The sequence below is a fragment of the Rhizobium sp. CB2179 genome (assembly GCF_057653455.1).
The window spans coordinates 4,087,348-4,143,387 of record NZ_CM172781.1 but is presented as its reverse complement, the minus strand read 5'-3'; the positions used below and the strand labels follow the sequence as shown (position 1 = coordinate 4,143,387).

The 56,040-nt window shown below is 61.7% G+C and carries 53 protein-coding genes and 1 tRNA gene (1 of these 54 only partly in view); 28 read left to right on the top strand and 26 right to left on the bottom strand.

The window, feature by feature from the left end; all coding sequences use genetic code 11:
* Positions 1-6: 6 nt before the first annotated feature.
* From AC244Q_RS20425 to rocF, 4 genes are all read right to left on the bottom strand, one after another.
* Positions 7-1,767 (bottom strand): methyl-accepting chemotaxis protein, encoded by a 1,761-nt coding sequence (locus tag AC244Q_RS20425; protein ID WP_128408072.1) that lies wholly within the window; start codon positions 1,765-1,767, stop codon positions 7-9.
* A 290-nt stretch (positions 1,768-2,057) separates the two neighbouring features.
* Entirely contained in the window at positions 2,058-2,534 is a 477-nt protein-coding gene (locus AC244Q_RS20420) for a chemotaxis protein CheW (RefSeq protein ID WP_003543427.1), read from the bottom strand.
* Positions 2,535-2,832: 298 nt separating this feature from the next.
* Positions 2,833-4,032: an ornithine--oxo-acid transaminase gene (rocD, locus tag AC244Q_RS20415; protein WP_128408073.1), complete on the bottom strand. Its 1,200-nt coding sequence runs from the start codon at positions 4,030-4,032 to the stop codon at positions 2,833-2,835.
* Positions 4,033-4,108: 76 nt separating this feature from the next.
* A complete protein-coding gene (gene rocF / locus AC244Q_RS20410; protein ID WP_003543425.1) occupies positions 4,109-5,044 on the bottom strand; it encodes an arginase in 936 nt (311 codons plus the stop codon).
* Between the two features lie 124 nt (positions 5,045-5,168).
* On the opposite strand from rocF, the gene AC244Q_RS20405 reads away from it, so the two are divergent.
* A complete protein-coding gene (locus tag AC244Q_RS20405; RefSeq protein ID WP_011653765.1) occupies positions 5,169-5,606 on the top strand; it encodes an Lrp/AsnC family transcriptional regulator in 438 nt (145 codons plus the stop codon).
* Between the two features lie 60 nt (positions 5,607-5,666).
* Here AC244Q_RS20405 and AC244Q_RS20400 read toward each other — a convergent pair whose 3' ends face one another.
* The 3 genes from AC244Q_RS20400 to AC244Q_RS20390 all read right to left on the bottom strand — a co-directional run bounded on the left by AC244Q_RS20400 (position 5,667) and on the right by AC244Q_RS20390 (position 14,191).
* Positions 5,667-11,768 carry a translocation/assembly module TamB domain-containing protein gene (locus AC244Q_RS20400; RefSeq protein WP_128408080.1) on the bottom strand — a complete coding sequence of 2,034 codons (6,102 nt, stop codon included), beginning with the start codon at positions 11,766-11,768 and terminating at the stop codon, positions 5,667-5,669.
* A 67-nt stretch (positions 11,769-11,835) separates the two neighbouring features.
* Entirely contained in the window at positions 11,836-13,764 is a 1,929-nt protein-coding gene (locus AC244Q_RS20395) for an autotransporter assembly complex protein TamA (RefSeq protein WP_206641138.1), read from the bottom strand.
* Positions 13,765-13,933: 169 nt separating this feature from the next.
* A complete protein-coding gene (locus tag AC244Q_RS20390) occupies positions 13,934-14,191 on the bottom strand; it encodes a YMGG-like glycine zipper-containing protein (protein WP_012759223.1) in 258 nt (85 codons plus the stop codon).
* 324 nt (positions 14,192-14,515) lie between these two features.
* Between AC244Q_RS20390 and hemA the strand changes: the two genes are divergently transcribed.
* The 7 genes from hemA to AC244Q_RS20355 all read left to right on the top strand — a co-directional run bounded on the left by hemA (position 14,516) and on the right by AC244Q_RS20355 (position 23,253).
* Positions 14,516-15,730, top strand: coding sequence for a 5-aminolevulinate synthase (gene hemA / locus AC244Q_RS20385; protein ID WP_012759222.1), 1,215 nt, complete (start codon positions 14,516-14,518; stop codon positions 15,728-15,730).
* A gap of 360 nt (positions 15,731-16,090) precedes the next feature.
* Entirely contained in the window at positions 16,091-17,068 is a 978-nt protein-coding gene (locus AC244Q_RS20380) for a LacI family DNA-binding transcriptional regulator (protein WP_012759221.1), read from the top strand.
* 54 nt (positions 17,069-17,122) lie between these two features.
* A complete protein-coding gene (locus tag AC244Q_RS20375) occupies positions 17,123-18,361 on the top strand; it encodes an ABC transporter substrate-binding protein (RefSeq protein WP_012759220.1) in 1,239 nt (412 codons plus the stop codon).
* A 74-nt stretch (positions 18,362-18,435) separates the two neighbouring features.
* Positions 18,436-19,353 (top strand): carbohydrate ABC transporter permease, encoded by a 918-nt coding sequence (locus AC244Q_RS20370; protein ID WP_128408074.1) that lies wholly within the window; start codon positions 18,436-18,438, stop codon positions 19,351-19,353.
* Positions 19,350-20,213, top strand: a complete 864-nt coding sequence (locus tag AC244Q_RS20365; protein ID WP_012759218.1) for a carbohydrate ABC transporter permease — start codon at positions 19,350-19,352, stop codon at positions 20,211-20,213. The genes AC244Q_RS20370 and AC244Q_RS20365 overlap by 4 nt, the downstream gene beginning before the upstream one ends.
* A gap of 20 nt (positions 20,214-20,233) precedes the next feature.
* On the top strand, positions 20,234-22,156 hold the full coding sequence (locus tag AC244Q_RS20360; RefSeq protein ID WP_128408075.1) for a glycoside hydrolase family 127 protein: 1,923 nt from the start codon (positions 20,234-20,236) through the stop codon (positions 22,154-22,156).
* Positions 22,157-22,167: 11 nt separating this feature from the next.
* On the top strand, positions 22,168-23,253 hold the full coding sequence (locus tag AC244Q_RS20355; RefSeq protein ID WP_128408076.1) for an ABC transporter ATP-binding protein: 1,086 nt from the start codon (positions 22,168-22,170) through the stop codon (positions 23,251-23,253).
* Between the two features lie 59 nt (positions 23,254-23,312).
* Here the strand turns inward: AC244Q_RS20355 and dxr are convergent, their stop codons facing one another.
* Positions 23,313-24,503, bottom strand: coding sequence for a 1-deoxy-D-xylulose-5-phosphate reductoisomerase (gene dxr / locus AC244Q_RS20350; protein WP_128408077.1), 1,191 nt, complete (start codon positions 24,501-24,503; stop codon positions 23,313-23,315).
* 401 nt (positions 24,504-24,904) lie between these two features.
* Here dxr and AC244Q_RS20345 point away from each other — a divergent pair, with 401 nt between their 5' ends.
* Both AC244Q_RS20345 and AC244Q_RS20340 read left to right on the top strand, forming a co-directional pair.
* Entirely contained in the window at positions 24,905-25,555 is a 651-nt protein-coding gene (locus tag AC244Q_RS20345) for a hypothetical protein (RefSeq protein WP_128408078.1), read from the top strand.
* A 63-nt stretch (positions 25,556-25,618) separates the two neighbouring features.
* A complete protein-coding gene (locus AC244Q_RS20340; RefSeq protein WP_128408079.1) occupies positions 25,619-25,909 on the top strand; it encodes a BON domain-containing protein in 291 nt (96 codons plus the stop codon).
* An 81-nt stretch (positions 25,910-25,990) separates the two neighbouring features.
* Here the strand turns inward: AC244Q_RS20340 and AC244Q_RS20335 are convergent, their stop codons facing one another.
* On the bottom strand, positions 25,991-26,143 hold the full coding sequence (locus AC244Q_RS20335; protein WP_012759212.1) for a hypothetical protein: 153 nt from the start codon (positions 26,141-26,143) through the stop codon (positions 25,991-25,993).
* Positions 26,144-26,274: 131 nt separating this feature from the next.
* Entirely contained in the window at positions 26,275-26,517 is a 243-nt protein-coding gene (locus AC244Q_RS20330; protein ID WP_128407944.1) for a hypothetical protein, read from the bottom strand.
* 146 nt (positions 26,518-26,663) lie between these two features.
* On the opposite strand from AC244Q_RS20330, the gene AC244Q_RS20325 reads away from it, so the two are divergent.
* Positions 26,664-27,182, top strand: a complete 519-nt coding sequence (locus AC244Q_RS20325; RefSeq protein ID WP_128407945.1) for a DUF2937 family protein — start codon at positions 26,664-26,666, stop codon at positions 27,180-27,182.
* 208 nt (positions 27,183-27,390) lie between these two features.
* Here AC244Q_RS20325 and AC244Q_RS20320 read toward each other — a convergent pair.
* Together AC244Q_RS20320 and AC244Q_RS20315 are read right to left on the bottom strand one after the other, a co-directional pair.
* Positions 27,391-27,467, bottom strand: a tRNA-Arg gene (locus tag AC244Q_RS20320).
* Between the two features lie 54 nt (positions 27,468-27,521).
* Positions 27,522-28,685, bottom strand: a complete 1,164-nt coding sequence (locus tag AC244Q_RS20315) for a M20 aminoacylase family protein (protein WP_113547542.1) — start codon at positions 28,683-28,685, stop codon at positions 27,522-27,524.
* A gap of 157 nt (positions 28,686-28,842) precedes the next feature.
* Here AC244Q_RS20315 and AC244Q_RS20310 point away from each other — a divergent pair, with 157 nt between their 5' ends.
* Positions 28,843-29,976 (top strand): D-alanyl-D-alanine carboxypeptidase family protein, encoded by a 1,134-nt coding sequence (locus AC244Q_RS20310; RefSeq protein WP_012759207.1) that lies wholly within the window; start codon positions 28,843-28,845, stop codon positions 29,974-29,976.
* 18 nt (positions 29,977-29,994) lie between these two features.
* Positions 29,995-31,161, top strand: a complete 1,167-nt coding sequence (locus AC244Q_RS20305; protein WP_113547541.1) for a CobW family GTP-binding protein — start codon at positions 29,995-29,997, stop codon at positions 31,159-31,161.
* Here the strand turns inward: AC244Q_RS20305 and AC244Q_RS20300 are convergent.
* From AC244Q_RS20300 to AC244Q_RS20280, 5 genes are all read right to left on the bottom strand, one after another.
* On the bottom strand, positions 31,158-31,382 hold the full coding sequence (locus tag AC244Q_RS20300) for a sulfurtransferase TusA family protein (protein WP_012759205.1): 225 nt from the start codon (positions 31,380-31,382) through the stop codon (positions 31,158-31,160). The two genes, AC244Q_RS20305 and AC244Q_RS20300, sit on opposite strands and share 4 nt — an antisense overlap.
* 5 nt (positions 31,383-31,387) lie before the next feature.
* On the bottom strand, positions 31,388-32,614 hold the full coding sequence (locus tag AC244Q_RS20295; RefSeq protein WP_128407946.1) for a L,D-transpeptidase family protein: 1,227 nt from the start codon (positions 32,612-32,614) through the stop codon (positions 31,388-31,390).
* A gap of 197 nt (positions 32,615-32,811) precedes the next feature.
* Entirely contained in the window at positions 32,812-33,765 is a 954-nt protein-coding gene (locus AC244Q_RS20290; protein WP_012759203.1) for an acetyl-CoA carboxylase carboxyltransferase subunit alpha, read from the bottom strand.
* 62 nt (positions 33,766-33,827) lie between these two features.
* Positions 33,828-34,781: a site-specific tyrosine recombinase XerD gene (gene xerD, locus AC244Q_RS20285; protein ID WP_017995332.1), complete on the bottom strand. Its 954-nt coding sequence runs from the start codon at positions 34,779-34,781 to the stop codon at positions 33,828-33,830.
* Positions 34,782-34,786: 5 nt separating this feature from the next.
* Positions 34,787-34,963, bottom strand: coding sequence for a hypothetical protein (locus tag AC244Q_RS20280; protein ID WP_012759201.1), 177 nt, complete (start codon positions 34,961-34,963; stop codon positions 34,787-34,789).
* 148 nt (positions 34,964-35,111) lie between these two features.
* On the opposite strand from AC244Q_RS20280, the gene AC244Q_RS20275 reads away from it, so the two are divergent.
* Genes AC244Q_RS20275 through AC244Q_RS20265 form a run of 3 tightly spaced genes read left to right on the top strand, consistent with a single transcriptional unit; the run spans position 35,112 to position 38,139 of the window.
* The gene (locus tag AC244Q_RS20275) at positions 35,112-35,702 is read left to right on the top strand and encodes a shikimate kinase (protein ID WP_012759200.1); all 591 of its coding nucleotides are present in this window, start codon (positions 35,112-35,114) and stop codon (positions 35,700-35,702) included.
* Positions 35,699-36,829, top strand: a complete 1,131-nt coding sequence (gene aroB, locus AC244Q_RS20270) for a 3-dehydroquinate synthase (RefSeq protein WP_012759199.1) — start codon at positions 35,699-35,701, stop codon at positions 36,827-36,829. Before AC244Q_RS20275 ends, aroB begins: the two co-directional genes overlap by 4 nt.
* Entirely contained in the window at positions 36,829-38,139 is a 1,311-nt protein-coding gene (locus tag AC244Q_RS20265) for an HlyC/CorC family transporter (RefSeq protein WP_012759198.1), read from the top strand. The genes aroB and AC244Q_RS20265 overlap by 1 nt, the downstream gene beginning before the upstream one ends.
* Before the next feature lie 47 nt (positions 38,140-38,186).
* Here AC244Q_RS20265 and AC244Q_RS20260 read toward each other — a convergent pair whose 3' ends face one another.
* The gene (locus tag AC244Q_RS20260) at positions 38,187-38,471 is read right to left on the bottom strand and encodes a BolA family protein (RefSeq protein ID WP_012759197.1); all 285 of its coding nucleotides are present in this window, start codon (positions 38,469-38,471) and stop codon (positions 38,187-38,189) included.
* Between the two features lie 101 nt (positions 38,472-38,572).
* Between AC244Q_RS20260 and AC244Q_RS20255 the strand changes: the two genes are divergently transcribed.
* From AC244Q_RS20255 to AC244Q_RS20235, 5 genes are all read left to right on the top strand, one after another.
* A complete protein-coding gene (locus AC244Q_RS20255; protein ID WP_128407947.1) occupies positions 38,573-39,184 on the top strand; it encodes a J domain-containing protein in 612 nt (203 codons plus the stop codon).
* Between the two features lie 310 nt (positions 39,185-39,494).
* A complete protein-coding gene (gene cobS / locus AC244Q_RS20250; RefSeq protein ID WP_012759195.1) occupies positions 39,495-40,487 on the top strand; it encodes a cobaltochelatase subunit CobS in 993 nt (330 codons plus the stop codon).
* Between the two features lie 12 nt (positions 40,488-40,499).
* On the top strand, positions 40,500-42,401 hold the full coding sequence (cobT, locus tag AC244Q_RS20245; protein WP_128407948.1) for a cobaltochelatase subunit CobT: 1,902 nt from the start codon (positions 40,500-40,502) through the stop codon (positions 42,399-42,401).
* A 13-nt stretch (positions 42,402-42,414) separates the two neighbouring features.
* On the top strand, positions 42,415-43,452 hold the full coding sequence (locus AC244Q_RS20240) for an esterase-like activity of phytase family protein (protein ID WP_128407949.1): 1,038 nt from the start codon (positions 42,415-42,417) through the stop codon (positions 43,450-43,452).
* Positions 43,453-43,528: 76 nt separating this feature from the next.
* On the top strand, positions 43,529-44,095 hold the full coding sequence (locus tag AC244Q_RS20235) for an ATP-binding protein (protein WP_128407950.1): 567 nt from the start codon (positions 43,529-43,531) through the stop codon (positions 44,093-44,095).
* On the opposite strand, the gene AC244Q_RS20230 is transcribed toward AC244Q_RS20235, so the two are convergent.
* Both AC244Q_RS20230 and rpmB read right to left on the bottom strand, forming a co-directional pair.
* On the bottom strand, positions 44,096-44,731 hold the full coding sequence (locus AC244Q_RS20230; protein ID WP_012759191.1) for a queuosine precursor transporter: 636 nt from the start codon (positions 44,729-44,731) through the stop codon (positions 44,096-44,098). It abuts the gene before it with no gap.
* Positions 44,732-44,847: 116 nt separating this feature from the next.
* On the bottom strand, positions 44,848-45,144 hold the full coding sequence (gene rpmB, locus AC244Q_RS20225; protein ID WP_003543341.1) for a 50S ribosomal protein L28: 297 nt from the start codon (positions 45,142-45,144) through the stop codon (positions 44,848-44,850).
* 242 nt (positions 45,145-45,386) lie between these two features.
* On the opposite strand from rpmB, the gene AC244Q_RS20220 reads away from it, so the two are divergent.
* The gene (locus AC244Q_RS20220; protein WP_012759190.1) at positions 45,387-46,169 is read left to right on the top strand and encodes a DUF3108 domain-containing protein; all 783 of its coding nucleotides are present in this window, start codon (positions 45,387-45,389) and stop codon (positions 46,167-46,169) included.
* 30 nt (positions 46,170-46,199) lie between these two features.
* The gene (gene yddG / locus AC244Q_RS20215; RefSeq protein ID WP_128405827.1) at positions 46,200-47,090 is read left to right on the top strand and encodes an aromatic amino acid exporter YddG; all 891 of its coding nucleotides are present in this window, start codon (positions 46,200-46,202) and stop codon (positions 47,088-47,090) included.
* Positions 47,091-47,151: 61 nt separating this feature from the next.
* Here the strand turns inward: yddG and AC244Q_RS20210 are convergent, their stop codons facing one another.
* On the bottom strand, positions 47,152-47,574 hold the full coding sequence (locus AC244Q_RS20210; protein ID WP_012759188.1) for a cupin domain-containing protein: 423 nt from the start codon (positions 47,572-47,574) through the stop codon (positions 47,152-47,154).
* Positions 47,574-48,344 carry a hydroxyacylglutathione hydrolase gene (gloB, locus tag AC244Q_RS20205; protein WP_017995331.1) on the bottom strand — a complete coding sequence of 257 codons (771 nt, stop codon included), beginning with the start codon at positions 48,342-48,344 and terminating at the stop codon, positions 47,574-47,576. The genes AC244Q_RS20210 and gloB overlap by 1 nt, the downstream gene beginning before the upstream one ends.
* A gap of 53 nt (positions 48,345-48,397) precedes the next feature.
* On the opposite strand from gloB, the gene AC244Q_RS20200 reads away from it, so the two are divergent.
* The 4 genes from AC244Q_RS20200 (at position 48,398) to AC244Q_RS20185 (ending at position 51,751) form a co-directional block, all read left to right on the top strand.
* Positions 48,398-49,174, top strand: a complete 777-nt coding sequence (locus AC244Q_RS20200; RefSeq protein ID WP_017995330.1) for a class I SAM-dependent methyltransferase — start codon at positions 48,398-48,400, stop codon at positions 49,172-49,174.
* A 131-nt stretch (positions 49,175-49,305) separates the two neighbouring features.
* Positions 49,306-50,403: a histidinol-phosphate transaminase gene (gene hisC / locus AC244Q_RS20195; protein WP_020487039.1), complete on the top strand. Its 1,098-nt coding sequence runs from the start codon at positions 49,306-49,308 to the stop codon at positions 50,401-50,403.
* On the top strand, positions 50,400-51,323 hold the full coding sequence (locus AC244Q_RS20190; RefSeq protein ID WP_012759184.1) for a prephenate/arogenate dehydrogenase family protein: 924 nt from the start codon (positions 50,400-50,402) through the stop codon (positions 51,321-51,323). The genes hisC and AC244Q_RS20190 overlap by 4 nt, the downstream gene beginning before the upstream one ends.
* Before the next feature lie 8 nt (positions 51,324-51,331).
* The gene (locus tag AC244Q_RS20185) at positions 51,332-51,751 is read left to right on the top strand and encodes a GNAT family N-acetyltransferase (RefSeq protein WP_012759183.1); all 420 of its coding nucleotides are present in this window, start codon (positions 51,332-51,334) and stop codon (positions 51,749-51,751) included.
* Positions 51,752-51,846: 95 nt separating this feature from the next.
* Here the strand turns inward: AC244Q_RS20185 and AC244Q_RS20180 are convergent, their stop codons facing one another.
* Positions 51,847-52,863 (bottom strand): DUF2125 domain-containing protein, encoded by a 1,017-nt coding sequence (locus AC244Q_RS20180; protein ID WP_012759182.1) that lies wholly within the window; start codon positions 52,861-52,863, stop codon positions 51,847-51,849.
* Positions 52,864-52,914: 51 nt separating this feature from the next.
* Between AC244Q_RS20180 and AC244Q_RS20175 the strand changes: the two genes are divergently transcribed.
* Positions 52,915-53,445, top strand: coding sequence for a gamma-glutamylcyclotransferase (locus AC244Q_RS20175; protein WP_012759181.1), 531 nt, complete (start codon positions 52,915-52,917; stop codon positions 53,443-53,445).
* Between the two features lie 2 nt (positions 53,446-53,447).
* On the opposite strand, the gene AC244Q_RS20170 is transcribed toward AC244Q_RS20175, so the two are convergent.
* From AC244Q_RS20170 to AC244Q_RS20160, 3 genes are all read right to left on the bottom strand, one after another.
* Complete coding sequence (locus AC244Q_RS20170; RefSeq protein ID WP_012759180.1) at positions 53,448-54,245, bottom strand: lysophospholipid acyltransferase family protein; 798 nt, start codon at positions 54,243-54,245, stop codon at positions 53,448-53,450.
* A 301-nt stretch (positions 54,246-54,546) separates the two neighbouring features.
* Positions 54,547-55,257 (bottom strand): YdcF family protein, encoded by a 711-nt coding sequence (locus AC244Q_RS20165; protein ID WP_020487038.1) that lies wholly within the window; start codon positions 55,255-55,257, stop codon positions 54,547-54,549.
* Between the two features lie 73 nt (positions 55,258-55,330).
* Positions 55,331-56,040, bottom strand: the 3' portion of a protein-coding gene (locus tag AC244Q_RS20160; RefSeq protein WP_128405826.1) for a cell division protein FtsX. The gene runs 304 nt beyond the window's last position; the window shows 710 of its 1,014 coding nt (coding positions 305-1,014); its start codon lies beyond the right edge, outside the window; its stop codon occupies positions 55,331-55,333.

Below are 56,040 nucleotides of genomic sequence, written 5' to 3'. Positions count from 1 at the left end.
TATGGTTCAGAACTCTTCCCAGCTCTGGGCGGTCGCCGCGGCAGCGCCGTGCGCCTTTGCGACACGTGAAACGAGATGCAGCGCCGGCGAGCCCGTTTGTCTTGGCCCCGCTCCGCTGGTCGACTGCGTCTGCCCGGGTAGGCGGAACCTAGCCAGCAGGACACGCAGCGTTTCGGCTTCTCTCGCAAGGCTGAGGCTGGCGGCGGTACTTTCCTCGACCATCGCGGCATTCTGCTGGGTTGCCTGATCCAGCGTATTGACCGCCTGGTTGATTTCCTTGAGGCCGGTTGCCTGTTCCCTGGAGGCTTCGACGATGGCGGCGACATTGCCATTGATATCGCCGACCTGTGCGACGATCGCCTCGAGCGCCTTGCCGGTCTCGCCGACGAGCCCGACGCCGTTCTTGACATGCTCGCCCGACGTGTTGATCAGCGCCTTGATCTCCTTGGCAGCATTGGCGGAGCGTTGGGCGAGTTCCCGCACCTCCTGAGCCACGACCGCAAAGCCCTTGCCGGCTTCACCGGCGCGAGCCGCCTCGACGCCGGCATTCAGCGCAAGCAAGTTGGTCTGGAAGGCGATGTCGTCGATCACGCCGATGATGTTGGTGATCTCGCGCGAGGATTGTTCGATCTGGCCCATGGCCGCGACGGCATTGCGAACCACGACGCCGGAATGTTCGGCGCCCTGCTTGGTCACGGCGACGAGACGCCCCGCCTCATCGGCACGACGGCTGGAATCGTTGACGGTCGTGGTGATCTCCTCCAGCGCGGCGGCCGTCTCTTCGATCGATGCTGCCTGCTGTTCCGTCCGCTTGGAGAAGGAGTCGGCCGATGCGCCGATCTCGCTCGACCCTGCGGCGATCGCACTGGCATTCTGACCGATCGTCTTCATGGTCTCGGAAAGGCCTTTGACAGCGGTGTTGAAATCGTGCCGCAGCTGCTCCATCGATGGAACGAAAGGCGCGTCCACCGTTCTTGTCAGATCGCCTTCGGAAAGATTGCGCAGCGCGGTGCCGAGAAGGGAAATGGCGCTCATGCGCTGGGTAACGTCGGTCGCGAACTTCACCACCTTGTAGACCTTGCCGTCGGCATCGAGGATCGGGTTGTAGGCTGCCTGTATCCAGATTTGCCGGCCACCCTTGCCGAACCTGACAAATTCATTGGCGATGAACTCGCCCTGCGCCAACCGCTTCCAGAAATTGGTATAGTCGGCCGTATCCGTATAGGCACGATCGCAGAACATGCTGTGGTGCTTGCCGGTGATCTCGGCGAGCGAATATCCCATGGCGTTGCAGAAATTCTCGTTGGCGGTCAAGATTTCGCCCGTCGGGGCAAATTCGATCACCGCCTGCGAGCGCGAGATCGCCGCGAGCTTGCCGGAATCCTCCACCGCCTTCTTTTTCGCTGCGGTGATGTCGGCCGCGAATTTCACGACCTTGTATGGTTTGCCTCCTTTGAAAACCGGATTGTAGGACGCCTGGATCCATATTTCCCGGTTGCCCTTGGCAAAGCGCTTGTAGGCGCCGGCGTCATATTCGCCGCGTCCGAGCCGCGCCCAGAATTCGCGATACTCCGCGGTTGCCGTATAGGCCCGCTCGCAGAACATGCCGTGATGCTTACCAACGATCTCGCTCAGGCTGTATCCAAGCGCCTTGCAGAAATTTTCGTTCGCCTTGAGGATGTTTCCTTTGATATCGAACTCTATGATCGCCTGCGATTTGGAGATGGCATCAAGAATGTAGTTCGAATCGGAGCTTAGACCAAACATTGCTGTCCCTTTGAGATGCGCAGCTTTTGCTGCTTAGGCTGGTAGACGCAAGGGTCGACGAGGAGTGCTGGTCCCGGGACGAACCGTTGGCCGGTTCGCAATCCCAATGTGCCGCAAACATGTCATCCGAACGCTTCACAACCATGCTGACTGGGCATGGTTAATATTGCGTATAAAAGCTTTTGCTAATCTTCTGATATCAGAATCACAGTCGCAGCTAGCCGAGTATCTCACGCAATAAAAAACCGCCCCGGAGGGCGGTTTTTCAATAATTTAGCGGCTTCTCAGAATCAGGCGGCCAGTTCATCCGTCTCGTTTTCCTTGAACATCTTGGCGAGGTTCAGGAAGCAGATCATGCCATTTTCCGAGGCGATGATGCCTTCGCAATAGGCCCGGTCGAAGGAGGCGGTCACTTCCGGCACCGGCTGGACCTGGCTGGACGAGATGGTGAGAATGTCCGAGACGCGGTCGACCAGCATGCCGATGACCATGCTGTGAACTTCGGCGACGACGATGGCGCTGCGCTCATTGGCGACGGTGCTCTTCATGCCGAGTTTGAAAGCAAGATCGATGATCGGGATCACCGAGCCGCGCAGGTTCATGACACCGATGACATCGGCCGGTGCATGGGGGATCGGCGTCGACGGCGCCCAGCCGCGGATTTCGCGGATGGTCGTGGTCTTGACGCAGAATTCCTGGTCATGCAGGCGGAAGGCAATAATTTCGAGCGTATCGCCGCTGAAGTTAGTTGAATTGATCGTCGCCATTAGAATTCTTCCCAACTATCGTAAGCCAGGGCAGAAGCGGATGCGCCACCATTGGCGCGGACAAGCTTTGCCTTCATCCCACGCGATGGCTTTGCGCTCGGCGAAGCATCGTTACGGTTATCGATGACTTTAGCGAAAGAGTGTTGCCCAAATCTAAATTAGGTGACGGGATTGCGAAGGTTTTTAAGCTCGGATGAAGGCAAGGCAGTTTTGCTGCCGATCTCCTCCAGCCGAAATTTTCGCAGTCAGGATACTCCAGGCTTATTCGAGATCCTAAAGAAGAAGTTCGCCGATTTACTCAGCTTATCGTCTCTTCGATCTGCGAGACCGCCCAATCGACCTGCTCTCTAGATATGACCAGTGGCGGAGCGAGGCGAATTGTGTGGTCGTGGGTGTCCTTGGCGAGAAGGCCGCGCTCCTTCAGCGCATGGCAATATTGCCGCGCGCCGCCGGCTTCGGGTTCCAGCTCGATGGCCATCATCAGGCCGCGGCCGCGGACGTCCCTGACGATGTTCGAGCGGATCGACCTCAAGCCTTCGAGGAAATAGTCGCCCATAACGGCGGCGTTCTCGATCATGCCCTCTTCCGTCAGCACCTTGAGTGCTGCGCGGGCCACCGCGCAGGCGAGCGGATTGCCGCCGAAGGTCGAGCCGTGCTGGCCGGGCTTCAGCACGCCCAGAACTTCGGAATTCGAAAGCACGGCCGACACCGGATAGAAGCCGCCGGATAGCGCCTTGCCGATCAGCGTCACGTCTGCCTCGATGCCTTCGTGCTCCTCGGCCAGCAGCTTGCCGGTGCGGCCGAGGCCGGTCTGGATCTCATCGAGGATAAGAGTGACGTTGTTTGCCGTGCAAAGCTCGCGGATGCGGGTGAAATAACCCGCCGGCGGAATGATGACGCCGGCTTCCCCCTGGATCGGTTCGATCAAGGCGGCCACGGTATTTCTGTTGATTACGGCGGCGAAAGCCTCGGCATCGCCGAACGGAATGATGCGGAAACCTGACGTGTAGGGGCCGAAACCGCTGCGGGCTTCGGGATCTGTCGAGAAGCTGATGATGCTCAGCGTCCGGCCATGGAAATTATCGGCGCAGACGATGATCTCCGCCTTGCCTTCCGGCACGCCCTTGATCTCGTAGCCCCATTTGCGCACCGCCTTGATGGCGGTCTCCACCGCTTCGGCGCCGGAATTCATCGGCAGGATCTTGTGCGATCCGGTGAGAGCCGCGAGCTCTTCGTAGAGATAGGCGAGCTGATCGTTGCGGAAGGCGCGGGAGGTGAGCGTCAGCCTGCCCGCCTGCTCGACCATGGCGGCGAGGATCTTCGGATGACAATGGCCCTGGTTGACGGCGGAATAGGCCGAGAGGCAATCGAGATAACGGTTGCCGTCGGTATCCCAGACATAAACACCTTCGCCACGCGTCAGCACCACGTCGAGCGGCTTGTAGTTATGGGCGCCGAGCCGTTGTTCCGTGGCGATCAGTTTTTCCGAAGTGTTCATGGCCGTTCTCCCTCTAATCTTATTTCAAAGCATGTCGTTATCGCAAAACCGCTGCACACTTTTGCTCGACATGCTCTTATGCGGCGCGTGTCGGGCGATCGAAGATGCGGCGGCCGAAGAGGCTTGCCGTCAGCTCGACGAGGATGCGGGCGCTCTTGCCGCGATCGTCGAGAAACGGATTGAGCTCGACAAGATCGAGCGACGAGACGAGGCCGCTGTCCGAAAGCATTTCCATGACCAGATGCGCCTCGCGAAAGGTCGCACCGCCCGGAACCGTTGTGCCGACGCCGGGGGCAATCTCGGGATCGAGGAAATCGAGGTCGAGGCTGACATGCAGCAGGCCGTTCGCCTTGGTGACGACATCGAGGATCTCACGCATGATGGCGCCGATGCCTTGCTCGTCGATCGCGCGCATGTCGAAGACGTTGACGCCGTGCTCGTGGATTTCCTCGCGCTCGCGCGCATCGACCGAACGGATGCCGACCTGGAAGACATTCTTCGGATCGACGAACGGACGGTCCTTCGGCAGGATCTCGGCGAACTCGGCCTCGCCGCAGAAGAAGGCGACGGGCATGCCGTGGATGTTGCCGGAGGGCGACGTGGCCGGAGAGTTGAAATCGGCATGGGCATCGAGCCAGAGCACGAAGAGCGGGCGGCCTTTGCTGGCGGCATAGCGGGCCATGCCGGAAACGCTGCCCATGGAAAGGCTGTGGTCGCCGCCGAGAATCAGCGGGAAACGGCCGGAGGCGGCGACGTCGTGGACGCTGCTTTCGAGGGCGCGCGTGAAGGCGCCGACGATCCTCAGATTGTGGGCCTTCGGGTGGTTCGGCAGGTCCATCGCCGGCACGATCCTGAGATCGCCGATATCGGCGACGTCATGGCCAAGCTCGATCAGCGTCTGGTCGACGCCGGCAATGCGCAGGGCCGCAGGCCCCATGGCAGCCCCTCTGCGGCCGGAGCCTTCTTCCAGCGGCGCGCCGATGAGGGTGACAGATCGCGATTGCGCATTCATTTTGGAGGGCTCCGTGTTGAGGCCTGTTTCGGCCGATAGTGGGATAAAGGGCTGGCGGCAAAAAGATGGAAAAGTGTCAGAAATGGACTATGATTGCGCAGATTGATAAACCTATTTTGACAAAGTGATCAGCGTGGACGATCTCGACACCGAACTTCTGAGTGCACTTCGTCATAACGCCCGGATTTCCGTCTCCTCGCTTGCAGCGATGACCGGCGCATCGCGGGCAACGGTTGCCACCCGTATCGACCGGCTGGTGGCCAGCGGCACCATCGTCGGCTTCACCATCCGCACCGGCCATGAGACGCGCTCCGCCGGCGTGCGCGCCATCGTCATGATCGAGGTGCTCGGCAAGCTCGCCGACAGGGTGGCCGATCAGTTGAGGGGCCTGCCGCAGGTGCGCGCGCTTCACAGCACCAACGGCAAATGGGATTTCGTCGCCGAACTCGAGGACCGCGACCTTGCCGCCTTCGACGAGACGCTGCGCCGCATCCGGCTGATCAACGGCATCAATTCGACCGAGACCAACATCCTTCTCAAGACCAGCAAAACCGGTTTCTAAGCCGGCTTAAAGTCTGTGCATGCTGTCCTCAAACGGCTGCACAGCTTCGGGCGAGATGCATCAGTATTCCCGTTCGTAGACAATCCCGGCTTCGCCCTCACCGTTGCCACCGGCCCCTCCGCGCAGCTTGACGCCGCGGCCGACATCGAGGTTGATCACCGCCTTGGCGCCGGCCGAACCGCCCTGCTGCAATTCGAAATAGGTGCGATCGTTAAGATAGCGGCCGACGCTGACGCTCGTCTGGCCCTTGGAATCGGTGCTGACGTCGAAATCGTCGACGCCGAGCTGGTTGCGCAGGCCTTCGAAAAGCGATGTCGAGCGGTTGCCGGCCAGCTGACTGACGGCGTCGGCAAGCTGGGCGATCTGCACCGGCGAGAGCTTCGACATCGACTGGCCGAAGATCAGCTGCGCCAGCACTTCGTCCTGTGGCAGCTCGGGGGACGAGGAAAAGGTGATCGCGGGGTCTGTGGCGAGGCCGGCGACGTCGACCGTCAGCGTCGTCGAGCCGGAGGCCGAGGTCGCTTCCATATCGAGCGCCGGCGTCATGTCGCCGGCAAAGGTGATCCGGCTCTTGTCGGAGAAATCCAGGCGGCGGTTGAGAATGGTCATGCGGCCGCGGCGCATGGTGAACCCACCGGTCACGATGGGTGCTGCCGCCGTTCCGCGGATCGTCACCAAGCCGCCAAGCTCGGCATCGATGCCGCGGCCGCGCACGAAGATATGCGAGGGCGCGTCGATTTCGAGATCCAGCGTGATCACGGAGGATTTCTCTCCGGGTTTCTGCTCGCCGTCATCCCGCAACTGCGCAAGTACAGCCCGCGGCGCGTTCTTATGCCGAATGTCGATTTCTCTCAGCGAGGTGGGCAATTTTTCCGGGACCGTGATCGAGGTCTTGTCCAGCCGAAGCTTGCCGCTCAGCGTCGCATTGGTGATCGGCCCGCGCAGGCCGACCGTGCCATTGACTGTCGAGACGACAAGGGTTCCATCGACATAGACCGCCTTGTCGAGCTTGATCGAAATGTCGGCGGGAAAGCCTCCGGCCGGCTGGATGCCGATGGTGCCGCTGGCCGAAATCGTACCGCCGCCGCCAAGGTTGCCGGTGAGGCGCGATATCACCGCCTGGCTGCCATTGAAGGTCACGGTCGCCGTCAGATTGTTGACGGCCATATTGCGCCGGACGTCGACGAGCTTTGCGCCATTGGTCGAGACAGTGCCGTTGATGACGGGTGCCGTGGCCGTTCCGCCGATCTGGAGATTGACGGTGGCGACGCCGTCCGCGACGAGGCCCTGTTGCGCAAGCGGGGCGCCGAGCACGGCGAAAGGAAGATTGCCGTTGAAGCGCATGTCGATGGCGCGATTGCCTGTGATGACGACGCTGCCGCCGCCCTTCAGCGACATGCCGGCATCACCGGCAAGGCTGGTATCGACCGTCAGCTTGTTTCCGGCAAGTTTGCCTGAAGCACCGATGCTGAACGGTGAAAGGCCGGCACCTTTTGTCTGGCTCGTCGCTGCGTTCTTCCAATCGATCTTGAAGTCGACGGAGGGCGCCGATAGCGCGCCGGTGGCCTTTACGGTCGCCGAGACCGCACCCTCGGCTGCAAGGCCGGGAACGAAGCCGTTGGCAATGCCGGCCGGAAGATTGGCGGTGTTTGCCGTGACATCGAGAGACTTGATCGATGTGCCTGCGATGGCGAGATTGCCGGTGGCTTTCAGCGCAATGCCGCCGCTGCCGTTGAGGGCGGCATCGAAATCCAGCCTGTCACCGGCGTATTTTCCCGTCGCCGCCAGCGCAAGGCGGGACAGGCCGGCAGCCTTGGTATGGCTGGTCGCGGCATCCTTCCAGTCGAGCTTGAAATCGACGATCGGATTTGCCGGCGTTCCCGACGTGACGGCACTTGCCGAAAGCGTGCCTTCGGCGCCGAGACCGGGAACGAAGGCATTTGCGATATTTGCCGGCAGCGCCGGGATATCGGCATTGATCGAAAGGTCCCGGATGGCCGTTCCCGCGATCGTCACGCCGCCCGTCGCCTTGGCCAACACGCCGTCCTTGCCGGTAAGGTTGGCATCGAAGTCGACCCGATCGTTGGCGAACTTGCCGGATGCCGCGGCACTCAGGCCCGAAAGGCCGCTGCTCTTGGTCTGGGCGGTCGCGGCGTTCTTCCAGTCGAGCTTGAAATCGACCGCGGGCTTCGGAAGCGCGCCGGAAGCGGATGCCGTTCCCGAGACGGTGCCTTCGGCGGCAAGACCGGGGACGAAGCCGTTGGCGAGGCCTGCCGGAAGGTTGGCGAGATCGGCCTTGACGTCAAGATTGCGGACCGACGTGCCTGAAATCGCAACATTGCCGGCGGCCTTCAGCGAGAGGCCGTCCTTGCCGCCGAGATTGGCATCGAAATCGAGCCGGTTGTCGGCGAAGCGTCCGGATGCGGCAAGTGCGAGGCCCGAGAGGCGAGCGCTTCTGGTCTGGCTGGTCGCAGCATCCGTCCAGTCGAGCTTGAAGTCGGCTCTCGGTGCGGCGGGTGTGCCGGCGGCGGACAGGGTGCCTGATATCGTGCCGCCGGCCGCCAGATCCGGAACGAAGGCATTTGCGAGACTGGCCGGAAGCTTGGCGATCTGGGCATCGACCTTGATGCTGTCGATCGCCGTACCGGCCAATGCGACATTGCCCATGGCCTTCAGCGAGAGGTCTTTGTCGCCGCTCGCTGCCGCATTGAAATCAAGCTTGTTTTCGGCAAATTTTCCCGATGCGGTCACGCCGATCGCGGCAAGGCCGGCACGTTTCGTGTGGCTCGTCGCAGCGTCTTTCCAATTGAGGTCGAAATCGGCACTCGGGGCGGAGAGCGATCCGCTGGCCGAGATCTTTCCGGAGACCGCGCCTTCGGCGGCGAGGTCCGGGACGAAGCTGTTTGCTATATTTGCTGGGACATTTGCCAGCGCGGCATCGACCTTGACGTTGCCGATCGTCGTGCCCGTGATGGCGACATTGCCGTTTGCCTTCAGCGAGAGGCTGTTGGCGCCGCCGATCACGGTGTCGAAATCGAGCTTGCTGTCGGCGAATTTTCCAGAGGCCTTGACGGCGAGCTCGGCAAGGCCCGCACGCCTCGTATGGCTCGTCGCAGCACTTTTCCAATCGAGATCGAAATTGGCGGTGGGATTAGCGAGGGAGCCGGAGGCCGCCAGTTTTCCCGTAATCGTGCCTTCGGCGGCGAGATCGGGAACGAAACCATTGGCGATGCGGGCAGGCAGATTGAGGATATCGGCGTCGACATCAAGCACCGGCGCCTTCGGGTCGGTAAGTACGACATTGCCGGCAGCCTTGAGCGACAGGCCGTCATTGCTGCCGACCGTCGTGTCGAAATCGAGCTTATTGTCGGCGAATTTGCCGCCGGCGGTGATGCCGAGCGGTGCCAGACCCGCCCCCTTCGTCTGGCCCGACGTCGCATCTTTCCAGTCGAGCTTGAAGTCGGCGACCGGTGCTGCCGGCGTTCCAGTCACGGCAACGGTTCCGGAGATCGTGCCGCCGGCAGACAGGTTCGGCACGAAACCGTTGGCAAGCGCTGCCGGCAGCTCGCGAATGTCTGCATCGATCTTCAGCGTTTCGCCGGCCGAACCGGTGACGGTCACCGAACCGGCGCCGGTCTTCAGCGTCAGTCCGTTCAGGCTGGCGGCACCACCGCCGATGGCGACCTGCGTCGGTGCGGCAAGCTCGATCGGAATATTGCGGGGGCTTGCCGAGAAGCGATCGAGGTTCAGGTGCATCGTGCCGCCGGCCGCTTCGATATTGCCGGCCGCCAGCACGGGATTGCCGTCATAGGCAGCATCGAGATCGAAATCCGTATGGTCTTGCTGCTTGGTAAAATCGAGCGAAAGGCCGTCGAGCCTGTTCGTTCCGGCACTCACCTCCTCGGCCTTGACCGTGCCGTTTGCCGCAAGGGCTTTGAGATCGCTGACCGTGACATCGATATCCGGCTTGACGATCGCAAGCGTATCACGGCGGATCGAGCCGCCGGTCGCAAGCAGCTTGAGCGCAATCCTGCCGCCATCGCTGCTGACGCCGAGCGACCCTTTGAGATCGCCTTCGGCCTTCTGTCCGCCGAGTGCGGCGAGCAGGCCGATATTGGGGAAATCGAAGGTCAGCGCGCCTGTCGGCTCCAGGGAGGACGAGAATTCCACATTGCCGGTCAGCCGGTTGCCACCGATATCGGCGGTCAGCGCCGGAATGCTCGTCTTGCCGTCCTGCGAGCGGATGTCGCCGTTGATGCCGATCGGCTGGCCGTCGATCGTGCCGGTGGCGGCGATCCTGCCCTGCGGCGCCTTGGGATCGGCGAGACCAGACAGGTCGATATTGAGGTTGCCGAGCACGCGGTCGGCCATTTCAAGGCTGGGTGCCTTGAGATTGGCCGTGACGGAGATTGCCGGGAGCTCACCTCCCACTCTCAACGCATACCCCGCCCCGCCGCTGGCGCCGGGGATGAGCTTGCCGATGTCAGGCAACCGGCCGGAGAGATCGGCGTTCAAGATCCCGCCGTCGAGCGCGACGTTGCCGGCGGCTTCGAGCGTGCCGGACTTCAGGACGAGGTTGGACAGCGCGAATTTCGACGGGATGGTGCCGACCACCTGGCTTTCGAGCGAGATCGGTCCGTCGAACCTGTCTGTTGCCGCAGCCGGCAGGGCTGCCGGGTTGATGGTGAGCTTGAGGTTGCCGGTCAGCGCTTGGTCTGTGAGCCGATAGGAGCCGTTGAGGCCGCCGTTGATATTGGCGCTTTCGACGGTGGTGCCGTTGAAGCCGATGCCACTGGGCGAGATCTGCAGCGGCGAGGCGATGGTGATCGGGCCTTGGACCGCACGATTGAGGTTCGGCTCGGCAAAGGTCGCGTCGCCGGCAACAAGGCGCAGCTGAACGCTGCCGGAACGGGCGGCGAGATTGAAGGCGTCGCTCTTTGCCGTCAGCTTGACGTTGCCGATATCGGCCTGCGGCAGGGTTGCGGTGTCGAGCGAGCCGCTGACGTTCAGTCGGGCGGCCTGCGCATCGCCTGTGAGCGCTAGGTTGAGGCCCGATATGAGGAAGCGCGCTTCGCCTTCGGCGAGCGGCCAGCGGAAATCGACAGGCCCCGACGTGCCGAGCAGATTGGCGTTCAGGCTGTTGTTGCCGGCCGGATCAAGGGTGCCCGAGGCGGCGATCACCACGCTGCCAGTGGCGATATTACCGGTCTGGATATCGATCTTGCCGTGATTGTCGAAGGTGGTGGCAAGATCGATATTGGTCTGGCCGGCAAAAAGCGGCCGGAATGCCGATGGAAGCAGCGAGCTCAGGTCACCGCCGCCCTTGAGGTCGAGGTGGTGCAGCCCGTCTTCCGTAATTTGATGCCGGGCCTCGATTGCGGCGCGCTGCTGCCCGTCGAGGGCAGCCTGCAATTTGCCTTTCCAATCGGATATCGGCCCCTGGCCATCGAGATCTATGTTGACGGCGGGGCTGTCCGGCAGGCCGAGAAAGCCTGCCAGCAGTCCGCCCTTCGGCTCGGACAGCTGTGCCTTCAGCCGCAGCCGGTTTTCGGCTGGCGCAAAAGCGATGTCGGCGGCAAGCCGCGCATCCGGAACCGCGTGACGGCTGACATTGACGACGGCCTCGCCGCCATCGCCGTTTGCCGAAAGGCTGCCTTCGGCGGCGAGCGCAAAGGCGCGGCCGGCAAGTGGTGCGGCAAGTTTGATATCGGGCAGCGAGATGCGGTCTACATCGACCTTGATCGGAAGGCTGAATCCGCCGGAATTTTCAGCTTCGGGCCGCGAGGGCAGGGTGCGTACCGGCTTGCGCAGCACGTTGATCGCTTCGATCTCGAAGCGTTTGGCATGGAAGGTTCCGGTCAGCAGCGCAAGCGGATTCCAGTCGATCGCGACGCCATGAATTTCCGCAAAGACGCCCCTGGTGTCGGAAATGGAGATCTCGGCGGCGCGAAGCCCGCCGGTCAAAAGGCCTTGCGGTTCGCGAACCTCGATCGTCATGTCGCGATTGGACAGCGTGGAGGCTATCTTTTCGGTGACGATGCGGGCGCCAAAACTGGTGAAGCCGAAGATCGCCAGTGCGACGACCGCGAGAATCAACGTGGCACCGACGACATAGCCGGTGAGCCGTACGACCCAGTTGACGATTTTTGTCAGCGTTTGCATCGGCGCGGACATTACCCCGTTTTCATGACGGCCCACAGATCGGAAAACACGAGCGGAATCGGCAATCCTAGAAGGATTGGCCGATGCCGGCGTAGATTCCGTAATCTGTGCCATCTTCGTACTTGTTCAGCGGCATGGCAAAATCAAGCCGCAGCGGGCCGAAAGGCGTTGCATATCGTATTCCGGCGCCGGCGCCGGCGCGAATATCGGAAAAACCCGGAAAGGTGCTGTCCGATACGGTGCCGACATCGATGAAGGGCACGATGCCGATCGTATCGGTAATTTTGATGCGGGCCTCCAGCGAACCGGTCACATAGGAGCGGCCGCCGGTGGGATCGCCATTGTCGTTATAGGGCGAGATTTCCTGATAGCTGTATCCGCGCACGGAGCCGCCGCCGCCGGCAAAGAAGCGCTGCGTGGCGGGAATGTCCCCAATGCTGTCGCCGCCGATCAGGACGCCGGCTGCAACCTTGCCGGCAAGCACCACGCCATCTTCCTGTCCGAACGGCAGATAGCCGGAGATCGAGCCCTCGAATGCTGCATAGGGCGTGGCGTTGAAGATCTCGTAGCCGGGCTTAGCCGAGAGCGTCGCGCGATAACCCTCCGTCGGGTTGAACTTGTCGTCACGTGCGTCGCGATCATATTGGATCGGCAAGGTGAAGGTCAGATAGTCGTTCGTGCCGAAGGCGTCGTCGTCGCGCTCCCAGCTGACCTCGCCGCTCGCCGAGACGGTGTCCTGGTCGGTCAGTTCGTAAGAAAGGCCGAGCGAGGCGGTGACGAGCGTGGCGTTATAGGCATCCGGATTTTCGGTCTTGGCGACGATGCCGGCCTTCAGCGTGGCGGCGGGGAAGAAGGCGCCGGGTTTGGTGAACAGGATGCCGGCGGAATAGTCGAGGCTGCCGACATCGGTCGTTTCGCCAAGCCTGGAGACCGCTCCCTCGATCCTCAGCGTTTCGGCTTCGCCAAAAAGGTTGCGGTGGCCCCAATAGCCCTGAACACCGAAGCCGTCGGTGGTGGAATATTGCGCGCCGACGCCGAAGTAGCGTCTTTTGCCCTCGGAAACCTCGATCGTCATCGGCAAGGTGCCGTCCGATGCCAGCGCATCTCCTTGGTGAATGGTGACGCTCGAAAAGACGCCGAGGGCGCGAAGGCGTTCGCCAGCCTTTTTCAGCGCTTCCGGGGAATAGGCTTCGCCCTTGTTCAGCCGGGAATAACGCTGGATGAAAGCTGGCCTGACGGTCTTCTCGCCGGTGACTCCGACATCGCCGATCGGGGCGATGGGACCGCCTTCGGCAGCAAGGACGATATCGACGGTATCGCTGTTGTGATCGGCGACGACCTTGCGTTCGGTCAACTTGGCAAACGGCCGGCCTTCGCTCTTCAATTGTTGGACGATCTTGTCACCGGCCCTGATGATGGCGAGCGAGCCGGCCTGCGCACCGGGGGCGAGATCGTAATCGGCGGGATTATGGTTTGCGGCATCGCCGCCGAACTGGACCTCCCTGACCTTGAAAACGGGGCCGGGAGCAATGTCGACGGTAACGGGGATCGGCCCGGACCGGTCGAATGTCGGATTGGGCGGCAGGTCGTCGATATTCTTGCCGTCGATGGTGATCGTCACCAAGCCGCCATAACGGGCCTTTTCATACAGAGTGGCGATCAGCCGCTCACGGTCGTCGCGCGCCTTGACGACCACGCCGAGATCGCCGGACACCGGCTGCTTCTGGTCGCTGACCAGACGGGAACTGTTTTCCAGCGCTTCTTTCAGGTCGGGATCGGCGGTATCGGCTTTGAGGTCGACCTGGTAGCGCACCGGATCGGGCACCTGTTCGCCTTCGTCTTCTTCCTTACCGAAAATGGTGATGCCGAAAAGCTTGAAGGCGTAAGCGTCGCCGATCAGGACCGGTGAGAACGCAGCTGCCGCTGCGACCACCATCATGGTGCCTGTTCGCCGATACGCAGTACTTGTTTTCGGGCCTGTCCCTCTGATCCGCATCCGCCGCTTTTGGTTATGTCTACATTGAAGCTTCGTTGCCCAGCCGTGAACAGCTTAGCGACAAAATCGCGCGGGGTGTACCATTTTAAATTGCCAACGCGCTAATTTAGCACAAAAAATCCCGGACCTGTGTCCGGGATTTCCTGAATTTACCGATTTCCAAGTGCTCTCAGCGCGGGCAACTATCGATGTAGCGGCGGCCGTAGCGGTCGCGATAGTAGCACTGGCCGGGTTGTTCGGCGACGCTGCCGATGAGGGCGCCGGACACGCCGCCGATAGCGGCGCCGACTGCCGCGCCACGGACGTTGCCGGTGACTACGCCGCCGATGACGGCACCTGATGCAGCGCCGATGCCGGCGCCCTGCTGCGTCGGCGTGCAGCTTGCGATCGACAGGCCGATCAATGCGAGTATGACAACTTTCTTCATCTTTTTTCTCCGAGGTTGTTGCCCAGTGGGCAAAGGCCGTCCCTTTTATTTTTTGTCAGGCTAGACCGAAAACTATGTCGGAAGAAAGGGTTGTCCATCCGGTGTGCTGATTTTTTTGCGATCGGGCTGGGTCGCCTTTTGCTCGGTCCGCAAACTCGGCTGCCTTCTGCGGCATCAATTTCGTTGATCGCGGCTTGCGTATTTTTTATCTGGAATCATTCAAAAATCTGGGCCTTTTGCCGCAGTTGATGTTAAAGCAAAGGGTAAGGATTGACGCGCGGACGTCCAGTCATCAAGAACATCCGCGCGATACTGGAGCATATGATGGATTTCGAAGCGTTTTTCAAAAACGAGCTGGACGGGCTTCATACCGAGGGCCGTTACCGCGTTTTTGCCGATCTCGAACGTCACCGCGGCAATTTTCCCCGCGCGACGCGTTACACCGCGGATGGCGAGAAGGAAGTCACGGTCTGGTGCTCCAACGACTATCTCGGCATGGGCCAGCATCCGAAGGTGATCGAGGCGATGAAGAACGCCATCGACCACTGTGGCGCGGGTGCGGGAGGCACCCGGAATATTTCTGGCACCAACCACCATCATGTCATGCTCGAGCGTGAGCTTGCCGACCTGCACGGCAAGGAAGCAGCGCTGATCTTTACGTCTGGCTATGTTTCCAACTGGGCAGCGCTTGGCACGCTCGGCGCCAAGATCCCCGGCCTCATCATCTTCTCCGATGCGATGAACCATGCCTCGATGATCGAGGGCATCCGCTATGCAAAGTGCGAAAAGGTGATCTGGAAGCACAATGACGTGGCCGATCTCGAAGCCAAGCTAAAGGCCGCCGATCCGAAGGCGCCGAAGCTGATCGCCTTCGAGAGCGTCTATTCGATGGACGGCGATATCGCCCCGATCAAGGAGATCTGCGACCTCGCCGACAAATATGGGGCGATGACCTATCTCGACGAAGTGCATGGCGTCGGCATGTACGGCCCGCGCGGCGGCGGCATCGCCGAGCGCGAAGGGCTGATGGACCGGTTGACCGTGATCGAAGGCACGCTCGGCAAGGCATTCGGGGTGATGGGCGGCTATATCGCCGCTTCGACGGCACTTTGCGACTTCATCCGCTCGTTTGCCTCCGGCTTCATCTTCACCACGGCGCTGCCGCCGGCACTTGCCGCCGGCGCCGCCGCCTCGATCCAGCACCTGAAGGTCAGCCAGTTCGAGCGCGCCCGCCATCAGGATCGTGTCCGCAAGCTGAGAGCACTGCTCGACCAGCGTGGCATTCCGCATATGCCCAATCCGAGCCATATCGTGCCGGTGCTGGTCGGCGATGCGGCCAAGTGCAAGTGGATCTCCGATCTGCTGCTCGACAATTGCGGCGTCTACGTCCAGCCGATCAACTATCCGACAGTGCCGAAGAAGACCGAGCGCCTGCGCATCACGCCGACGCCGCTGCATTCCGACGCCGATATTGCCCATCTGGTCGAGGCGCTGCATTCGCTCTGGTCGCGGTGCGCGCTCGCAAGGCACGTCGCCTGATTTTTCGATGATCGCTCGGTTCGAACCGTAGTTCAGGGCCTCCACTGGAGGTTCTGACAGCGATCGGTCTTGCTCCCGCAAGACGCTGCAACAAACCTCCCTTGCCCGTTTAAGGTCATCCGCTCTGCGCTTGGTCTTAAACCGATGACACATCGCAATCGGCCCGACCGATGCGCGTGGATCTTTTCCTGTGCTTGCGTCCTCCCGCAAGCTGCGTTGCCGATCCCAGCTTTAGAGTCGCATGAGAAAACCTTTTCTCACTTGACATGGAGATTGGTAAAAGCTTTTCTCAGGTCACTTCAGAAGGAGGATGTTCTGAACATATCGGGAGGAAAAAGAGGCAGGATCACCATCCACGAGGTGGCGGCGGCTGCCGCGGTGAGCATCTCGACGGCGTCGAAAGCTCTCAATGATACCGGCCGGATGGGGTCGGAAACGCGCGAACGGGTGAAACGGATCGCCGCCGAAATCGGATATCGGCCGAATGCGCTGGCGAGAGGTCTTCTCAGCAAGCGCAGCTTCACCATCGGGCTGCTGACGAACGACACTTACGGCCGTTTCACGCTGCCTGTCATGGCGGGTATCTCGGACGCACTCGTCGATCACGGCGTTTCGGTCTTCCTGTGCGCCATCGAAGACGATCCGGCGCTCGCCCAGATCCATGTCGACGCGATGCTGGACAAACAGGTCGACGGCATCATCGCGACGGGAAAACGCCTGGACCGGCGCCTGCCTGTCGATCTGTCGAATTTGCATGTGCCTGTGGTCTATGCGTTCACCGAGGGGGCGCAAAACAGCGTCACCTTCCGGTCGGACGACGAGCAGGGTGCGAAGCTGGCTGTCGAATGGCTGATGAAGATCGGACGGCGGCGAATTGCGCACATCACCGGGCCGCAGGATTTCTTCTCGGTGCGGGAACGTGCCGGCGCCTATCACGAGGTGGCCGGTCACCGCGAGCCGGTGCTCTACGGCGTCTGGTCGGAAAGCTGGGGGCATGATGCGGTCGAACAGCTTTGGAAGAGACCCGGAGAAAAACCGGATGCGCTCTTCTGCGGCAATGACCAGATCGCCCGCGGCGCTGTGGATGCGTTGCGCGAGCGCGGCGTCAAGGTGCCGCAGGACGTCTCGGTCATCGGCTTTGACAATTGGGAGATTGTCGCGGCCCAGACGCGGCCGCCGCTGACAACGGTGGACATGGAACTGAAGGAGCTCGGGCGGCAAGCCGGATTGACCGTGCTTGCACTTGCGGAAGGCCGGCCTGTCGAGCCGGGAGTGAGGAAATTGCCGTGCCGGCTGATCGTCCGGCAGTCATGCGGGGGAAAGCCCCCAAGGGAATGAGAACAAGAGAATGAGCAAAGGCGCGAGGAGATGCGCCATATCGGGAGGAGTGTCATGATCAAGCGTCTATTGGCTGCGACCAGCATCGCTACCTTATGTCTGGTGTCGGCCGCGTCAGCTGCCGAAAATGTCGAAATGTGGGTTCGCTCGGGGATCGGCGATGCCTTCAAGAAGGTCGTCGAAGCCTATAATTCCGGTCACGAGAACAAGGTCGTGATGACCGAGGTGCCGTTCTCCGAGCTGGTACAGAAATATGCGACGGCAATCGCCGGCGGACAGGCGCCGGATGCCCTGTCGATGGATCTCATTTATAATCCCGCCTTTGCCGCGGCCGGCCAGCTGGAAGACCTGACGGACTGGGCAAAATCCCTGCCCTATTTCAATTCGCTTTCGCCATCGCATGTTCGCCTCGGCACCTATCAGGACCGGATTTACGGCCTGCCGCTTTCGGTCGAAACCTCCGTCTTCGCCTGGAACAAGGATCTCTACAAGAAGGCCGGTCTCGACCCGGAAAAAGCGCCGGCGAATTGGGACGAAATTACCGCCAATGCCGAGAAGATCCGGGCGCTGGGTGACGATACCTACGGCTTCTATTTCTCCGGTGGCGGCTGCGGCGGCTGCATGATCTTCACATTCACGCCGCTTGTCTGGGGTGCCGGCGCTGATATTCTGTCGGCCGACAGCAAGACGGCGACGCTCGATACGCCTGAGATGCGCAAGGCCGTCGATATCTACCGCAACATGGTCAAGAAGGACCTCGTACCGGCGGGTGCCGCCAGCGACAACGGCGCCAACTTCCTGACCTTCACCAACGGCAAGATCGGCCAGCAAAGCCTCGGCGCCTTTGCCATCGGCACGCTGGTAACCGAGCATCCCGATATCAACTTCGGCGTGACCCTCATTCCTGGCGTCGACGGCAAGCCCTCGTCCTTTGCCGGCGGCGACAACTTCGTCATCACCAAGGGCACGAAGAAGATCGACGCGGTGAAGGAGTTCCTCGAATATATCTATTCGATGGACGGCCAGAAGATCATGGCGAAGTATGGCAGCCTGCCGACGCGCGGCGATATCGCCGACAAGGTGCTTGAGGGCCTCGATCCGCGCATGCAGGTTGGCCTGAAGGCGATCGGCGTCGCCAAGACACCCTATACGCTGCAGTTCAACGACCTGATCAACAGCGCCAACGGGCCTTGGGCCAGCTTCACCAACGCCTCGATCTTCGGCGACGATGTCGACGGGGCGTTTTCGAGCGCCCAGTCGGAGATGCAATCGATCATCGATAGCGGCCAATAACTCTCTCCCGGCCGCGGCCGGGGAGCGGTGGCAGCTTCCCGGCCAATTTCACTCGACAGATGCGGAGCGTTTTGATGACCGGTTCCGGTTCAGAGATTCTATTGCCTCGGCGCAAGCGACGGCGCCGATCGAACTGGCGCGGCCTCGTCTACATTGCGCCGGCCATGGCGCTGGTCATCGTCTTCTTCATCATGCCGGTTCTCTTCACCGGATGGATGAGCCTGCATAACTGGCCGCTGATGGGGGCGTCACGCTGGATCGGTTTCAACAATTATGTCCGCATGGCCAACGACACCCGTTTCATGACGGCGCTGAATTTCACGGCCTATTATACCGTGATCGTCACCATCGCGATCTTTGCCATCGCCTTTCCGCTGGCAATCTTCGTCGAAAAGGAACGGCAGTTCGTCGGCGCCTACCGGACGATCATCTTCCTGCCCGTCGTGGTCGGCCTTGCCACCGCCTCACTGCTCTGGGTCTGGCTCGCCAATGTCGATAGCGGCTTCATCGGCCCGGCCTTGAAGGCGCTCGGCCTCGTCGAAAAGAGCCCCAATCTGCTTGCGACCTTCGACACCGCCTTTCTGACGGTCGTGGTGATGGTCGTCTGGAAAATCGCCGGCTTCACCATGATCATTCTTTTGACCGGGCTTCAGGCCATTCCGTCCGAGCTGACGGAGGCCGCCCGCATCGACGGCGCCGGCCGCTGGCAGCGTTTCCGGCATCTGACGCTGCCGCTGATGCGCAAGACGATCGCATTGGCGCTGATCGTCTCCGTCACCGGTTCGATCCTCGCCTTCGACCAGTTCTACATCATGACGTCGGGGGGACCGCAGAACAAGATGATCTCGGTGGTCTACTACATCTTCAATCAGTCCTTCGTGTCGTTCAATCTCGGTTATGGCGCAGCGCTGTCGATCGTGCTTCTCGCCATCCTGGTGGCGATCAGCATCGTGCAGCTCTGGCTGCTTCGCGTCGGGGAGGAGCGTCCATGACCACGTCAAGGGAACGCCGCGCGCGCAAGGCCATTCGGACGAAGTCGGCCTATCATCTGACCGGCATCGCTATCTCGATCTTCTTTCTCGCCCCCTTCGTGATCACGCTGTTGTCGTCCTTCCGGCATGGCACGGAGGCCAGCCTGCCGCCCTTGCCGCCATGGCCGACCTCAGGCGTCAGCATCGATTCCTACGCGCTGCTCGACACGTTCGGCGCCGGTATCTGGCGGCACATGATCAATTCGCTGTTCGTTTCGGTCGCCACCGTGGTGCTCACCGTCGCTGTCAGCCTGCTCGCCGGTTATGGCTTCTCGCGCTATCGATTCCCGCTGAAGAATGCGCTCTTCGTGCTGATCATCGCGACGCTGATGATCCCGTTCCAGTCGATCCTGACACCGCTCTTCATCATCCTTGCAAAGCTCGGCCTCAACAATTCGCTGCTTGGGCTGACGCTCGTCTATGTGACGCTGCAACTGCCCTTCTCGGTGTTCATGATGCGCAACGCCTTCGACGCCGTGCCGAAGGAGATCGAAGAGGCTGCGCGCATCGACGGCGCGCGCGACCTCCGGCTTCTGGTGCGGGTTCTTCTGCCGCTGGTGCTTCCCGGTGTCGCGACGGTCGCGATCTTTGCCTTCCTCAATGCCTGGAACGAGTTTCTCGCAGCACTCGTGCTGCTTTCCAGCAATGAGAAATACACCCTGCCGGTGCTGATGACGGCGGTTCGCGCCGGACGGCTCGGCGCCATCAACTGGGGAGCGGTCCAGGCCGGTGTCGTCGTCATGACGATCCCTTGCCTGATCGTCTTCCTGCTCCTGCAACGCTACTACATGCGCGGGCTGATGGCCGGCGCGGTGAAATGATCTTAGAGAAAGTGGAGCCTATGACCAAACCAAGCAATGACCGCCAGTTTCGTCCCGTCGCCGTTCCCGATGTGGAGCTTGGCGGCTTCTGGGGCAAATGGCAGGACGCCATCTGCAATTCCACTGCCGAGACCCTGCTCGACCGCTGCGTCGAGGCCGGCATGCTCAAGGCGATCGATGTCAGCCAGCCGAGCCCGGGGGTCGTCATTCCCATTCAACCATGGGGCGGGACGACGCAGATGTTCTGGGATTCCGACCTCGGCAAGTCGATCGAGACGATCGCCTATTCGCTCTATCGCCGGCCGAACCCGAAGCTCGAAGCGCGTGCCGACGAGATCATCGACATGTATGAGAAGCTGCAGGATGAGGACGGCTATCTGAACGCCTGGTTCCAGCGTGTGGAGCCGAGCCGCCGCTGGACCAACCTGCGCGACCATCACGAACTCTATTGCGCCGGCCACCTGATGGAAGCCGCGGTCGCCTATTATCAGGCGACCGGCAAACGCAAGCTGCTCGACATCATGTGCCGTTATGCCGATTACATGATCAAGATTTTCGGCCATCGCGAAGGCCAGATATCAGGCTATTGCGGCCACGAGGAAGTCGAGCTGGCGCTGGTCAAGCTCGCTCGCGTGACGGATGAGAAGAAATATCTCGAGCTGTCGAAATACTTCATCGACGAACGCGGCACCGAACCGCATTTCTTCACCGCCGAGGCAAGCCGCGATGGGCGCGATGTCTCCGAGTACCACCAGAAGACCTATGAATATGCGCAGGCGCACCAGCCGGTGCGCGCGCAAACAAAGGTCGTCGGCCACGCCGTGCGCGCCATGTACCTCTATTCGGGCATGGCCGACATCGCCACCGAATACAAGGACGACAGCCTGACGGCAGCGCTGGAAACGCTCTGGGACGATCTGACGACCAAGCAGATGTACATCACCGGCGGCATCGGGCCGGCGGCCTCCAACGAGGGCTTTACCGATTACTTCGATCTGCCGAACGATACCGCCTATGCGGAGACCTGCGCCTCGGTCGGGCTGGTGTTCTGGGCGAGCCGCATGCTCGGCCGCGGTCCGGATCGGCGCTATGCCGACATCATGGAGCAGGCGCTTTACAACGGCGCTCTGCCGGGGCTTTCGATCGACGGCAAGACCTTCTTCTATGACAATCCGCTCGAAAGTGCCGGCAAGCACCACCGGTGGAAATGGCACCATTGCCCCTGCTGCCCGCCCAACATCGCCCGGCTGGTGACGTCGATCGGCTCCTACATGTACGCCGTTTCGGATAACGAGATCGCCGTGCACCTCTATGGTGAGAGCACCGCGCGGCTGAAGCTTGCCAATGGCGCCGAGGTCGAACTCGAGCAGACCACCAATTATCCGTGGGAAGGTGCGGTCGCCTTTACCACCAGGCTGGAGAAGCCGGCGAAGTTTGCACTGTCGCTGCGCGTTCCGGACTGGGCTGATGGCGCAACCCTCAGCGTCAACGGAGAGATGCTCGATCTCAATGCCAATATGCGGGACGGATATGCCAGGATCGATCGTGAGTGGGCCGCGGGCGATCGTGTCGCCCTCTACCTGCCGCTGGCGCTTCGGCCGCAATATGCCAACCCGAAGGTGCGCCAGGATGCCGGGCGCGTCGCATTGATGCGCGGCCCGCTGGTCTATTGCGTCGAAACGACCGACAACGGCGAAGACCTCAACGCCATCGTCCTGCCGCGTGAGCTCTCCACAGCCGAAACCGTCGTGCTGAAGGATCTCAATGATGCCGTCGCCCTCGATCTCAAGGTCGAGCGCGAGGAAACATCGAACTGGGGAACAGCGCTCTACCGCAAGGCGCCGGCGGAAAGGCAGGTCGCCACCGCGCGTTTCGTGCCCTATCATCTCTGGGACAACCGCGCGCCCGGAGAGATGCTCGTCTGGGTCCAGTCGGACAGATAGGTCTTTTGGGGATGACCAACGGTATGGGTAACAAGAGCGTCGTGCTCCAGGACGTGCGAAAAAGCTATGGCAATCTGCAGGTGGTCCACGGGATCGACCTGACGATCGCGGAGGGCGAATTCGTCGTCTTCGTCGGCCCTTCCGGCTGCGGAAAATCGACGCTTCTTCGCATGATCGCCGGCCTGGAAGACGTGACCGACGGGGAGGTCGAGATCAAGGGACGCATCGTCACCGATCTCGATCCATCCGAGCGCGGCATTGCCATGGTCTTCCAGTCCTACGCGCTCTATCCGCATATGAGCGTGCGCGACAACTTGGCCTTCGGCTTGAAGATGGCGCGCACCAATGCCGCGGAGATAGAGACGCGCGTCAAGGCCGCCTCGGCGATCCTGAAGATCGACCATCTCCTCGACCGGCGGCCGGGACAGCTTTCCGGCGGCCAGCGGCAGCGTGTGGCAATCGGCCGGGCGATCGTGCGCAAGCCCGATGTTTTCCTGTTCGACGAACCGCTGTCCAATCTCGATGCGGAACTGCGCGTTTCGATGCGTATCGAGATCGCCCGCCTCCACCGCGAGCTCGGCAACACCATGATCTATGTCACGCACGACCAGACGGAGGCGATGACGCTCGCCGACAAGATCGTCGTGCTGCGCGACGGCCGCGTCGAACAGGCGGGAACGCCGCGGGAAATCTACGAGAATCCCTCCAATACCTTCGTGGCGGGCTTCATAGGCTCGCCGAGGATGAACCTGCTGAATGCCCGCTGGGGTGAGGGAGGCCTGGTCGAGGTCGCCAGCCGGCAGATCGAAAGCGGCCTGCCGCTGGCGGACAGGCCAGTCGGTGGCGCGGTGACGCTCGGCCTGCGGCCGGAGCATCTGAAGGTCGCCTCCGACCCATCGGGCAGCCTGACGGCCAGGGTCGATTTTTCGGAATATCTCGGGGGAACGCAATATCTCTATTGCCAGCTTGCCGATGGCCAGTCGCTGACCGTCGAACATCGGTCACCGATCAGTATCGCGGCGGGCGAGCAGGTGAGCCTGCTGTTTGAACCGTCGGATTGCCGGTTGTTCGACGAGGGTGGCAACCGATTGCGCTAGCCAACAGCGGTCGTCAGGATCACAGGCGGGCGACCACTCCGCGATCGGGCGGTCGAACTTCACTCGGCGATCGCTAGTGTCATGAGCTCTGCCGCCCTTTGCCGGGCCTGCCTGTCGGCGGCGAAGACATCGTCCATGCCGGAAGCCGGCGGCAGGCCGGCGAGGTCGTCCATGACCCTTTCGGTGATCTCGGCCATGGCAAGGAAAGACAACCGCCCTTCGATGAAGGCTTCGAGCGCCACTTCCTTGGCGCCGTTCAGCACTGCGCCCTGAACGCCGCCGCGGGTCATCGCCAGGCGCGCGAGCCGCAGCGCCGGAAACCGCACGTCATCCGGGGCCTCGAAATCCAGCCTGGCGAGCTTGGCGAAATCCAGCCGCTCCACCGGCAGGTTCGGCCGGCGCGGAAAGGACAGGGCATAACCGATGGCGGTGCGCATATCGGGCGCGCCGAGCTGCGCCAGCACCGACCCATCCGTATAGCCGACCATTGAATGGATGATCGACTGCGGATGGAAGATGACCTCGATCTGTTCGGGTCTGAGGCCGAAAAGGTGCCGGGCTTCGATCATCTCCAGCGCCTTGTTGAACATCGAGGCGCTGTCGATCGAGATCTTCAAGCCCATCGACCAGTTGGGGTGGGCGCGTGCGGTTTCCACCGTCACATTAGCCATGTCACGCAGCGAAGCGGTGCGGAAGGGGCCACCCGACGCCGTCAGGATAACCCGCTCGACGGCGTGGCGCTGGTTCTCTTCCAGCACCTGGAAGATGGCGTTGTGCTCGCTGTCGACCGGAAGCAGCTTGCCGCCGCCCGCCCGGATCGCCGCGATGAAGAGATCGCCGGCCGATACCAGGCATTCTTTGTTGGCAAGGGCGATATCGGCGCCGCGGCGTGCAGCGGCAAGCGTCGGTGCCAGGCCGGCAGTGCCGACGATTGCCGCCATCACCCAGTCGACTTCGCGGTCGGCGGCTTCCATCAGCCCGGATTTTCCCGAAGCGACCGCGATGCCGCTGCCGGAAAGTTCGCTCTTCAGTGATTCGTAATGGCGGTCGTTTGCCGTCACCGCCAACAGCGCGCCTGATGATTTCGCCTGCCGGGCCAGCAATTCGACATTGCCGTTGCCTGTCAGCACGGAGATTTCGAAGTTCTCCCGTCCGCCCAGGTGGTCGACGACATCGAGTGTATTCTGGCCGATCGAACCCGTCGAACCGAAGATGCTGAGGCGCCGCGGCGCGCTTTTGCCGGTCATCATGTGGAATTTCGCGAAAATTTCTCTCGTAGGCTCAGGCTCTACTAGGCTTTGGGGGGGGCGGCAAGTGTGCGGTGCAGCAGATTTCAACTGCTGAGGGGTTTACAGAGCAGCGGTCGGATGTGATGTTTATAACATTGCTGGCGGATTCGGTTCCGCCGCGGCCGTTCAGGGCCGCATGGCAAGTCGGGGCGCTGCGGCGTCCATCGAAGAACAGGCACTCGGTGCCGCCGGCCTTTCGGCCAACCATTAAATCGAGGATGAAACCGGGATGGGCGGCTTGGCCGTGATCTCTATCGCGGCTTGGCCGTGATCCCATTGCGTTCGTTGCGAACGCTTTCATATGCGCTGCTGCGTCGACTTCCACGCAGCGGCCCTGTGTCAGGTCAAAACGCTTTACCTTCATGACGACATTCAAAATAGCATGCATTCTTTTCGCCATCCTACCCTCGCTCCCCGCTGCAGCGAGGGCAGACGACCTGGTGATCTGGTCGCCGGCCAAGCTTTCGGACCGGTCCTACAAGGCGACGATAGGGTTTCGCCTGCCGGCGGAATGGGAGACGAGCGCCGGCGCCGACATCGCGCTTGCCTCGATCAAAGGCGGGGCGCTGCTGCCCGATTCCGAACAGGCAATGCTTTGGGGCAGAATCACCAGGACGAGCGTCACCCCGGCAGGCCGGTCACAGCAGGGTGCCAGCGTCAGCGTCGATACGTTGCGCGGCAGCGGCGCGCTGACCCTCAGCCGCTCGCGCAGCTGGATCCTCTCCGATTCGCTCGACATGCAATCGAGCCGATCCATCAGCGTGCAATATGACGCGGTCGAGGCCCGGCAGGCTTCGGTGACGGCATCGCAGGCGCTGAAGCTGATTCATCCCTGGACGGGAACCTCGCTTTCGGCAGGCACAGGCGTCAGCAATGCCAGCGGCGACTTCTCGAGCACGGTGGGGGTCAGCCAGGCCATTCTGCCGAACCTCAATCTCGATGCCTCGGTGAGCAATCCATTTTCAGGGGGTGAGGCGGGCAGCGTCAATCTCCGTTATCGCGTCAATTGGTAGCGGGCGCTGAACCAAACTCTGCCGACCAGCGTTTCATACGAGGTTTTCACGGAGGAACGGATCATGGTTTTCAAGGAGCAGACATTTCACGGGCTCGAGCCCGAGATGGAAATAGAGATCGCCAATCGTGCAACGGTCGAGGCAGCCGTTGCCAATGCGCTGGCGATTGCCGGCGGCATCGATGCGTCGGATGTCGAGGTGACGATGGAGAACGATCAGATCGTGTTGAGCGGCACCGTTGGCACAGTGGGCGAAATCGAGCGGGCAACCGCGGTTGCCAAGGCGGTCGAAGGCGTGGATACGGTGCAGAACCGGATCCTGCTTGGCGGATCCTCCTTCGACGGCACGCATTAGACAGATAGCGGGTTGGCCCGCGGTCAGACCTGCCGGACGAGGAATAGTTCTACATCGTCGCCTAAGCCGGCGCTCAGCTGATCAACCGGCGAAGCGTTCGACGAGGAAGGACGAGCCGGCCAGACGATCCGTTTTCTGCGCGGCGACCGACCCTTGCGGCTGGTAGGCGATGGCAAGCAGCACGGCGCTGACGGCGACATAGGCGATAGCCAAAAGAATCATCTTGATACGCATGATGAATACTCCAGTTTCACAATAAACGCGGCTGATATTGCGAAGTTCCTCATCTGCGAGATCTGGGCGAGATCAAAATGGAAAAGCCCGGCCGATAGGATCAGCCGGGCTTTCCTTGCATAAGGTTTGCCTTAACGGCAGATTCGGGTTTCCTTGACGACCGTATGGCCGTGACGGCGGATTTTTTCCGTCTTGGTGAAGCAATCCTGTGAGACGTGGCGCGGCCTCATATGATGGCGGTAATAGGGCCGTTCAGCGTGGCGGTAATTGGGGCGTGCGTCATCCGTGGTGATGGTCACACTTGCCGCCTGGGACGGCATTGCGGAAAAGATAGATGCAGCGGCGAGCGTGCAGCCAAGGATAATCTGTTTCATGACAAGCCTCTCTTTCTGAGTTGGTCACGGCATCAACTCGCTGGAAGCGCAGTCGGTTCAATCACATAGAGTTACCGATTGTGTCGAAGGCAGAAACCTTTGACGCGCCGGATCGTTAGCGCAGGGGATAGCCGGAGGCATCGATCATGGGACAGATTGCAAGGATCATCACCATCGTCGCCGGGCTTGCCGGCGGCACGGCCTTTTCGCAGGCGCCGGAATTTGCGCAGCAATACCGCCAGCGGATCGGTGGGGCGATCGACGAATTGCGCGTCATCGTCGAGGATTTCAATACTCAGGCCGCCGAGCATCATCTCGATCGCCAGCAGGCGCTGAACGCCTATGCGCTATCATCCGACAACTTCCTGCGCGACCGCGGCGTCTCGATGCAGAGCACGATCACGCGCTATGAAACGCTGCTCTCGCAGCAGCTTCACCTCGGCACCGCCGCACCCGTCGCCAAGCCTTTTGTTCTGCTGGGGAATGCCGATGACGTCGTCTTCGCCAATACCTGGCGCGACTTCGTGCCCGGCGTCCCCGTCAGCTTTGCGGGTCTTGTCTGGGGCGCGATTGGCTTTGTCGGAGGTTGGGTCGTGGCGGCGTTACTGGGATTGGGGGCGCGGCGGGTCACGAGGACACGGCGGGTATATGGGCAGGAGTCGTGACGAGAACGAGCTCCGAGCCAGGCGGACGCAACATCCGACTTCAAGAAACGGTATCGATGAAATCTTCAACGCGGCTCGTCGAGCCGGCGCAGGCGTTTGCCTATATCGCGGCAAACGACAACTTTCAGCACCCCCAACACGCGCCCATAACGGCTCGGATAAAATCCGCCAGATTGCAAAACGCGATGGGCAAGAGGGAGCTAAATAATGGTGATCCCGGCGCGATTCGAACGCGCGACCCCCAGATTAGGAATCTGGTGCTCTATCCTGCTGAGCTACGGGACCACTTGCACGCCATGCATACAAAAGGCTTGGCGCGAAGCCAAGCCTTAATTGTTGTCAGAGACCGAGGCGCTGTTCGGCGAGACGGACCCAATAGGAGATGCCGTGGGCGATGGCTTCGTCGTTGAAGTCATAGGCCGGGTTGTGGAGGCCGGCGCTGTCGCCATTGCCGATGAAGATGAAGGCGCCGGGGCGGGCGTTCAGCATATAGGAGAAATCCTCGCCGCCCATCATCGGATCGATTTCGGCGTTGACGTTGCCTTCGCCGGCGATGGCGCTGGCGGTGGCGACGGCGTGCTCGGTCTCATCGGGGTGGTTGACGGTGACGGGATAGTTGCGGTGGAAGCTGATGTCGGCCTCTGCGCCGTGGGCTGCGACCAGGCCCTCGATGATCTGCCGGAACCGCGTCTCGGCAAGTGTGCGCACCTCCGGGTCGAGGGTGCGGACCGTACCGGCGAAGGTCGCATCGTTCGGAATGACGTTATGGGCGAAGCCGGCATTGAACTTGGTCACTGAGACGACGACCGAGCGCAGCGGATCGGCGCTGCGCGAGGCGATCATCTGCAGGTTGGCGATGATCTGGGCGCCGATGGCGATCGGGTCGATCGTCCGGTGCGGCTGGGCGGCGTGGCCGCCGCGGCCCTTGATGGTGACGGTGAATTCGTCGGTCGCCGCCATGATCGCGCCCTTGCGGGTGGCGAACTGGCCGACAGGCAGGCCCGGCAGATTGTGCATGCCGTAGACCTCTTCGATAGCGAAGCGCTCCATCATGCCGTCCTTGACCATCAGATTGCCGCCGCCGCCGCCTTCTTCGGCGGGCTGGAAGATGACGGCGACATTGCCGTTGAAGTTGCGGGTTTCGGCGAGGTATTTCGCAGCGCCCAGCAGCATGGCGGTGTGGCCGTCATGGCCGCAGGCATGCATCTTGCCCGGCGTCTTCGAGGCCCAGGGCTTGCCGGTGATCTCAGTCAGCGGCAGGGCGTCCATGTCGGCGCGCAGGCCGACCGTGCGGGAGCCTTCGCCCTTGCCCTTGATCAGGCCGACGACACCGGTGCGGCCGATGCCGGTGACGATCTCGTCGACGCCGAATTCCTTGAGTTTTTCGGCGACGAAGGCAGCCGTATTTTCCACCGCGAAGAGGAGTTCTGGCCGCGCGTGGATGTGGCGGCGCCATTCGGCGACCTCGTCCTGCAACTCTGCGGCTCTGTTCAAAATCGGCATATCGGCGTTCCTGTTATGAAGTCTCGACAATCTTTCATCGCTTCACAAGGGTGTGAGGCTGTGGAAATTACTTAGTCAATGACCTTTGCCATGTCATAGCCATATAGGCTAAATAGGGGAGGATTTCGAGATTTTCCTGATATCTGAAGGACGAACCGTGTCGACGCGCCACTTCCGTTTGTTTGCTGCCTTGCGGCCGCTTTCTTTCGTATCAGCGGCGACTGCCGTTTTTCTGGGCTCTTTTTCGCTTGCCCAGGCCAATCCGCATATTCTGGTCGATGTGCAGACCGGCCGCGTGCTCGAGCATGAAGAAGCCTTCCGCAAATGGTATCCGGCCTCGCTGACCAAGCTGATGACCGTCTATACCGTGTTCGATGCGATCCGCGCCGGGCAGATCAGCCTCGATACACCCATCGTCATGAGCAAGCGCGCCGCCGCGCAGCCTGCCGCCAAGATGTATTTCAAGCCGGGCCAGAAGCTGACGCTCGATAGCGCGCTGAAGATCCTGATGGTGAAATCGGCCAACGACATCGCGGTCGCGGTTGCCGAAGCCATCGGCGGCACGCAGGAGGGCTTCGTGACGCGGATGAACGGCGAGGCGCTGAAGCTCGGCATGACGGATTCGCATTTCGTCAATCCGAACGGCCTGCCCGGCAAGGGCCAGTATACGACGGCGCGCGACCTTGCGGTGCTGACGGTGGCGCTGCGCCGCGATTTTCCGCAATATGCCGGCTATTTCTCGCTGGAAGGTTTCACCAACGGCCAGCAGAACGTGCCGAGCCTCAATATGCTGATCGGCCGTTTCGCCGGCGCCGACGGCATGAAGACCGGTTTCATCTGCGCCTCGGGCTTCAACCAGATCGGCTCGGCGACGCGCAACGGCCGCACGCTGGTCTCCGTTGTGCTCGGCACCGACAGCCTTGCGGCGCGTGCCGATGCGACGGCGAATCTTTTGCAGAAGGGCTTCACCACCCAGCCTGCCAGCAACGACACGCTGGGTTCGCTGAGACCTTACGGGGTGGGACAGGACCAGGTAACCGACATCAGCGCCGATATCTGCAGCGCCAAGGGCGCCAAGGTGCGCAGCGAAACGCGCGACGAGGTCGGCCGCATGAAGGTGCAGTCACCCTATATCCAGCCGATGGACCACGATCCGCAATTCGTCTTTGCCGGGCTCATTCCGGGCCAGGATCCGCAGCCGGCCGCGCAGCCGGAAAAAATGGCGCGCGGTGATACGGCAGGAGCGATCGCCAACGTGCCGGTGCCGATGCCGCGCCCGACATCCTTCTAAGCTTTAAGGTAAGATGATATGAGTGCGCTCAACGACAGGATTCCGGTCACCATCCTGACCGGCTTTCTCGGCGCCGGCAAATCGACGCTCCTCAACCGCATCCTCAAAGATCCTGTCATGAAGGATGCGGCCGTCATCATCAACGAATTCGGCGATGTCGGCATCGATCATCTTCTGGTCGAAAGTTCCGGCGATTCGATCATCGAACTGTCCGATGGATGCCTCTGCTGCACCGTGCGCGGCGAGCTTGTCGATACGCTGGCCAACCTGATGGACGCGGTGCAGACGGGCCGCGTCAAGCCGGTCAAGCGCGTCGTCATCGAGACGACGGGCCTTGCCGATCCTTCGCCGGTCATGCAGGCGATCATGGGCAACCCCGTCATCGCCACGAATTTCGAGCTGGATGGCGTCGTCACTGTCGTCGACGCAGTGAATGGGCTGCAGACGCTCGACAATCATGAGGAAGCGCGCAAGCAGGCGGCGGTCGCCGACCGGCTGATCGTTTCGAAAAAATCGATGGCCGAGGCGACGGGTGGGCTGGAAAAGCGCCTGCGGGCGCTCAATCCGCGTGCCGTGATGATGGATGCCGACAGCGCCGAGGCGGGCAGTGCCGCGGTGCTGGTCAACGGGCTCTACGATCCGGCGACGAAAATCGCCGATGTCGGCCGCTGGCTGCAGGACGAGGATGCACACGAGGCGCATCACAATCACGACCACGGTCGTGATGGACATCACCATCATGATGGTGATCACCATGGTCACCACCATCATGGTCATGCGGATCAGGACCCGCACGACGTCAATCGTCACGATGCCTCGATCCGCTCTTTCTCGATCATCGAGGAAAAGCCGATCGATCCGATGGCGCTCGAGATGTTCATCGATCTCCTGCGTTCGGCCCATGGCGAGAAGCTGTTGAGGATGAAGGCGATCGTGTCCGTCTCCGACCGGCCGGATCGGCCGCTGGTACTGCATGGCGTGCAGAGCATCTTCCATCCGCCGGTGCGGCTTCCCGCCTGGCCGGGGGAAGACCGGCGCACGCGCATGGTGCTGATCACCCGGGATCTGCCGGAAGCCTTCGTGAAGGATCTCTTCGACGCCTTCCTCGGCAAGCCGCGCATCGATATGCCCGATCGTGCGGCGCTGTCGGACAATCCGCTCGCTATCCCCGGCCTTAGAATTTAGCGCTTGCGAATCAGGAAGCGGTGGCCGTTTTCGGTCTTTTCCGTCTCGATCAGCTCGTGACCGTCCTCATTGCAGAAATGCGGCATATCGATCACGGCCAGCGGATCGGTGGTGTCGACGCGAATGAGCGTGCCGCTCGCCATCGCGGCGAGCTTCTTGCGTGTCTTGATCACGGGAAATGGGCATTTCAGGCCGCGAAGATCGTAGAGAACGGGGTTCAAGCCGTTCAGTTCCTCGCCCAGAATTTCCAGAACGGCTTCTTTGCCGTGGCTTCCGCCGTTTCCTGCGGTTCGGGTGCCGCAAAGGCCAGCGGGTTCTGCATCGGCACCGGCACGACCGCAGGGGTCGCGGCAGCGACGGCCACTGCCTGCGGCTGGGCAGGTGTTACAGGTGTCGCGCCCGGTGCGCTCTTGGCAGCGAGGCCCTGCGCGGTGCGCTTGGCCATCATGTCTTCGAGTTCGGCGACCTTGACCATGCGGCCGGCTTCCAGCGAGGTGCCGGTCGGAGCGTAGGCAAGCTCGCGGCCCTTGCGCTGCTTGGCGACCACGGCCTTACGCTCGGCTTCGGTGGGATCGTACCAGGCCATGCCGTCAAATTTGCTCATCGCCTTGGCATAATCGGCATCGTAGGTCTTGCCGTAGGAGGCAAGGGCGGCCGTCAGCGCCGGCGGCGTCGACATAGCCGGGCACTTGCCGGCGGCATTGAAGGCGCTGCCGTCGGTTGCCTGCTGGTTGAAGACGTACTTCTTCTCGCAGACGTTCACCTCAGGCGGGCGCTTCGTCACTTCAAAATTGTCGTAACCGACCTTCAGCATCTTCCAGAAGTCGTAATTGCCGTCGAGACGATGCTTGACCATGTTTTCCGCCGTCATGCGGAAGGGGAAGGCCTGCAGTTGCACGGTCGCCTGGCCGCCCTTGAAGGCGTCGCGGGCAAAAGCGTAGATCTCCAGCACCTGCTGGTCGGTCATCGAATAGCAGCCGGAGGAGGAGCAGGCGCCGTGGATCATCAGATCGGAACCGCTGCGGCCGTTCGCCGCGTCGTAGCGGTTCGGGAAGCCGGTGTTGATTGCCAGATAATATTTGGAATTGGGATTCAGGTTGGCGCGCGTCAGGTCGTAGAAACCTTCCGGGGCCTGCCGGTCGCCGGTCTTTACCTTCGGGCCGAGACGGCCGGACCAGGCGCAGATCTTGTAATCGGCGATCTTGTCGAAACGGTTGTCGGTCTTCGCCTTCCAGATCTCCATGGCACCTTCTTCCTTGAAGATGCGGATCATGATCGGCGAATTACGGTCCATGCCCTTGGCGGACATCTGAGCGAGGATATGGCTGGGAAGCGGCTGCTCGACCTTGTTCTTGACCTTGGAAAGATCGACCTGCGCGGTTTCCAACGCGTCATTGCAGCCGGACAGAGCCAGCGCCATGAGGGAAATATAGGCAAAATGACGTATGCGCATCCAAACTAGCCCATAAAGATAGTGCGACCCGGTCCGCCTATGGAGTCCGGGCATCAGAAGGAATCATAGGCGGCTTATACTTTATAAATCCTTACCAGCCTATGACTGTGCCTGGAACATCCCCGCAAGCGCGAATGCTACAGATAACATCAATGTGGCCAAGATTTGGCCCCAATCGGCGAAGAGCCGAATGTCTGCTAGAGATTGCGGCCTATGGCGAGGAATTTCTGGCGGCGGTCGTTGCGCAGCTGTTCGCCGGAGCGGGGTGCCATCTCAGCCAGCGCGCTGGCGATTACGTCGCCGGTTGCGGCTATCACGCTGTCGGGATCGCGATGCGCGCCGCCGAGCGGCTCGGAAATGATGCCGTCGATAACACCGAGCGATTTCAGGTCCTCGGCGGTGATCTTCATGTTGGTCGCCGCTTCCCGGGCGCGGGTGGAATCGCGCCAGAGGATGGAAGCTGCCCCTTCGGGCGAGATGACACTGTAGATCGAATGCTCGAGCATATAGACCTTGTTGCCGGTGGCGATGGCGATCGCGCCGCCCGAGCCGCCTTCGCCGATGACGACGGAAACGAGGGGAACCTTGACGCCGAGACACATTTCCGTCGAGCGGGCGATCGCCTCGGCCTGGCCGCGCTCTTCGGCGCCGACGCCGGGATAGGCGCCTGCCGTATCCACCAGCGAAATCACCGGCAGGCCGAAACGATCGGCCATTTCAAGGATGCGGATCGCCTTTCGGTAGCCTTCCGGGCGGGGGCTGCCGAAATTGTGCTTGATGCGGCTCTTGGTGTCGTTGCCCTTTTCCTGGCCGATGACGGCGACGGGTTGGCCGCGGAAGCGGGCAAGGCCCGCCTGGATCGCGGCATCCTCGGAAAATTTGCGGTCGCCGGCGAGCGGTGTGAATTCCTGGAACAGGGTCTTGGCGTAATCGATGAAATGCGGTCGCTGCGGATGGCGGGCGACCTGAGTCTTCTGCCAGGGATTGAGCTTGGAATAGATTTCGACGATCGCCTCGCGGACGCGAACCTCCAGCCGGCCGATCTCATCGGTGGTGTCGATGCTCTCGTCTTCCGTTGCGAGCTTCTTCAGCTCGATGATCTTGCCTTCGAGGTCGGAGATCGGCTTTTCGAAGTCGAGATAATTGTGCATGAGGTGCGTTTCCGTTCCTTGTGCCCGGGGCGTTTTCCTGGCTCCGCCCCATGTCGCCGGTCCTATTCGTGCTTTTTCGCCTGTTTGGCAAGGGGGTGATGCGTCTGGACAAGCTGCTGCAGCCTCTCTTCGAGGACATGTGTGTAGATCTGCGTGGTCGAAATGTCCGAATGGCCGAGGAGTTCCTGTACGACGCGCAGATCGGCGCCGTTCGCCAGCAGGTGGCTGGCAAAGGCGTGGCGCATGACATGCGGCGAGATCAGCGACGGCGTCAGGCCGGCGCGGATCGCCAGGTTCTTGAGGTCGCGGGCAAAAACCTGGCGCGGCAGGTATCCCTCCTTTGAGGCGGAGGGAAACAGCCACGGGCTTTCCTGCCGTTCCTTCACGGCTGCATTTTCGGCCGCCAGCAGGCGCCCGTAGGATTTCAGGGCTGATATTGCCGAATGCGACAGCGGCACCAGCCGCTCCTTGTTGCCCTTGCCACGGATCATCAGGAAACGGCCTTCCTGATCGAGCACGCGGGCGGGAAGCGAGACGAGTTCGCTGACCCGCATTCCGGTGGCATAGAGCAGCTCCAGCAGCGCCAGCATGCGCAGGCGCTGCAGCTGGCCCGGAGCCGTATCCTCCGCCTCGGCCTCGGCCTGCGAAAGCAGCCTGCCGACCTCTTCGACGCCCATCGTCTTCGGCAGCGGACGGCCCTTCTTCGGCGCGTCGAGAATGCCTGTGGGGTCGTCGGTCCTCAGGCCCTCGGCATAGAGGAACTTGTAGAACTGCCGCATGGCGGCAAGCCGGCGCGCCTGGGACGAGGGTTTGAAGCCCTCTCGGGCGAGCGAGGAGAGATAGGCGGCGAGATCGGCGGAGGCGGCTTCTGTGAGCCGTATGCTGCGCTCGGTCAGGAAGGAGCGGACGTCGTCGAGATCGCGCTCATAGGATTGCAGCGTGTTGGCGGCCGCGCCGCGCTCGGCGCTCATCATCTCCAGGAAGGATTCCACATGGACGCGGCCGAGATCCACCATGCCGGTCACTTCCTGGTCGTGTCGATCGCGCCCGTGGCGGGCGGATTGACCCGCTCGGACGGAATGCGGATCGTCACGTCGCGCTGCTGCGGCTCCACGAAGGTCACAAGCGCCAGCATCGCTCCGTAGACCGTCCCGGCGAGGATCGCGCAGACGAACAGGAAACGGAACAGGGTCGGCATCCAGCAACTCCTTCATGCTCTGCTTCTGTTATAAGAAGCCTATCTGCAAGTGCAAGAAGCGGTATTCAAGCCATGATTCCCTTGTCCGCGACTTGACGCTCCATCTGCATTTGTCGATACCGTTTGCAAACAAAGTGTGAATGGACCGATGAGTGAACAACTGCTGACCGTTGCTGACAGCTTGAAAGACAGAGCTCGCGCCGCGCTCGGTTCACGCAATCTGATCCTTGTCGGCCTGATGGGCGCCGGCAAATCCTCCGTCGGGCGCATCGTCGCCAGCCAGCTCTCCATTCCCTTCATCGACAGCGATCTCGAGATCGAGCGGGTTTCGCGCATGACGATCGCCGAGCTTTTCGCCGCCTATGGCGAGCAAGAGTTTCGGGCGTTGGAAGCGCGGGTGATCAAGCGGCTGCTAAAGAGCGGGCCGCGTGTCGTCTCTACCGGCGGCGGCGCCTTCATCAACGACCGGACGCGCAAACATATCAAGAAGGGCGGCCTCTCCGTCTGGCTGAAGGCCGATCTCGACGTGCTCTGGGACCGGGTCGCCAAGCGCGACACGCGGCCGCTGCTCAAGACCGAAAATCCGAAGCAGACGCTCGAGGGCCTGATGAATGCGCGTTATCCGATCTATGCGCAGGCCGACCTGACCGTGCTTTCGCGCGACGTCCGCAAGGAAATCATGGCCGACGAAGTCTTAAAGGCCTTGATCGAAGCTCAGAAGGAAAGTGCAGCGTCATGAATGCGATAACCTCCGCCTCCGCCATCCGAACGGTGCATGTGCCGCTCGGCGAGCGCGCCTACGACATCCTGATCGGGCCGGGGCTGATTGCGCGGGCCGGCGCCGAGATCGCCTCTCGCCTCAAGGGCCGCAAGGCGGCCGTTATCACCGACGAAAATGTCGCGCCGCTCTATCTCAAAGCTCTCGTCGCAAGTCTGGATGAAGCGGGTATCGCCTCGGCTGAGGTCGTCCTGCCGGCCGGCGAGAAGACCAAGAGCTTCGAACATCTGATCACGGCCTGCGACAAGGTGCTTGAGGCGCGCGTCGAGCGTAACGATTACGTCATCGCGCTCGGCGGCGGCGTCATCGGCGATCTTTCGGGATTTGCGGCCGGCATCGTCCGCCGCGGCGTGCGCTTCGTGCAGGTACCGACCTCGCTGCTGTCGCAGGTCGATTCTTCCGTCGGCGGCAAGACCGGGATCAATTCCCGCCACGGCAAGAATCTGATCGGCGTCTTCCACCAGCCGGACCTGGTTCTGGCCGATACGGATGTGCTGAATTCGCTGAGCGCGCGCGAATTCCGCGCAGGTTACGCCGAGGTCGCAAAATACGGGCTGATCGACAAGCCGGATTTCTTTGCCTGGCTGGAAGCGAACTGGAAGGCAGTTTTTACCGGCGGCTCCGCACGCATCGAGGCGATTGCCGCCAGCTGCCAGGCGAAGGCCGATGTCGTCGTTGCCGACGAGCGTGAGAACGGTCAGCGGGCGCTGCTCAATCTCGGCCATACCTTCGGTCATGCGCTGGAAGCGGCGACTGCCTATGACAGTTCCCGCCTTGTGCATGGCGAGGGCGTTTCGATCGGCATGGTGCTGGCGCATGAATTCTCCGCACGGATGAACCTTGCAAGCCCCGACGATGCGCGCCGCGTCGAGCGGCATCTGAAGGAGGTCGGCCTGCCAACCCGCATGTCCGACATTCCGGGCGAACTGCCGCCGGCCGAAACGTTGATGGACGCGATCGCCCAGGACAAGAAGGTCAAGAGCGGCAAGCTCACCTTCATCCTGACGCGCGGGATCGGCCAGTCCTTCGTCGCCGACGACGTGCCGGCGTCCGAAGTGATCAGCTTTCTTCGGGAAAAACACGCCTGATGTCGGTCGAAGGCGCTCTGGCATTTCTTTCGACATATTGGCCGGAGATCCTTTCGATCACGGCGCTCGTGCTCATGTCCGCCTTCTTTTCCGGCTCCGAGACCGCGCTGACCGCCGTTTCGCGCAGCCGTATCCATACGCTCGAGGTCAACGGCGACGAACGCGCCGGCCTCGTCCGGCAGTTGATCGAACGGCGCGACCGGCTGATCGGTGCGCTGCTCATCGGCAACAATCTCGCCAATATCCTGTCCTCCTCGATTGCCACCAGCCTCTTCCTTGGACTGTTCGGCAGTTCCGGCGTGGCGCTGGCGACGCTCGCGATGACCGTCATCCTGGTGATCTTCGCGGAAGTGCTTCCTAAGAGCTGGGCGATTTCGGCGCCCGAGCGCTTCGCACTCGCTATCGCGCTGCCGGCCAGGCTGTTCGTTGCCGTCGTCGGCCCGGTTTCCTCCTTCGTCAATGCGATCGTGCGGCAGATTCTTTCGCTGTTCGGCATCAATCTCTCACGAGAGACATCGATGCTGACGGCGCATGAGGAACTGCGCGGCGCCGTCGATCTGCTGCACCGCGAGGGATCGGTGGTGAAGGCCGACCGCGACCGCCTCGGCGGCGTGCTCGATCTTAGCGAACTCGAACTGTCCGACATCATGGTCCACCGCACCGCGATGCGGGCGATCAACGCCGACGATGCGCCGGAAGCGGTGGTGCGGGTCATCCTCGAAAGCCCCTATACGCGCATGCCGCTGTGGCGTGGCACGATCGACAACATCATCGGCGTCGTCCATGCCAAGGATCTGCTGCGGGCGCTTGCCGAGCCGAATATGGAGCCGCAGAACCTCGATATCGTGAAGATCGCGCAGAAGCCGTGGTTCGTGCCCGACAGCACCAACCTCGAGGACCAGCTCAACGCCTTCCTGCGGCGCAAGCAGCATTTCGCCGTCGTCGTCGACGAATATGGCGAGGTGCAGGGCATCGTTACGCTGGAGGATATTCTCGAGGAAATCGTCGGCGACATTTCCGACGAGCACGATATCGAAATACAGGGCGTGCGTCAGGAGGCCGACGGCTCCGTCGTCGTCGACGGCGGCGTTCCGATCCGCGACCTGAACCGCGCGCTCGACTGGAACCTGCCCGATGAGGAGGCGACGACGATCGCCGGCCTCGTCATCCACGAATCGATGACCATCCCGGAAGAGCGCCAAGCCTTCACCTTCTACGGCAAGCGTTTCGTCGTCATGAAGCGGGAGAAGAACCGCATCACCAAGCTGCGCATCCGCCCGGCCGGAGAAGACGGCGCAAAGCCAGCCTGATTCTGCTTGGATCGTAGACGGCTAGTGCCTATATGGGTGGCGTGCCGCTACCAGCGGGTCGGTTCACCAGGTGCAGCCGGTTCGACGGCCAGCGCATGCAGGCCGGCATCGAGCTCCGGTTTCAGCAGGTCGGTGATTGCCCGGTGGCGCGCCAGCCGCGACAGGCCGGCGAATTTTCCGGAAACGATCCTCACCCGCATATGGGTTTCGCCGGTGCCCGTGATATCGGGTTGGTGGCCGGCATGCAGATGGCTTTCGTCGATGACGCTCAGGCGTTCGGGCGCGAAGGCTTCGACAAGTTTTTCTTCGATGCGGGTTCGCAGGGTCATCATCCGGTCTTGCTGTTCGCGAAAAGGGTTCCTACCAAGCCTGCAACATTCCCGTTTGTCAATTCTTGTTGTCGCTTCGCGACAGCCCCATAATTAGCGCCGTCATGAGACTTGATTCCAAATATTTCGATCGCATCCGAACACGCCGCAAACGCGAGCCGGAGACAGAGCAGGCGCCGCCTACCTGTCAATGGGACGGTTGCGACAAGAAGGGAGCGCATCGCGCTCCCGTCGGCCGCAATGCGGAAGGCCAGTTCTTCTTGTTCTGCTTCGAGCACGTCAAGGAATACAACAAGGGCTACAATTATTTCTCCGGTCTTTCGGACGGCGAGATTGCGCGTTACCAGAAAGAGGCGATCACCGGCCATCGGCCGACATGGACGGTCGGCGTGGCGGCGAAGGACAGTCCGCTGCATTCGGAGATCCGCTCCGGCGCCTATACCCGCGTTCGCGATCCCTTCGGCTTCGTCAAGGAAGGCGGCAAGGGCAGCGGACCGCGTTTTCCCCAGGCGCGCAAGCTGAAATCGCTTGAGACCAAGGCCTTCGAAACGATGGGTCTCGACGCCAATGCGACATCGGCGGAGATCAAGAGCCGCTATAAGGAACTGGTTAAGAAACACCATCCGGATGCCAATGGCGGCGACCGCGGCTCGGAGGAGCGTTTCCGCGCCGTCATCCAGGCCTATCAATTGTTGAAGCAGAACGGTTTTTGTTAATTCCCGTCCTTGCTCTTAGGCTTCAATCGGGTATGGTCCAAATCGGCTGAGGCCGCAGGCAAACGCGGCTCATATTTGTGCGTTTTCCCGACATCGCCTCCGCCGACCTTCCGGACGCGGCGTTTCTTGTCCGGGACTCTTTCAAGAATGCTCGCACGCGGTCATTATCCCGCCGAGGTTTCGTTTCAGTCCCGGAGAAGCATCGCCGACGTTCCGACCTGGACGGGCGCGGAATAAAAAACGCGGCGTCACGGTTGCGACATGGCCTGAGACAGTATGGCCGGGTGGCATCACCCGCCTTGGAGACATGATGAGCAAGATCGACCTGGATATATCAGAACTGCCCGATACCACCGTTTCGGTCCGCGAGGCCTTCGGCATCGATTCCGACATCCGCGTTCCCGCCTACAGCAAGGGCGACGCCTATGTGCCGGACCTCGACACCGACTACCTGTTCGACCGCGACACGACGCTCGCCATTCTCGCAGGCTTCGCCCATAACCGCCGCGTGATGATTTCCGGCTATCACGGCACGGGCAAGTCCTCGCATATCGAGCAGGTGGCGGCGCGGCTCAACTGGCCTTGCGTGCGCATCAACCTCGATAGCCATGTCAGCCGTATCGATCTCGTCGGCAAGGATGCGATCGTCGTCAAGGACGGGCTGCAGGTCACCGAATTCAAGGACGGTATCCTGCCCTGGGCCTATCAGCACAATGTCGCGCTGGTCTTCGACGAATATGATGCCGGCCGCCCCGATGTGATGTTCGTCATTCAGCGCGTACTCGAATCCTCCGGGCGCCTGACGCTGCTCGATCAGAGCCGCGTCATTCGGCCGCACCCGGCCTTCCGTCTGTTTGCGACTGCGAACACGATCGGCCTCGGCGACACGACCGGCCTCTATCACGGCACGCAGCAGATCAACCAGGCGCAGATGGACCGCTGGTCGATCGTCACCACGCTGAACTACCTGCCGCATGATCACGAAGTGAATATCGTCGCCGCCAAGGTGAAGAGCTTCGGCAAGGACAAGAACGGCCGTGAGACGGTTTCGAAGATGGTGCGCGTCGCCGACCTGACGCGTGCCGCCTTCATGAACGGCGATCTCTCGACCGTCATGAGCCCGCGCACGGTCATCACCTGGGCCGAAAACGCCGAAATCTTCGGCGATCTCGCCTTCGCCTTCCGCGTCACCTTCCTCAATAAGTGCGACGAACTGGAGCGTCCGTTGGTTGCCGAGCACTATCAGCGGGCCTTCGGCGTCGAGCTGAAGGAAAGTGCCGCCAACATCGTTCTCGGGGCTTGAGACCGACCGATCATGGCAGCTCGCGGTGACAATTCCAAAGCAAAGCCCGGCGCGCCTGTCGACGTCGAGCCATTGCGCCGGGCGATAACCGGCTGCGTGCGCTCGATCGCCGGTGACGGCGACGTCGAGGTGACCTTCGCCAATGAGCGTCCGGGGATGACCGGCGAGCGCATTCGGCTGCCGGAACTTTCCAAGCGGCCGACGGCGCATGAGCTGGCGGTCACCCGTGGTCTCGGCGATTCGATGGCGCTGCGGCTCGCCTGCCATGACGAGAAGGTGCATGCGACGATGGCGCCGCAAGGCTCGGACGCCCGGGCGATCTTCGATGTAGTCGAACAGGCGCGCGTCGAATCGATCGGCGCGCTGCGCATGGAGGGCATGGCATCGAACCTGCGCTCCATGACGGAAGAGAAATATTCCAAGGCGAATTTGACCGGCATCGAGCGCCAGGAAGACGCACCGGTCGGCGAAGCCGTTGCGATGATGGTGCGCGAGAAGCTGACTGGCCAGCGCCCGCCAGCCTCCGCCGGCAAGGTGCTGGACCTTTGGCGCGACTTTATCGAGGACAAGGCAGGGTCCGAACTCGACAACCTGTCGAGCGCGATCAACGACCAGCAAGCCTTCGCCAAGGTCATCCGCAACATGCTGTCGGCGATGGAAATGGCCGAGGAATACGGCGACGATGACAGCGACGCCGACAATGACGACCAGTCGGAGCAGGAAGACCAGCCGAGCGGCGACGAACAGGACCAGGACGAGGTCGACGAGGATGCCGGTACCGATGCCGCCCCCGTCGAGGACAGTGAGGTCGCCGACGAGCAGATGGAGGATGGCGAGACCGAAGGCGCCGAAATCTCCGACGACGACATGATGGAAGAGGGCGAGGACGATTCGGAAACGCCGGGCGAGACCCGCCGGCCGAATACGCCTTTTGCCGATTTCAACGAGAAGGTCGATTATCACGTCTTTACCGAAGAGTTCGACGAGATCATCACCGCCGAGGAACTTTGCGACGCCGCCGAGCTGGAGCGCCTGCGCGCCTTCCTCGACAAGCAGCTGGCGCATCTGCAGGGCGCGGTCGGCCGTCTCGCCAACCGGCTGCAGCGCCGCCTGATGGCGCAGCAGAACCGCTCCTGGGATTTCGACCTGGAAGAGGGTTATCTCGATCCGGCCCGGCTGCAGCGCATCATCATCGATCCGATGCAGGCGCTCTCCTTCAAGATGGAGCGCGACACCCAGTTCCGCGATACCGTCGTTACCCTGCTCATCGACAATTCCGGCTCGATGCGCGGCCGGCCGATCACGGTTGCCGCCACCTGTGCCGACATTCTCGCCCGCACGCTGGAGCGCTGCGGCGTCAAGGTCGAGATCCTGGGCTTTACGACCAAAGCCTGGAAGGGCGGGCAGGCGCGTGAAAGCTGGCTTGCCGGCGGCAAGCCGCAGACGCCGGGCCGCCTCAACGACCTGCGCCATATCATCTACAAATCGGCCGACGCGCCGTGGCGGCGCGCGCGCGCCAATCTCGGGCTGATGATGCGCGAGGGCCTGCTCAAGGAAAATATCGACGGCGAGGCGCTGATCTGGGCGCATAATCGCCTGCTCGCGCGCCGCGAGCAGCGCCGCATCCTGATGATGATCTCGGACGGAGCGCCAGTGGACGATTCGACGCTGTCGGTCAATCCGGGCAATTATCTGGAGCGGCACCTGCGTGCCGTCATCGAACAGATCGAGACGCGCTCGCCTGTCGAGTTGCTGGCGATCGGCATCGGCCATGACGTGACGCGCTACTATCGCCGCGCCGTGACGATCGTCGATGCGGACGAGCTTGCCGGTGCGATGACCGAGCAGCTTGCCTCGCTTTTCGAAGACCAATCCGTCCAGCCGCGCGGCGGCCGGATACGCCGTGCCGGCTGACGCCGCTGGAAGAATGAGGGTCAAGCGCCTCTGCCGTGCGGCGTCGATCGCTGTCTGTATCGCAGCCGGCGCTTCCTCGTCATGGGCCGGCGACGACGTACCGGTCATTAGCCGGCAAATCTCCGATTTCAGGATCGGCTCTTCGGAGATGCAATTCGGATCGCTGGAATTTCTGGGCGGGCTGGAAATGGTGTCCAGCCGAGCGCTGTTCGGCTCGCTCTCCTCCATCCGTTTCCGGCCGGACCAAAAACATTTCGTCGTCGTGCTCGATACCGGCCAGTGGCTGACCGGCAGCATCGAGCGCGACGTCAAGGGCAGGCTTTCCGGCCTTTCGGATGTCGAGATCACGCCGATGAAGAACAGCGCCGGGCGCAGCTTCGAGGGGAAGGGACATATGGATGCCGAAGGCCTGGCGCTGGACGGCGATCGGATCCTGGTCTCCTTCGAGCAGCACCATCGCGTCGATGTCTATCCCGACCCCGGCTTTGCCGATTCGGGCGCGATCGCCACTTTGCCGATCCTCATCCCGCGGACGATGCTGAGCGACAATCGCGGCATCGAGACCATCACCGTGGCGCCGGCATCGAGCCCGCTCAAGGGCGGGGTGGTCATCGTCTCCGAGCGTGGTCTCGACAATGACGGCAACCGGCTGGCGGCCATTCTCAGCGGGCCGCTGAAAGGGCGTTTTTCGGTCGAGCGGGATGGCAGCTTCGACATCACCGACGGCGCCTTCCTGCCGAACGGCGACCTGTTGCTGCTGGAGCGCCGCTTCAACATGGCCGAAGGCATCGGCATGCGCCTTCGGCGCATCAAGGGCGCCGACATCAGGCCCGGCGCCGTCGTTGACGGCGAATTGCTGCTGGAAGGTAATTTCAACTCGCAGATCGACAATATGGAAGGGCTCGATGCTTTTCAGGCCGCCGACGGCACGACCCATATCATTCTGGTGTCGGACGACAATCATTCGATCCTGCAGCGCAATCTGATGCTGGAATTCCGGCTTTCGGAAGAGGCCGCGTGGGCAGCGCCGAGTTCCCAGAAGCGGAATTAATCCAAGACGTCAGACCGATGTCATATGCCTCGGCTATCCCCCGCGGCATCGGGAAGCAGTCTTCGCAGGGAGATTCATGGTGCATATTCATGTCATGGGCGCGTCCGGTTCCGGTACGACATCGCTCGGCCGTGCGCTTGCCGAAAGGCTCGATATCGCCCATCTCGACACTGATGATTTCTTCTGGATGCCGACCGATCCGCCGTTCACGACGCCGAGGAATGCCGACGAGCGCATCCGGCTGCTCCTCGAGGAAGCGGCACGGCATGACGGCTGGGTCCTCTCCGGATCCGCGCTGAAATGGGGTGGGCCATTGGAGCCGCTTTACGATCTGATCCTATTCCTCAGGATCGAGCCGGGGCTTCGAATGGCGCGCATCCGCGTGCGGGAGATTGCCCGATATGGAAACAGGATCGGGCCTGGTGGCGACATGGAAGTTAAAAGCGGGGAATTCCAGGAATGGGCGGCCAGCTATGAGACGGCCGGCCCCGAGGGTCGCAGCCTTGCGGCGCATGAACAATGGCTGGATACGCAGACGGCGCCGGTGTTGCGGCTCGATTCGTCAAGAGATATCGACGATCTGGTTGCCGAGGCTCTGCTGCATCCCGCGATCACCGCCGGTGCGGTCCGGCGGCGTCCGTGATTAGCTGGCGCGAGCGGCCTGCATCGGCCGCAGCACGTTCATCAGCGCGCCATAAGGCAGCAGCATGACGAGGCCGACGATCATCTTCACGACGAAATCGCCGATCGCCCAGGAAATCCATCGCGGAGCCTCCGTGGCGAAAACGCCGAGGACGGGGGCTGCTTCCAGCGCAAAGGGGTCGTTCGGGCCGAGGAAGACGAAGAACGCGGCGAAGGAAAGCGAGAAGAACATCACCGTATCGAGCGCCGAGCCGATCAGCGAACCGACCAGCGGCGCGCGCCACCAGGCCTGGCGGCGAAGGCGGTTGAAGACGGCGATATCGAGCAACTGGCCGGCGAGATAGGCCGAGCCGGAGGCGATGGCGATGCGTGGCACCGAGGTGAAGAAGGAGAGCGTCACACCGACGACGAAGCCGGCAAAGACGACCTTGCGGGCTGCCTGCGGGCCGAACTGACGGTTGGTCAGGTCGGTGATCAGGAAAGCGATCGGATAGGAGAAGGCGCCCCAGGTCAGGATGTCGGCAAGGTTGATGCCGGCGACTTCGGCGTTCAGCGGAAACTGGACGAGGAAGTTGGAGGCGACGACGACGAGCGTCATCAGCGCGACATAGGCGATGGTATAGCGGGTCTTCAGCATTTTTTTATCCTGGGTGATGCCACCAGTTGGAGGAGCAAACCGGCAAAGCAAAAGGCTTGTCCGGTATTATCCGTTCAAGCCTTTTGAAGCCGTATGAAAGAAGGGCAGAAGGAAGCTTACGCAGCAGCGGCTTCGGCGGTCTTCTTGGCGATCTGACGGCGCAACAGGCGCGCGCGCATCGACAATTCGTTTTCGCTGGCCTTCAGCAGGAAGGCATCGAGGCCGCCACGATGCTCGACGGTGCGAAGAGCGGCAGCCGAAACGCGAAGACGATAACGCTGGTTGAGAGCGTCGGAAATCAGCGTGACCTGGCACAGGTTCGGCAGGAACCGGCGCTTGGTCTTGTTGTTGGCATGGCTGACATTGTTACCAGTCAGGACGGCCTTGCCGGTCAATTCGCACACGCGGGACATGGAACACCTATTCTTGTTTTTCTCGGGCCATCGAATTGCCATTCCCGGCAAAACCAGGCGCGCAATCCAACGGGCATGATTGGAAAGTTGCGGTTCTATAGTCAGACAGGCTGCTCGCGTCAAGCCAAACCTTGGCCTTTCCCGCAATTCTGTCAAAAAGCTGCTGTTTTCTTCCCTTCGCGGCAGGAGTATAGACCGCTCAGCAAAGGTTGCCAGCGCGCAGCAAGACAAGGCTTTTTTCCATGGCTCATTCGGGCAGACGGATTTTCATTTCGGCCATCGCCGCACTTCTTGCCATACCCGCATCGGCGGCCGAAATCCAGCATCGGACGGAATACCGGGTGGCGCTCGCCGGGCTGCCGATCGCGCGCGCCGCGTTCCTGACGCAGATCGAGGACGATCACAGCTACAAGATCGCCGGGAGCATCAATTCCGCCGGTCTTGCCGATCTCATCACGACGATTTCGGCCAAGACCAGCGTGAGCGGCGTCGTGCGCAATGACAGATTGCAGGCGCAGAAATACTCGCTCTACTACAAGAGCGGCAAGAGGAAGGCCCGCGTCTACGAGGTCAGCTACCGCAACGGCAACATCATCTCGGCGACGACGACACCGATGCCGAAGCGCCCGAAGAACTGGATCGACGTCACGCCGCGCGACATGCGCTCGGTGCTCGATCCGATCTCCGGCCTGGTCTTCACCGGCGATACCAAGGTCTGCTCGCAGACGCTGCCGATCTTCGACGGCGAGACGCGCATGGATCTGGTGCTGTCGCCGAAGGGCGACGAGGATTTCTCCACCAATGGGTTCAAGGGCAAGGCGACCGTCTGCAGCGTCCGCTTCGTGCCGCGCTCGGGCTACAAGAAGGGCCGCAAGGATATCGACTATCTGAGCAAGAGCGATCGCATGGAAATCTGGTTTGCCAAGTCGGACGCGGCAAATGTATACGCTCCTGTTTATGTGCGCATTCCAACCGAATATGGAATGGTGACGATCACTGCCGTCAAATACGGCAGCAACAGCTGACGGGGCTTCTGCCTCCGTGAAGGGGGACAGGTGAAGCTTCGCGCGACGTTGATCGGCTTTACGGCCATTCTGATGTGGTCGTTCCTGGCGTTGTTCACGGCCGCCTCCGGCAAGATGCCACCGTTCCAGCTTTCGGCCGTCTGCTTTGCGATCGGCAGCATTCCCGGCCTCGTCGTGCTTATCCTCAATCCCGCGCGGCTGGCGCTGCTGAAGCAGCCGGCCAAGGTCTGGATAACCGGCATTGCGGGGCTGTTCGGTTATCACTTCCTCTATTTTACCGCGCTCCGGAACGCGCCGGCGGTGGAGGCGGGGCTGGTCGCCTATCTCTGGCCGCTGTTGATCGTCGTCGGTTCGGCGCTGCTGCCGGGCGAACGGTTGCACTGGTATCATGCGGCGGGTGCGCTTGCCGGACTTTGCGGTACCTTCCTGATCGTCAGTCGCAACGGCATCGATTTCGACGGCGCCTATGCCGTCGGTTACGGTGCCGCCTTTCTCTGCGCCTTCACATGGTCCGGCTATTCGCTGCTGACGCGGCGTTTCGACGCCGTCTCCACAGATGTCGTCACCGGCTTCTGCCTTGCGACATCCATGCTGTCGTTGCTCTGCCATCTCGGCCTGGAGACGACCGTCTGGTCGGCAACGAGTTTCGAGTGGGTCGCCGTCGCCGGGCTTGGGCTCTTTCCGGTCGGGGCTGCCTTCTACGCGTGGGATTACGGCGTCAAGAACGGCGATATCCAGATTCTCGGCGCGGCAAGTTACGCCGCACCTCTGCTTTCGACGCTTATTCTGCTGCTGTTTGGATTTGCCGAGCCGAGCTGGCGCATTGCTCTCGCCTGCGTGCTCGTCACCGGCGGGGCGGTGCTCGCCGCCCAGGACATGTTCCGCCGCAAGAGCCAGGCGCAGCCCGCAGCAGCAGAATAGGCCTTAGATAGTTGGAGCATGGTGTCGCCCGAAAACCGCTCACACTTTTCGGCATCATGCTCTAGCCGCCGGGCTTCCAACCGGGCGGCGCCATCTCGAAGCTCGAAAACTCGAAGCCGGGCGAGACGGTGCAGCCGACCAGGGTGAAATCGCCGAGGGTTTCGGCCGATTGCCACCAATTGGCGGGAATGATCGCCTGCGGCCGCTCGCCGGCGGACAGGTTGGTTCCGAGCGTCAGGGTTTGGCTTGCCGTTCCGTCTTCCGAGCGGTGCAGCGAGAGCGGCGCGCCGGCGTAATAATGCCAGGCCTCCGCCGCGTCATGGACGCGATGCCAGTGCGAACGCTGTCCCCTGGTCAGCAGGTAATAGATCGCTGTCGAGTGGCCGCGTTCCCCGCCCGCCGTATCGCGGAATGTCTGCACGTACCAGCCACCTTCGGGATGCGGCTGCATGCCGAGTTCGCGGATGATGTCCTCAGGCGACATCAGAAATGGTCCTTGCGCTTGCGGATCTCTGCAAAGACTTCCTCGTTGGTCTTGCCTTCCATCAGCAGATTGCGGCGGATCGCCGGATCGGCGGCGCGCAGGAACGGGTTGGTTTCCTTTTCCAGCCCCAATGTCGTCGGGATGGTGAATTTGCCATCGGCGCGCAAGGCCTCGATCTCGGCGGCGCGGCTCTTCAGTCGCTCATTGTCGGGATCGACGGTCAGCGCGAAGCGGGCATTGGACAATGTGTATTCATGGCCGAAGTAGATGGCGGTCTCATCGGGCAACACGGCGAGTTTCTGCAGGGAATGCCACATATCGGCGGCCGGGCGTTCGAACAGCCGGCCGCAGCCGAGCGCAAACAGCGTGTCGGCTGCAAACAGCAGCTTGTCATCGACGAAGTGATAGCAGATGTGGCCGGCGGTGTGGCCGGGTGTCTCGATGACGTTGACGGTGTGATCGCCGAAAAGGAAGCTGTCGCCATCGGCCATCGTCCGATCGAGGCCGGGAATGGCGACGGCCTCGTTGATGGGGCCGATGATCTCGCAGCCGAATTGTTCCTTCAGCGCCAGGTTGGCAGTGACATGGTCGGTGTGATGATGAGTGGTGAAGATATGGGTGATTTTCCAGCCGCGACGTGTCGCCGCTTCCAGGATCGGCGCCTCCTCCGGCGCATCGATCGCCGCGGTAAAGCCTGTCTCCGGATCGTGCACGAGAACGCCGAAATTGTCGGTGCGGCAGAGAAAAACGTCTAATTCCAAAGGTTTCATCGTTCAATAATCCCTTATCCCAGGAGTCTCGCGGAAATGTAGAGGTTCCGGCCTTGAAGTCCAACCGCCCGCTGATAACATTTGTCGCAATGCACGCCGATATCGTCGACTTACGCCAGTTCTATCATTCCGAGCTCGGACGTCTTGCCGAGCAGTCGATCGCCATGGCGCTGTCCTCGCTCTGGGTGCGGCTGCCGCAGGAGCGTCTGGTCGGTCTCGGTTATGCCGTGCCCTTCCTCGATCGCTTCCAGGCCGATACCGAGCGTACCTTCGCTTTCATGCCGGCCGGGCAGGGCGCGGTGAATTGGCCGATGGGCTCGCTCTCGACGACGGCGCTTGTCTTCGACGAGGAACTGCCGCTGCCGGATTCGTCGATCGACCGGGTGCTGATGGTGCATTCGCTGGAATTCGCCGAAAGCCCGCGCGAGACGCTGAAGGAGCTCTGGCGGGTGCTGGCGCCGGGTGGACGGCTGGTCATCGTCGTGCCGAACCGGCGCGGCGTCTGGGCACGCATGGAGCATACACCCTTCGGTTCGGGCCGGCCCTATTCCCGCGGTCAGTTGACCAATCTGCTGCGCGAGACGAATTTCACCCCGGGCGCGACGGCTGAAGCGCTGTTCTTCCCGCCCTCGAAGTTGAGGACCATCCTGCGGCTTCGCCGCGCCTTCGAGCGGATCGGTCGAACGCTGTGGCCGGCCTTCTCGGGCGTCATCATCGTCGAAGCGCAGAAGCGGCTCTATCAGGGGCTGCCGGTGGCGGCGCGGGCCTCCCGCCGCGTCTTCGTGCCGGTTCTCGCACCGCATGGCGTGCCGACCACACGCAGCAGGTAGCTCTCGGCGGTCTCCAACTGCTTGTGTCACGCCCATAGGTCTCGACAACAATCTCATTCCGCTTTAATGCCACTTGGTGTTTTTCAGCCCGGATTTCCGGCAATTCCAAGGTCGAACCCATGAGCGTTGAGATGAGCAAGCCCGTTCCGCGTCCCGGTATTCTCGATATCGCAGCCTATGTGCCGGGCAAGGAACATGCGCCGGGTGTTGCCCGCGTCTACAAGCTTTCGTCCAACGAAACGCCGCTCGGCGCCAGCCCGAAGGCAATCGAAGCCTTCAAGACGGTTGCCGACAATCTGGGGCGTTATCCTGACGGGCAGGCGATCGAACTGCGTGAGGCGATTGCCGCCGTGCACGGCCTCAATCCGGCAAACATTCTCTGCGGCAACGGTTCCGACGAACTGCTCGGCTTGCTCTGCCATGTCTATCTCGGTGCCGGCGACGAGGGCATCATCACCGAGCACGGCTTCCTCGTCTACAAGATCCAGATCCTGGGCGCCGGCGCCACGCCTGTTGTCGTCAAGGAGAAAGACTATACCGTCGATGTCGATGCGATCCTTGCCGCGGTGACCGAGAAGACGAAGATCGTCTTCATCGCCAATCCCGGCAATCCAACCGGCACCTATGTTTCCGTCAGCGAGATCCGCCGCCTTCAGGCCGGACTGCCGAAACATGTCGTCCTCGTGCTCGATGCCGCCTATGCCGAATATGTGCGCCGCAACGATTATGAAGCCGGCATCGAGGTCGTCTCCTCCAATGCCAACGTGGTGATGACCCGCACCTTCTCGAAGGCTTATGGCCTTGCGGCGCTGCGCGTCGGCTGGATGTATGCGCCCGCCGAGATCGTCGATGCGCTGAATCGCGTGCGCGCGCCGTTCAACTTGAACGCGCCGGCAATCGCCGCCGCTGCCGCTGCCATCCGCGACCAGGCCTTCATCCAGCAGGCCGTCTCCTTCAATCAGATGTGGGTCGAGACGCTCACCCAGGCACTCGAAGCGATCGGGTTGAAGGTGACGCCGTCCGTCGCCAATTTCGTCCTCATTCATTTCCCCGAGATCGACGGCAAGCGCGCCGCGGATGCCGATGATTTGTTGACGAGCCGCGGCTACATCCTGCGCGCCGTGCGCGGCTATGGTTTCGCCAATGCGCTGCGCATGAGCATCGGCCCCGAAGAGGCCAACCGCGGCGTGATTGCCGCGCTCACCGAATTCATGGGTCATCAGGCATGAGTGTGCAGTTCGATCGGATCGCGCTGATCGGCATCGGCCTGATCGGCTCTTCGCTCGCCTATGACATCAGGCGGCTTGGTCTTGCAAGGGAGATCGTCGTCGCCACGCGCAGCCCCGATACGCTGAAGCGTGCGGAGGAACTCGGCCTCGGCGACCGCTACACGACGTCTTCACAGGATGCCGTCAAGGATGCCGATCTGGTGATCGTCTCGGTGCCGGTCGGCGCTTCGGAAAGTGTGGCGAAGGAGATTTCGGCAAGCCTGAAGCCCGGGGCGATCGTCACCGATGTCGGCTCCACCAAGGCTTCTGTCATTGCGCAGATGCTGCCGCATATGCCTGATAATGTGCATTTCATCCCCGGCCACCCGCTGGCCGGTACGGAGAAATCCGGCCCGGATGCCGGCTTCCCCGGCCTCTTCGAAGGCCGTTGGTGCATCTTCACGCCGGTCGCGGATACCGATGAGACCGCTTTGAAGCGGCTGCGCAGCTTCTGGGAAGCGTTGGGCTCGAAGGTCGACGAAATGGATGCCGAACATCACGACAAGGTGCTCGCCATCGTCTCGCACCTGCCGCATATCATCGCCTACAATATCGTCGGCACCGCCGACGATCTGGAGACGGTGACGGAGTCGGAAGTCATCAAATATTCCGCCTCTGGCTTTCGTGATTTCACTCGCCTCGCCGCCTCCGACCCGACGATGTGGCGCGACGTCTGCCTGCATAACCGCGATGCGATCCTCGAAATGCTGGCGCGCTTCTCGGAGGATCTCGCCTATCTGCAGCGCGCCATCCGCTGGGGCGAGGGCGACAAGATTTTCGAACTCTTCACCCGCACGCGCGCCATCCGCCGTTCGATCGTCCAGGCCGGCCAGGATGTCGACGCGCCGGATTTCGGCCGCCACGCGCTGGACAAGAAGTAGCCGCCGCGATGGTGGAGGTGGCACGTGCCGGCCGGGCGGATATCGACTGGTTGGCTCGCGAGGATGCCAGCGCCGGTGAAGCATGGGTATCGCGTTGCGTCGCGCTCGGCGAATATCTGGTTGCCAGGGAAGACGACGAGATCGTCGGCTTCCTGCGTTTCTCCCGCTTCTGGGGCAGGGTTCCCTATATGGAAATGATCCGCGTCCTGCCCGGCCATCGCCGGTCGGGCGTTGGGACGGCGCTGTTTCTCGCCTGGGAAGAAGCCATGCGCGGCGATGGCGCCCGCCTGCTGATGACGTCGAGCGAATGCGACGAAAGCCGGCCTCAGGACTGGCACCGCCGCAACGGATTTTCCGAAACTGGCGCGATCGAGTTGCCCGGCCTGCAATCGGTGCCGGAAGTCTTCTTCATCAAGCGAATTGCCTGAAGCGCCTCGCGTCGAGCCGGACTCATTCGACGCGCTTCAGGCCTTTCCTATGCATCCCGTTATCCCAAAACCGCTGGACACTTTGGGGGGATGCATCAGATCGGTGGAATGCGGCCGAGCGGGATGAAACCGCTGACGGTGGCATTGCCGCGATTGACGACGAGATCGACGGAGACCTTGTCGCCGCCGCCGGCAAGCGATTTCAGCAGCTTCGTCGCCGTGTTGACGGTCGAGGCGATATCCGGAAAGGCCTGTTTCAGGCTGTCCCCCCAAGGGCCGAGTTGTTCGATCTCCAGTTTGAATTTTCCCGAAAGCAAGCCCTGCTCGTCGAAGGAGAAGGGGCCGGTGAGCGTCATCACCTTGCCGTCACCGATGTCGGCGACGATGCGGCGCAGGTCGCCGGTGGCGCCATTGAGGCCGTTCCGGTCACTGCCGTCGATCAGGCCGGCCTTGCCGGCGACGGTCAGATCGATGCTCGCCGAGAATTTCGGGAAGATCTGCGGCCAGTCCTTGATCGCCGCGTTGGCGTCCTGCACGGAAATCGCACCGTCGAGATCAGCACCATTCTGGCGCAGGTGGATTTCGGTGCGAGCGGCATCGAAGCTCATGGTCTGGCCGGTGTAGGAGGAGAAGGCCATCGCCTTCAGACCCTCGATGACGGTCGAGCTGTGGTCGATGCCCTGCAGCCTCGTCGTAAGGCTCGCCTGCAGGTTCGTCCATTGGGCCGAGATCGAAAGGCCGTTGCTGGTGCGGATCTCTGCCGGCGAATCGAGTTCCCAGACGATATTGCCGGGCGCGTAGACCTGTGCTGCCGAGCGCAGCGCGCCGAAGGTGGCGGAGACGCCGTTGACATTGTCGTCGACGTCGATCTTGGAGCAGAACAGGCCGATACGGAAGGGATAGCCGCGAAATTCGATATCGGAGCATTCGCCGCTGACGCCTGCCTGGTCGCGCGGCGCGATCGCTTTCAGCACTGTGTTCTTCAGCGCCGAGGCCGCATAGAACCAGCCGCCGGTATAAAGCGCAATCACCAGGAGGACGCCTCCACCCAGCAACCAGAATTTCTTACCGCTGCCGGATTGGCTGCTGCCGGATTGGCTTGACGCTGCCATGATGTTCTCCAATGGTGAATCGCAAATGTGATTCCCGGTCTGGCGTGCGATATGGACGAATTTTGGGTATTTGGCTACGGTTCGCTGATGTGGAATCCGGGCTTCGAGTTCATGGAGCGGGCAGAGGCCCTAGTCTACGGCTACAGGCGTTCGCTCTGCGTCCGCTCCTTTGTCCATCGTGGTACCCGCGACAATCCGGGCCTGGTTCTCGGCCTCGACAGGGGTGGCGCCTGCCGCGGCATGGCTTTCCGCATTTCGCCGGAAAAATGGGATGAGGTGATCGATTATCTCCGCGCCCGCGAGTTGGTCACCAATGTCTACCTGGAGCGCCGGGTGCGGCTGCAGCTTGCCGGCCGGCGTCGGGTCGAAGCGGTCGCCTACATCATCGACCGCGAGCATGAACAATATGCCGGCGCGCTCGATGCGCTTGCGGCGGCACGGGTGGTGAACGAAGCAAACGGCCAGTCAGGTCCGAATGATGCCTATGTCTTCAACACGCTGACGCATCTGAAGCAGATGGGCATTCGCGACCATTGGCTGGAGCAGGTCGTCAACGAAGTGGAGCGGCTGCGCGCCGCCTGATCTCAGCCAGTTGCCGCGTTCAGCTTGCGCAGCTCGACCAGCCTTTCGACCGCCGTCGGCGGGAGCGGCAGATGCGGATTTCGCGCGACGGTTTCGAGCAGAAGCTCGTCGCTTGCCCGCTCCGATACCTCGATCAGATGGGCGAAAAAGGCGTCCGGATCCATTCCCGGCATGATCGGCGGCAGAATCTTCACCTTGAAATGGCCGGGATAACGTCGAATGCTCCGCCGCGGCCAGAACAGACCGGGATGCATGGCAACCGGCACGACAGGGAGGTTAAGATCGCGGTACATGCGGGCGATGCCGTATTTATAGAGCGGCTCTGCGCCTGGCGGGCGGCGGGTGCCCTCGGGATAGATGATGAGCTGGCGGCCGGTCGACAGTTCCTCCTTCGTGCGTTTCAGCACTTCCACCATCACCTTGCCGCGGGCGCCGCGATCGACCGGGATCATACGCTGTTTCTTCGCATACCAGCCGAAGAGCGGAATCCACATAAGCTCGCGCTTCAGGATGTAGACCGGATCCTTCAGCCAGGGCAGCAGCGCGTAGGTATCCCAGAAGGACTGATGTTTCGGCGCCAGGATGTAGCTGCCATCAGGCAGGTTCTCCAGTCCCTCGATCTCGAAGGTGGTGCCGACGATCACCCGCATCAGCCAGTGGTTGGAGCGCGCCCAGTTCTTCGGGATCGCATAGGCGATCTTGCGCGGCACGACGAAATAGTAGGGCGAGAGCACGATCATCCGGATGATGAGGTTGGCGTAGAAGATCGTGTTGAAGAGAACGGAACGCAGGGCGATCATGAAACTTTCCCGAGGCATGCTCACGCGACCGGCCTACACGATATTGCCCGCCATAAAAAGCGTTTGATGACGCCCTGATGTAAAAGCCTAGAACAGGATGATTTAGGCCTGTTCGGCCTAAAATCTGAATCCTGTTCTACATTATAAAGTTAGAGCATGATGTCGTCCGAAAACCGCTCACACTTTTCGGCATCATGCTCTGAAGAAATTCCGGCAAAAGTGCATAGTGGTTTTGCGTCCGGAATTGCGCAAAACAAGAAGACGGAGCGTCCGTAGCGCGTTCTATCAGACGCGCGGTGCTCTATTGTTGGCCGGACGCATTTGCCGAGCGCAAGCCGGTGTGGCGGCCGAAGCCGGTGATGTTGCGGGCCCCGGTCAGCAACACTTTCACATATTCGGCCAGCATCACGCGCATCGCATTCGGATCGGTGAACCAGTTGCGGCTCTTCAAATCCGAATTGACCACGGGATAAGCGATGAATTCGATGTCGGGATCGACATAGGAGAGTTCGGCGAGGCTTCGGGGCATGTGATAGTTGTTGGTGACGATCAGAACGCTGCGGTATCCCTTGGTGTGGATCCAGTTCGAAGCTTCCTCGGCATTGCCGATCGTGTCGATCGCATCGTAGCCGATATCGACACAGCAGGAGAAGAGATCGGCCGAACCCTGCGTCATCTTGCGGATCTGTGCCGGCGTCGTCGTCGGGTGGACGCCGGAAATGAGCAAGCGCTTGCCTGCCCCCTTCTGCAGCAGCTCCACGGCCTGGTCGATGCGCTGGTAACCACCCGTCAGGACCACGATGGCATCCGCCTTCGGCTCGGCCGGGGGCTTCAGCGTCGTCACGGAATCGGCGAAACGCAGAAAACCGCCGAATACCAGGGCGATTGCCAGCAAGCAGGCAAAGCCGCCCCAGCGCAGCAGGCGGCGGATTGGCCCGCGTCGCGGCGGCAGACCCGCCGGGCGATCAAGCTCCGGGTCCTGATGAATCGGGTTGGGTGTCGTGTGTCCCATCGTCATGAATCGTGATTATACGCTGATTGCGGCGCGGAACAGACGCTTTCATGGCAAAACGGCACGGTCACGATCAACTTCCGATGCCGTCGGTGCGTGTCGGGTCTGAGCGTAGTGTATCGATTTCGTAGATCGTCCGCATGACGGTCAGCCGCGCGGTGAAGGTGGTCAGGAGTGCGATGACGATCATCGTCGCGAAGATGCCGGCATAACCGAGCACGCCGACGGAGAAGGTGCCGAAGAGCGCGGTCGCCTGGTCCGTTTCCGGGGTGGCGAGGGTGCGGCTCTGCCAGAAACCGGCGCTAGCGAAGAAGAGAGCGGCAAGCGCGCTGCCGATCGCCGAGCCCTTGAGGCTGATCTTCAGGAAATGCTTCTGAAATTCGGTGGCGACGAAGGAGCTTTCGGCGCCGACGAAATGCAGCACTTCGACGACGTGACGATTGCCCGACAGCGCGCCGCGCGTGGCGAAGACGACCGTGAGCACCATCGCCGTGAAAACCAGCAGCAGGATGCCGGTGCCGATCATGACAGTCGTGTGCGCCATGGACACCAGCCGGTCGACCCAGGTGCGGTGATCGTCGAGGCTCGCCTGCGGGATACTGTCCTTGAGCAGCGCCCGCATCGAATCGAAATCCGGTGGATTGCTCTCATCGATGGTGATGATGACGAGACGGGGAACGGGCAGATCCTTGAGATCGAGACCGGGGCCGAGCCACGGTTCGAGCAGGCGGGCGGTCGCCGCCTCGTCGACGATCTGGCCGCTTTTGGTGCCGACGAAGGTCA

Coding starts and splice junctions, on each gene's coding strand:
- AC244Q_RS20425 (WP_128408072.1), bottom strand. CDS start 1,767: ATGTTTGGTCTAAGCTCCGATTCGAACTACATTCTTGATGCCATCTCC.
- AC244Q_RS20420 (WP_003543427.1), bottom strand. CDS start 2,534: ATGGCGACGATCAATTCAACTAACTTCAGCGGCGATACGCTCGAAATT.
- rocD (WP_128408073.1), bottom strand. CDS start 4,032: ATGAACACTTCGGAAAAACTGATCGCCACGGAACAACGGCTCGGCGCC.
- rocF (WP_003543425.1), bottom strand. CDS start 5,044: ATGAATGCGCAATCGCGATCTGTCACCCTCATCGGCGCGCCGCTGGAA.
- AC244Q_RS20400 (WP_128408080.1), bottom strand. CDS start 11,768: ATGCAAACGCTGACAAAAATCGTCAACTGGGTCGTACGGCTCACCGGC.
- AC244Q_RS20395 (WP_206641138.1), bottom strand. CDS start 13,764: ATGCGGATCAGAGGGACAGGCCCGAAAACAAGTACTGCGTATCGGCGA.
- AC244Q_RS20390 (WP_012759223.1), bottom strand. CDS start 14,191: ATGAAGAAAGTTGTCATACTCGCATTGATCGGCCTGTCGATCGCAAGC.
- hemA (WP_012759222.1), top strand. CDS start 14,516: ATGGATTTCGAAGCGTTTTTCAAAAACGAGCTGGACGGGCTTCATACC.
- AC244Q_RS20375 (WP_012759220.1), top strand. CDS start 17,123: ATGATCAAGCGTCTATTGGCTGCGACCAGCATCGCTACCTTATGTCTG.
- AC244Q_RS20370 (WP_128408074.1), top strand. CDS start 18,436: ATGACCGGTTCCGGTTCAGAGATTCTATTGCCTCGGCGCAAGCGACGG.
- AC244Q_RS20365 (WP_012759218.1), top strand. CDS start 19,350: ATGACCACGTCAAGGGAACGCCGCGCGCGCAAGGCCATTCGGACGAAG.
- AC244Q_RS20360 (WP_128408075.1), top strand. CDS start 20,234: ATGACCAAACCAAGCAATGACCGCCAGTTTCGTCCCGTCGCCGTTCCC.
- AC244Q_RS20355 (WP_128408076.1), top strand. CDS start 22,168: ATGACCAACGGTATGGGTAACAAGAGCGTCGTGCTCCAGGACGTGCGA.
- dxr (WP_128408077.1), bottom strand. CDS start 24,503: ATGATGACCGGCAAAAGCGCGCCGCGGCGCCTCAGCATCTTCGGTTCG.
- AC244Q_RS20345 (WP_128408078.1), top strand. CDS start 24,905: ATGACGACATTCAAAATAGCATGCATTCTTTTCGCCATCCTACCCTCG.
- AC244Q_RS20340 (WP_128408079.1), top strand. CDS start 25,619: ATGGTTTTCAAGGAGCAGACATTTCACGGGCTCGAGCCCGAGATGGAA.
- AC244Q_RS20335 (WP_012759212.1), bottom strand. CDS start 26,143: ATGCGTATCAAGATGATTCTTTTGGCTATCGCCTATGTCGCCGTCAGC.
- AC244Q_RS20330 (WP_128407944.1), bottom strand. CDS start 26,517: ATGAAACAGATTATCCTTGGCTGCACGCTCGCCGCTGCATCTATCTTT.
- AC244Q_RS20325 (WP_128407945.1), top strand. CDS start 26,664: ATGGGACAGATTGCAAGGATCATCACCATCGTCGCCGGGCTTGCCGGC.
- AC244Q_RS20315 (WP_113547542.1), bottom strand. CDS start 28,685: ATGCCGATTTTGAACAGAGCCGCAGAGTTGCAGGACGAGGTCGCCGAA.
- AC244Q_RS20305 (WP_113547541.1), top strand. CDS start 29,995: ATGAGTGCGCTCAACGACAGGATTCCGGTCACCATCCTGACCGGCTTT.
- AC244Q_RS20295 (WP_128407946.1), bottom strand. CDS start 32,614: ATGCGCATACGTCATTTTGCCTATATTTCCCTCATGGCGCTGGCTCTG.
- AC244Q_RS20290 (WP_012759203.1), bottom strand. CDS start 33,765: ATGCACAATTATCTCGACTTCGAAAAGCCGATCTCCGACCTCGAAGGC.
- xerD (WP_017995332.1), bottom strand. CDS start 34,781: ATGGTGGATCTCGGCCGCGTCCATGTGGAATCCTTCCTGGAGATGATG.
- AC244Q_RS20280 (WP_012759201.1), bottom strand. CDS start 34,963: ATGCCGACCCTGTTCCGTTTCCTGTTCGTCTGCGCGATCCTCGCCGGG.
- AC244Q_RS20275 (WP_012759200.1), top strand. CDS start 35,112: ATGAGTGAACAACTGCTGACCGTTGCTGACAGCTTGAAAGACAGAGCT.
- aroB (WP_012759199.1), top strand. CDS start 35,699: ATGAATGCGATAACCTCCGCCTCCGCCATCCGAACGGTGCATGTGCCG.
- AC244Q_RS20265 (WP_012759198.1), top strand. CDS start 36,829: ATGTCGGTCGAAGGCGCTCTGGCATTTCTTTCGACATATTGGCCGGAG.
- AC244Q_RS20260 (WP_012759197.1), bottom strand. CDS start 38,471: ATGATGACCCTGCGAACCCGCATCGAAGAAAAACTTGTCGAAGCCTTC.
- AC244Q_RS20255 (WP_128407947.1), top strand. CDS start 38,573: ATGAGACTTGATTCCAAATATTTCGATCGCATCCGAACACGCCGCAAA.
- cobS (WP_012759195.1), top strand. CDS start 39,495: ATGAGCAAGATCGACCTGGATATATCAGAACTGCCCGATACCACCGTT.
- cobT (WP_128407948.1), top strand. CDS start 40,500: ATGGCAGCTCGCGGTGACAATTCCAAAGCAAAGCCCGGCGCGCCTGTC.
- AC244Q_RS20240 (WP_128407949.1), top strand. CDS start 42,415: ATGAGGGTCAAGCGCCTCTGCCGTGCGGCGTCGATCGCTGTCTGTATC.
- AC244Q_RS20235 (WP_128407950.1), top strand. CDS start 43,529: ATGGTGCATATTCATGTCATGGGCGCGTCCGGTTCCGGTACGACATCG.
- AC244Q_RS20230 (WP_012759191.1), bottom strand. CDS start 44,731: ATGCTGAAGACCCGCTATACCATCGCCTATGTCGCGCTGATGACGCTC.
- rpmB (WP_003543341.1), bottom strand. CDS start 45,144: ATGTCCCGCGTGTGCGAATTGACCGGCAAGGCCGTCCTGACTGGTAAC.
- AC244Q_RS20220 (WP_012759190.1), top strand. CDS start 45,387: ATGGCTCATTCGGGCAGACGGATTTTCATTTCGGCCATCGCCGCACTT.
- AC244Q_RS20210 (WP_012759188.1), bottom strand. CDS start 47,574: ATGTCGCCTGAGGACATCATCCGCGAACTCGGCATGCAGCCGCATCCC.
- gloB (WP_017995331.1), bottom strand. CDS start 48,344: ATGAAACCTTTGGAATTAGACGTTTTTCTCTGCCGCACCGACAATTTC.
- hisC (WP_020487039.1), top strand. CDS start 49,306: ATGAGCAAGCCCGTTCCGCGTCCCGGTATTCTCGATATCGCAGCCTAT.
- AC244Q_RS20190 (WP_012759184.1), top strand. CDS start 50,400: ATGAGTGTGCAGTTCGATCGGATCGCGCTGATCGGCATCGGCCTGATC.
- AC244Q_RS20185 (WP_012759183.1), top strand. CDS start 51,332: ATGGTGGAGGTGGCACGTGCCGGCCGGGCGGATATCGACTGGTTGGCT.
- AC244Q_RS20180 (WP_012759182.1), bottom strand. CDS start 52,863: ATGGCAGCGTCAAGCCAATCCGGCAGCAGCCAATCCGGCAGCGGTAAG.
- AC244Q_RS20175 (WP_012759181.1), top strand. CDS start 52,915: ATGGACGAATTTTGGGTATTTGGCTACGGTTCGCTGATGTGGAATCCG.
- AC244Q_RS20170 (WP_012759180.1), bottom strand. CDS start 54,245: ATGATCGCCCTGCGTTCCGTTCTCTTCAACACGATCTTCTACGCCAAC.
- AC244Q_RS20165 (WP_020487038.1), bottom strand. CDS start 55,257: ATGGGACACACGACACCCAACCCGATTCATCAGGACCCGGAGCTTGAT.